Raw genomic sequence first — 44,072 nt, forward strand, 5'->3', positions numbered from 1 at the left:
GCGAGCCTGCGGCTCGCTCAACCCTCTCCCAACCTTCGCTAGGCAGCAAGCTGCCAAGCTCCGGTATCCCTCTCCCTGTCCAGGGAAAGGGGGATTTGTTTCACCCCTTCAACACCTCGAGCAGCGTCTCGCCGAGCAGGCTCGGGCTGGCCGAGACCTTGATGCCCGCCGATTCCATCGCCGCGATCTTGTCCTCGGCGCCGCCCTGGCCGCCCGACACGATCGCCCCGGCATGGCCCATGCGGCGGCCCGGAGGCGCCGTGCGGCCGGCGATGAAGCCGGCCATCGGCTTCTTGCGGCCGCGCTTGGCTTCGTCCTTCAGGAACTGCGCCGCTTCTTCTTCGGCCGATCCGCCGATCTCGCCGATCATGATGATCGACTTGGTCTCGTCATCGGCCAGGAACAGTTCGAGCACGTCGATGAAGTTGGTACCGTTGACCGGATCGCCGCCGATGCCGACCGCGGTGGTCTGGCCAAGCCCTGCATTCGAGGTCTGGAACACGGCCTCATAGGTAAGCGTGCCCGAACGGCTTACAACACCGACCGATCCCTTCTTGAAGATCGATCCCGGCATGATGCCGATCTTGCACTCGCCCGGCGTCAGCACGCCCGGGCAGTTCGGGCCGATCAGCCGTGACTTCGATCCCGACAAAGCGCGCTTGACCTTGACCATGTCGAGCACCGGAATGCCTTCGGTGATCGTCACGATCAGCGGCACCTCGGCGTCGATCGCCTCGAGGATCGAGTCCGCGGCGAAGGGCGGCGGCACGTAGATCACCGACGCGGTCGCGCCGGTCTTGCTCACCGCCTCGGCGACCGTGTCATAGACCGGCAGGCCGAGATGCTCGGTGCCGCCCTTGCCCGGCGTCACGCCGCCGACCATCTGCGTGCCGTAATCGAGCGCCGCCTTGGTGTGGAAACTGCCGGTTTCTCCGGTCATTCCCTGGGTAATGACCTTGGTATTCTTATTGACGAGGATGCTCATTCGGTGCCTCTTCCTGATGGTCGGACGGGGCGCCGTGCCCCTTTATTGATATGCGGGTGCGCTGCTCAGGCCAGCGAGCTGTCGATGCCCTTGCACGCGACCAGCAATTCCTTGACCGCGTCGACCGAGACCTGAAGGTTGCCCTTGGCTTCGTCGTCCAGGGCGATCTCGACGATCTGCTCGACGCCGCCGGCGCCGATGATCACCGGCACGCCGACATAGAGGCCGTCAACGCCATACTGGCCGTCGACATAGGCCGCGCAGGGCAGCAGGCGCTTCTGGTCGCCCAGATATGCCTCAGCCATCGCGATGCCGCTGGTCGCCGGCGCATAATAAGCCGAGCCTGTGCCGAGCAGCGCGACGATCTCGCCGCCGCCGCCGCGGGTGCGCTTGACGATCGCGTCGATCCGCTCCTGCGTCGACTTGCCCATCTTGATCAGGTCGGGGACCGGGATGCCGGCGACGGTCGAATATTGAACGACCGGGACCATCGTGTCGCCATGGCCGCCGAGCACGAAGGTGGTGACGTCGCGCGCCGACACGCCGAATTCGTCGGCGATGAAGTGGCTGAAGCGCGCCGAGTCGAGCACGCCCGCCATGCCGACTACCTTGTTGTGCGGCAGGCCGGAGAATTCGCGCAGCGCCCAGACCATCGCGTCGAGCGGGTTGGTGATGCAGATGACGAACGCGTCGGGGGCGTTGTTCTTGATGCCTTCGCCGACCGCCTTCATCACCTTGAGGTTGATGCCGAGCAGGTCGTCGCGGCTCATGCCCGGCTTGCGGGCGACGCCGGCGGTGACGATGATGACGTCGGCGCCTGCGATGTCCTTGTAATCGTTCGAGCCGGTGATCTTCGCGTCGAAGCCCTCGATCGGGCCGCACTGGCTAAGGTCGAGCGCCTTGCCTTGGGGCACGCCCTCGACGACGTCGAACAGGACGATGTCGCCCAATTCCTTCTGAGCGGCGAGATGGGCGAGCGTGCCGCCGATGTTGCCGGCGCCGATCAGCGCGATCTTCTTGCGGGCCATGAGCACTCCTAAGCGCGAGTGGGCGCACCCCAGGGCGCGCGGGAACGCGACGGCGCTTAGGCGCTTGGCCGTCCCGAAGCAACCGCTAAACGGGAGGAATTAACATCCGTTACTGCAATTCGTTCGCAAGTGCAATAGTGCGTCAATCTTCGACATAGCGGCGCTCGCCGGTCGCCGCGTTGAACCAGACGGTGATCGGTCGCCCGGTCGCTTCGTCGAGAAAGCGTTCGTTGGTCGGTCGCCAATTGGCGTCGAGCGGCGTGCTGGCGTTGCCGCGATAATTGACGCGCTCGAACACAATCCCGGCGACGATGATCGCGGGGAAGATCAGCATCGGCCAGCCGGCTGCGTCTACCAATGTGACCCATAGTCCGATCGCCAGCCAGGCGAGGCCAAGCGCGAGGACGACGTTGCGCAACATGTCAGGGTGCCGGGTCGAGGATGACCGCCGTGCCGTAGGCGACGACCTCATTCATCGCCTGCGCGATCTCGCCCGAGTCGAAGCGCATCATGACGACCGCATTGGCCCCCATCACCGTCGCGTTCTGGATCATGCGGTCGATCGCGTGGCGCCGCGCATCCTCGACCAGCTTGGTATATTCGGGAATCTCGCCACCGACGATCGAGCGCAGGCTGGCGGTGATGTTGCCGCCGATACCCCGGCTGCGGACGACGACGCCGAATACCTGGCCCAGGTTCCTGACGACAGTGTGCCCGGCGACGTTCTCGGTGGTGGTGACGATCATCGGGCGCCTCCTGTTTGTGTGCGAGCCGGACGTGTCCCGGCCCGCTGCGGCAGGGTGAGAATAAGCAGGGGCCTGCTCATAGCCGTCGTCAGTGCGTCCGGCAAAGCCCGATACTCGGGGCATCGAGCGGGTCCGACGCATTCACGCCGACGATGCGCAGCCCCCGCGATGATGTTGGCGCCTGAACCGCGCTGCATTTCGAATACTGGTCGATGCCTTGCGTGACCCGGCCAGCCGCGACGTCTTCGGTGGTACGACGATCACGCACCTCACCCATTGGCGGTGCGTAAGAAGCCGCCGCCTTCGCGGTTGCGTTTCCATGGACGTGCGCCACACTGCCGCGAAATGCGGTGGGAGTGCAGGCGATGCTGACGCGGGGCGACGACTATCCGGTTCACCAGACTCCCGAGCCGATCGCCATCGCCAGCGCCGAGCGCAATTTCTACGACCGCTACTTCTTCAACGGCTACAGCGCCGACGGCCGCCTGTTCTTCGCTGCCGCACTTGGCGTGTATCCCCAACTCGGCGTGATCGACGCCGCGTTCTGCGTGACGATCGACGGTGTCCAACACAATTTGCGTGCGTCGCGTCCGCTCGGCGGCGAGCGGATGGACCTGAGCGTGGGCCCCATCCGTATCGAAGTGATCGAACCGCTAAAGATTCTGCGCGTGATCGTTGGTGCCAACAATTCGCCGATTCGCGCCGACCTGACGTTCACCGCGCGCCATGCGCCGATCGAGGAACCGCGTTTCACCCGGCGTTTCGAAGCGCGGCTGCTGATGGACTATACGCGGCTGACGCAGAATGGCGGCTGGTCCGGGAGCGTTGCCGTCGGCGACCAGGCAATCATGGTCGCGCCCGATACGCATTGGGGCACGCGCGACCGCAGCTGGGGAATCCGCCCGGTCGGCGCGCCCGATGCGCAGCCCGCGGGCGGGGGGATGCGGCAATTCTGGTGGCTGTGGATGCCGTTCAATTTCGCCGACCGCGTCGCGTTCTTCCACAGCAACGACGATGGCGAGGGCGAGGCGTGGAACCGTCGCGGGGTAATCGCGCCGCTCGACGGGAAGGCGCGCGAGTTCACCGCGGCGATCGACGTGGCCTATTATCCCGGCACACGGCGATTGGCATCGGTGCGCTTGGAGCCGTGGCCCGGCTGCGCGTTGGTGGTGACGCCGCGCGACCAGCATTTCTACATGTCGGGGCTGGGCTATCTCCACCCGCAATGGGGGCACGGCATCGATCATGGAGGCGAGCTCGCGGTCGCCTACGACACCTGTCCGCCGGGCTTTGGTGACGCGCCGGGCATGCTCAACCTCCACATCCAGGCGATGGCCGATGCCGTGCTGACGATCGACAATGTCGTGCATCGCGGCGTCGGCGTGGTCGAGCAATTGTTCATCGGCCCACATGTGGCGAGCGGGCTGACCGGGCTGCTGGACCCCGCGACGTGAATGACTTTCCGACCGCGCCGGAGGATTTCGACATTGCCTGGGTCGAGCGGGTATTCGCGCAGCCCGCGGGATCGCTAGCCGCGCTGGAGTATCGTCCGGTGGGCACGGGGCAGGTTTGCGACAGCTTTCGCTTCATCTGCGATTGGCGCGCCGGCGACGCGCCAGCGAGTTTCATCGCCAAATGCCCAAGCGCCGACGCCACGAGCCGGGCGGGGGCCGCCATGTTCCATCTCTACGACATGGAGATCGGCTGGTACCGCGATTGCGCGCCGACCGCCGGCGTCGCGTGCCCCCGACCCTATTACGCTGCGATCGCCGACGACGAGCAGCATTTCGCGCTGTTGATCGAGGACCTGGCACCGCTCCGCCAGGGCGACCAGATCGCCGGCGGCAGCGCGACGCAAGTCGCCGCCGCGCTAGACGCGGTGGCCGCGCTCCACGCCTGGCGGCCCGCTGGGGGCGACTGGGCGAGCCTGCGCTGGGCGCATCGCTCGGCCGGCAGCATGGTGATCCGCAATGCGATGCCGGCCGCTTACCCGCAATTCCGCGAGCGCTTTGCCGGGCTGCTCGACGCGCAGGTGCTCGATCTCGGCCAGGCGCTGGTCGATCGGATCGACGCGTATCTCGATCACGAGGCGCCGTCCGAATGTCTGCGTCACGGCGACCTCCGGCTCGACAACATCCTGTTCGATCGAAGCGGGCGCACCGCGCGCCTGCTGGACTGGCAGACCGTGGCGATGGGCCGTGCGGCGAACGACGTGGCGTATTTGATCGGCACGAGCTTCTCCGATCCGGCCGAACGCCGCGCGCGCGAGCGCGGGCTGGTCGAGGCGTATCTCGCGCGGCGGGCAGCGCTTGGCGGAGCGCCGGATAGCGAAGCATTCTGGCGCGACTATCGCCGCAATGCGTTCGCCGGGATGATCATGGCAATCAACGCCGCCAACTATGTCGAGCGGACAGAACGCGGTGATCGCATGTTCGCCGCGATGGCCGAACGCCCGGCCCGGATGGCGCTCGACCTCGACAGCCTGGCGTTGCTCTGACCTCGTTCAGTCGACGCCATGCCCACGGTCGAGATACTCGTCCGAGCGCATCTCCTCGAGCCTGCTGACCGTGCGATCGAACTCGAAGCGGCCGTCGCCCTTTTGGTAGAGCTCGGCGGGCTCCGCATCGGCGGCCGCGAGCAATTTGACCTTGTGCTCGTATAAGGCGTCGATCAGCGATACGAAGCGCGCCGCCTCGTTGCGGTTTTCCGGCCCGAGCTTCGGGATGCCGACCAGGATCACGGTGTGGTAGCGCCGCGCGATAGCCAGATAATCCGCCGACCCCCGCGCCTCGCCGCACAGTTTCTTGAAGCTGAATACCGCGACGCCCTTGAGCGACTTGGGGACGTGCAGCGTGCGGCCGCCCTGGACCGGAATGTCCTCGCTCGGCACGTGTGCGGCGTCTTCCGGCGGATAGTCGGTCAGGCGGAAGAAGGCGGCGGACAGGTTGCGCGTCGCCTCGGGTCCGTTGGGCACCAGCCAGGTTTCCTGCTGCCCCAACCGGTCGCGGCGATAATCGACCGGGCCGTTCAGCGGCAGCACGTCGAGCCGCTGCTCGATCAAGTCGATGAAGGGCAGGAAATGCTCGCGGTTGAGACCGTTCTTGTAGAGGTCGCGGGGCGGGCGGTTCGACGTGGTGACGACGGTAACGCCGGCCTCGATCAGGGCGGTGAACAGTCGCGACAGGATCATCGCGTCGGGCGAATTGGTCACCATCATCTCGTCGAATGCGAGCAGTCGCGCTTCCTCGGCGAGCGCGATGGCGACCGGGGCGATCGGGTCGCCGGCTTCCTTCCTGCGTTCGGCGGCGATGCGCTGGTGCACTTCGAGCATGAATTCGGCGAAATGGACGCGGCGTTTGCGGTTGATCGCCAGACAGCCGAAGAACAGGTCCATCAGCATCGACTTGCCGCGCCCGACATCGCCCCACATGTAGATGCCGCGCGGGGATTCGGGCTTGCGACCGAGCGTCCGCCACAACACCGATCCGCGCTTGGGCTGGGCTTCGAGTTCGGTTTGCAGCCGGTCGAGGCGCCGCGCGGCGGCTTCCTGATCGGGATCGGCGCGCAGTTCGCCGGCGGCGATCAACGCGTGATATTGGTCGATGACTTTCATCGACTCCCTCTCCCCTCTGGGAAGAGGGTCGGGGAGAGGGGCGGTGCCGCAAATGCACCGCCTGTGACTCCCCCTCTCCCCAGCCCTCTCCCCAGAGGGGAGAGGGAGAAGGAGCGCCTCATGGGTTGCCGCCTGGAGGCGACGACTTGCGCAACGTCCCCGTAAAACTCGCGATCGTCGGTGCGCCCTCCTGGACGATCAGTCCGCGCAGAAACAGCATGCGGCTGGTCTCGCGGAGCAACTCGATATGCGCTTCGAGCGGCTCGCCAATCATGCCGCCGCCGATGAACTGCGCCGACAGGTCCAGCGTCACCGCGCCGCCTGCACTCAGGCAGCCGAAGGCGCGGCTGGCGGCGAACAACGACACGTCCATGAAGCCGAGCAGCGCGCCGCCATGGACATTGTCGCGCATGTTCGAATGGTCGTGGCGCGGCATCATGCGGACCCGCGCGATGCTCCCCTCCAGCCTGACCTGGAGCGGTTCGAGGAAGGAATTGAACCGCGTCGAGTCGCGGAACTGCCAACGCTTCCAGCCCGGCAGATCGGGATCGTCGTCGTAGAGGAAGAGCGGGCTCGGCGCGTCGGTCACATCTGGTCCGGCCGGGGCGTCAGACAATCCGCTCGGCTTCCATCTTCTTGATCTCGGCGATCGCCTTGGCCGGGTTGAGACCCTTGGGACAGGCGTTGGCGCAATTCATGATCGTGTGACAGCGATAGAGGCGGAACGGGTCCTCTAGCTGGTCGAGCCGGTCGCCGGTCATCTCATCACGGCTGTCGGCCAACCAACGATACGCCTGGAGCAGGATCGCCGGGCCGAGGAACTTGTCGCTGTTCCACCAATAGCTCGGGCAGCTGGTCGAACAGCACGCGCACAGGATGCATTCGTACAGCCCGTCGAGTTTCTCGCGATCCTCGGGGCTCTGCAGCCGTTCCTTGCCCGCGGGCGCCGGTGTGACCGTCTGCAGCCACGGCTTGATCGACGCATATTGCGCGTAGAAATGGGTGAAGTCGGGGACCAGGTCCTTGATCACTTCCATGTGCGGCAGCGGGGTGATCGTCACTTCCGACTTGCAGTCCTCGATCGCGGTGGTGCAGGCGAGGCCGTTCTTGCCGTCCATGTTCATCGAACACGATCCGCAAATCCCTTCGCGGCACGAACGGCGGAAGGTCAGCGACGAATCCTGCTCGGACTTCATCTTGATGAGGGCGTCGAGCACCATCGGCCCGCAGGTGTCGAGGTCGACCTCGAAAATGTCGTAGCGCGGATTCTCGCCGGTGTCGGGGTCGTAACGATAGATTTTGAAGCGCCGGATATTGGTGGCGCCCTCGGGTGCTTTGTGGACCGTGCCGTTCTTGCGGATCTTGCTATTCTTCGGCAGGCTGAACTCGGCCATTGCGTGTCCCTATCGCGGTGCTGCGGTGCGGCTATGCCTTTCGGCTGCGGAGTGCAACCCCGTCAAACCGCGTTGTTGGCAAGTATCGCATCGAGCAGGCCGGGAAAGCGCCGGTCGAACTCGTCGCGGCGCAGTACGTTGATCATCTCGCGGCCCGATTGCGTGGTTTCGATCAATCCGGCGGCGCGCAGCGTCTTCAGATGGTTGGACAGCGTGCTTTTGGGAACCGGCGCGTCGCACGGCGCCGCATTCGAACAGCTCAGCCCCGCGGCCGCGGCCAGCCGCGCGACGATCGCCAGACGATTTGAATCGGCCAGCGCGTGAAGCGCCAGATCGAGCGGCACGTCCTCCAGCCGAGGATGGGTAAAGCGAGGCATGCGATGAATATAGGAAAGGTTCATCATTTTCATAGTTCGGGAATATTGAACTATTGAATCGAACTTCCCAGATGGCGGTCCGCCGGCAGCGCACGACGTCGTGATCGCGGGCAGATATTCGGAGAACACACATGTCCCATAACAAGGTCCTCGGGGGCAAGAAGGCGCTGGTCACAGGGGGATCGCGTGGGATCGGCTCGGCGATCGCCAAGCGGTTGGCCGCCGACGGCGCCGAGGTCGCGATCACCTATGCCGGTAACAAGGTGGCGGCCGACGCGACCGTGGCGGCCATCGAGCAGGCGGGCGGCAAGGCAGTGGCGATCCAGGCCGACGCCGGCGACCCTGCCTCGCAGCGCGCGGGAGTAGACGCAGCTGCGGCCGCGCTCGGCGGTATCGACATCCTGGTCCACAACGCCGGCGTCGCCGAATTCGCGACGGTCGATGAGGATACCGACGAATCCTTCGCACGTCAGTTCGGCGTCAATGTCCGCGGCCTGCATGTCGGTACGCGCGCCGCGCTCCCGCATCTGCGCGATGGCGGCCGCATCATCCTGATCGGCTCGGTCGCGGGGGATCGTTCGCCATTTGGCGGGATATCGACTTATGGCGCGACCAAGGCTGCGGTGGCCGGGCTCGGCCGCGGTTGGGCGAAAGACCTCGCCGTGCGCAACATCCTGGTCAACGTGATCCAGCCGGGCCCGATCGAGACCGACATGGCGCCAAAAGGCGATGCCGCCGAGGCGTTCAGGCAATCCGTGCCGCTCGGCCGGTTCGGCGCGGTGGAAGAGATCGCCGGTGTGGCCGCTTTCCTGGCCGGGCCGGACGCGTCGTTCATTACGGGGACAACGCTGAACGTCGATGGCGGGGTCGCGCTCTGAGCCTCGGCGGGCTCTCGCTGCGCAATCTGCAATCAAGCCCCTCCCCAACATTGGGGGAGGGGCCATTGTTTCGATTCCCTACATCGGGACCGGCGGCGTTACTCGTCCCCAGTCGATGTTTCGCGTGAGGAACATCACCGCCGCCAGCGCCGCAAAGAGCAGCAGCGATCCGATCAGCAGCGAATAAGCCTCCAGGCTGAGCAGGATATAGAGCACCGCGTAGAGCGCCACGAGCAAGCCGAGGATGAATCCGGCGCGCTTGCGGCTCTTGAGCACCGCCGCCGAATAAGCGGTCAGGAGGCTGACGATCGCGCCCGCCGCGATCAGATAGGCGAGCATAAAGCCGACCACTTCGGCGAACGCCAGCAGCATCACGAAGAATAGGATAAGCCCGACGCCGACCAGCAGATATTCGACCGTCGCGACGCGGACGCCGCCGACCACGTCGAACAGCAGGAAGGCCATGAAGGTGAAGCCGATGAACAGGAAGCCGTATTTCACCGAGCGGTTGACCTGGTCGTAAAGGTCGACCGGCGTGACGAGGTCGACCTGCGCCGTCATCGCCTGCGGGCCGGCGGCGGCCGCGCGTTCGACCGAGGCGGGGCCGGGCGATGCCAGGACGACCGGCGCGGCCGCCGTGTCGCCGGTATCGACCAATGTCCGCCCGAGCGCGAGGTTGCCTACGCGATAGGTGGCGGTGAACCCATTGGCCGCGATATGACGATCGGTCGGCAGGAAGCCCCCCTGGAAGCTGGGATTGGGCCAGGGCGAGGTGACCGCCCAGCGCGTATCGCCGGCGCGCGGGACCAGCGCCAGCGACGCATTGCCGCGCAGGTCGAAGACGAAATCGGCGATCATCGGCTTGGTGGTGAGCGCGGTCGCGTCGAGCCACGTGTAGAAGCCGGCGCCGTTGGTCTCACCAGGCCCTTTGCCGGGCTGGAGCGATCGCGCGGAGCCGTCGATGGTGACTTTGGGCGGTGCGCCGTAGAGGCCGCGCGGATCGGACACGCCGAAGCGTAGTTCGGCACGATCGAGCAGAAGCTTGTCGGCGGCGACGCCATAGCGCTGCAGATCGGCAGGCAACGCGAAGCGCGCGCGCGCGGCGGTATGCGCGCCATAGACGACCGCCTCGTAGATCGACCGCTTGCGGACCTCCGGCGCGATCTTGGTGACGATATCGGCGGTTTCGGGTGAGAGGACTAGTTCGCGCGTCTCAATACCGGTCTTGGTCACTTGCTTGCCGTCGACCGTCTCGGTCGTGGTGGTCTCGGCCCGATAGGGAATGACCAGCAGCGGCCCGATCAGCGTCTGCGGTCCGCCCCAACCCTGCGCGATCGAGCTGCGCGCGGTATCGGACTGGTGCTGTCGATCATAGACCAGAAGGTAGATGGCGAAGAGCGGAACGGTCAGCATCATCGCGATGACGATCGTCAGGATGAGCTTCAATCCGGGGGATCTCTGAAAGGCGGTAGCGGCTTGCATGCGCGTGCTCCGTCGACGAACCGTTCTGTTTCATAGACGAACTGAGTAGATCGTCAAGCCGGATGCGCCAGGGCGACATCCCCCGACGCCGCAGCGCACCCCTCGTCGCCCCAGCGAAAGCTGGAGTCTCATGCGGTCGCGCGATACGGCTTGAGATCCCAGCTTTCGCTGGGATGACGGCCGGTCAGATGGCGGCGATCAGCCGATCACGGCTTTCAGGTTCATGAATTCATGCAGGCCCCAGGGGCCCAGTTCGCGGCCATGGCCCGAGCGTTTGATCCCGCCGAACGGCGCCTCGGGAGTCGAGGAGAGCATGCGGTTGACCGCGGTCATGCCGGCGGCGATGTCGCGGGCGAAGCGCTCCTTTTCCGCATCGTCATTGGTCCAGACCGACGATCCCAGCCCGAACGGCACGTCGTTGGCGAGCGCGATCGCCTCTTCGATATCCTTGACCTTGAATACCATCGCGACGGGACCGAACACTTCCTCCCTGGCGACCTCGCTGTCGGGGTCGACATCGACCAGCACACCGGGCGTCAGATAGGCGCCGGGAAGATCGGGTTTCTCCGCGCCGAACAGCAAGGTTGCGCCGGCGTCGCGAAACTTGGCGACCTGGCCGAGCACGGTGTCGCGTTGCTCCTCCGACGATAGCGGCCCCATCTCGGTATCGGGATCCATCGGGTCGCCGGTCTTCACCGCTTTCATGCCGGCCGAGAAAGCGTGCATGAAGTCGTCATAGACATCGGCATGGACGATCATCCGCTTGGCGCAGATGCACGACTGGCCTGTATTCTGGGTCCGCGCGGTGACCGCGGTCTTGGCGGCGAGCGCGATATCGGCCGACGGCATGACGACGAACGGATCCGATCCGCCGAGCTCGAGCACGACTTTCTTGAGCGCGCGGCCCGCAGCCTCGGCGACCTTCGCACCGGCGCCTTCGCTGCCAGTCAGCGTCACCGCGACGATGCGGTCGTCCGCGATCAGGTCGGCGACCTTGCCCGACTTGATCGCCAAATTCTGGAACAGCCCTTCGGGCGCCCCGCCCGCCAGGATCGTCTCCTCCAGCGCGGCGGCGCACCCCTGGACCGAGGAGGCGTGTTTCAACAGCCCGACATTGCCCGCCATGATCGCCGGCGCGGCGAAGCGGACCACTTGCCAATAGGGAAAATTCCACGGCATCACCGCGAGCACCGGACCCATCGGCAGCCAGCGCGCGACGGCATGGCCGACCGGTGTATCGACCTCGACCGGCTTGAGCAGCTGCGGCCCGTGCCGCGCATAATAGCGGAAGGCTGAGGCGCATTTCTCGACCTCGGCGATCGCCGATTTCAGCGTCTTGCCCATTTCCTCGGTGGCGATGCGCGCCAGCCGCTCCTTGTCGTCCTCGAACCGCTCGGCGATATTTCGAAGTAGGGTCATGCGGTCGTCGAGGCCGGTGACGCGCCAGGCGAGGAAGGCGTCGTGCGCCTTGGCCAGCCGGGCGTCGACCTGGGCGTCGGTCAGCTCGGCAAAGCTGTGCCCGGGCTCGTAGGTAGCGGGATTGATGCTGGTGAACATTGGCGCTCCCTCTTGTCTCGGTCAGCCGAACGCACGGCCCCAACGGTGGGTCCCGATCCGGCAGCCTCCCTCGACAGCTCCCGCCGACAACTCATTGTGCAAGCGGATCATTGTGCAAGCGGAACGGCCGTGCAATCCTGATCATCCACATGGCGTGGGGAGAAGAAAGAATGATGGGTATAATCCGCATGGCGATCGTCGGCCTTATCGTCGGCATCCTCGCCAGGTTCTTTTATCCGGGCGCAGTCCCTCTCAACTGGTTTTGGAGCATCGTGCTCGGCATCGCCGGGTCGTTCGTGGCTGGCCTTATCAGCCAGATGATCCAGCCAAAGCAGGGCCAGCAAGCACTGCATCCCGCCGGATTCATCGCATCCATCCTCGGGGCGATGTTGCTGATCTTCGTCTGCCGGACATTGCTCCACATCGTCTGAACCAACTGTCGCGGATCGGCGGGTTGCCCCCGCCGGTCCGCTGCCGCATAGCGTGGCGGATGGACACGCCGATCGATGACCTGTCGTTCGAGGATGCGCTGAAGCGCCTCGAGGAAATCGTCCGCCAGCTCGAAAGCGGCGAGGCGAAACTGGATGACGCTATCCGCCTCTACGAAGAAGGCACGCGCCTCCGTCAGAAATGCACCGAGCGGCTCGACGCGGCGCAGGCGCGAATCGAGGCGATCCGGCTCGATTCGGATGGCCGCCCCGCGGGTGTCGCGCCGTTCAACGCCGCATGAGCACTGGCGTCGTGGCATCCTCCCCGTCGCTCAAGGCCGCGTTGACCCAGGTGGGCGCGGAGGTCGATCGCCGCTTTGACGTGCTGTTGGCGGTGCCGGACGATCCACGCGCCGAACTGTACCAGGCGATGCGGCATGCGGCGATCGGCGGCGGCAAGCGGCTGCGGCCGTTGCTGGTCTTCGCGACCGCCGGCCTGTTCGGGGTCGACCGCGAGTGCACTGCTCGTGCGGCCTGCGCGATCGAGGCGGTCCATGTTTATTCGCTGATCCATGACGATCTGCCGGCGATGGACAATGACGATATGCGCCGTGGCAAGCCGACCGTGCATCGCGCTTTCAACGAAGCGGCGGCGATACTGGCGGGCGATAGCTTGCATGCGCTGGGGTTCGAATGGCTCGCCGATCCGGCGACCCATCCCGATCCGTTCGTCCGCGCGGAACTGGTGCTCGAGCTCGCGCGTGCGGCGGGTCCGGCCGGAATGGCCGGCGGGCAGATGATGGACTTGAAAGCCGAGAGCGAGACGTTCGACCTCAATACGGTCACGCGGCTGCAAGCGATGAAAACCGGCGCGTTGATCAGCTGCGCGGTCGAAATGGGGGCGATCCTAGGCCGTGTCGCGCCGGAGGGGCGGACGGGGCTTCGCGGCTATGCCCGCGACATCGGCCTCGCTTTCCAGATCTCCGACGATTTGCTCGACGTCGAGGGCGACGAGGAAAAGGCAGGGAAGAAGCTGCGGAAGGATGAGGGCGCGGGTAAGGAGACCTTCGTCTCCCTGCTCGGCGTCGATCGCGCGCGCGGCCAGGCACGAATGCTCGTCGACCAGGCCATCGATCATTTGCGCGGTTATGGGCAGGAGGCCGACCTGCTGCGCAGCATCGCGCGCTACGTGCTCGAGCGCGACCGCTAGCCGAAGGGAGGGGGGTATGACCATTCGCACCGGGGTCTATCCCGGCACGTTCGATCCGATCACGCTCGGGCATATGGACATTATCCGGCGGAGCGCGAAGCTGGTCGACCGGTTGGTGATCGGGGTTACCACCAACATCGCCAAGTCGCCCCTGTTCAACGATGACGAGCGAATCGAGATCGTCCGGCGAGAGGTCGCGACGATCGGCAACCCGAACATCGAGGTGGTTGGGTTCAGCTCGCTGCTGATGGATTTCGCCGACAGCCAGGGGGCGTCGATCGTCATTCGCGGCATTCGCGGCGTCACCGACTTCGAATATGAGTATCAGCTCACGGGCATGAACCGTCAGCTCAATCACCGCGTCGAAACGGTGTTCCTGATGGCCGACGTGTCGCTCCAGCCGATCGCCAGCCGGCTGGTCAAGGAAATCGCGGTGTTCGGCGGCGACATCTCCAAATTCGTCACCCCGAGCGTCCGCGACGAGGTGATGGCGCGAATCGAGCGCGACGGCCTGGGGCGGGTTTAGGTCGGCGAGTGATTTTGCTCGCACAAAGACACGAAGGCGCAAAGAAGGGCAGAACCGGTTCGCGCGGAAGCAGAGCGCGTTGAAGTTTGTTGAGCCTCGCGATGCGAGGCTCCCTTTTTGGGCGGCGGATTGCCCCACGGCCTCCATCGCCCGACGCCCGCGCCCTAAGCGAACCAGTCTTCGCGTCTTCGTGTCTTTGTGCGAGTCATCTTCGAGCCGCGTCGCTGGTGACGACACCAAAACCTGCCTCAAAAAAGCCGCACGCACTGCGCATTGGCGCTTGGCGATAATTGCTCTAAGCCCCCACACCGAACGACCGTCTTTTCCGGAGTGCCCATGCGTTTCTTTTTCGGCCTGATTGCGATGATGAGTGTCGCGATCGCCGGCAGTCCTTCGATAGCTGCCAAGAAGCAGAAGGCGCCCCCGACTCCGCCGGCCGCGCCGCGGCTCACCCCGCCGCCGATGACCGACAAGGAAAACCTGCTCTATCTCGACCTGTCGACCGGTGGTCGCGTGGTGATCTGGCTGCGTCCCGATGTCGCGCCCAAGATGGTCGAGCGGGTGAAGATCCTGACTCGCCAGCATTTCTATGACGGGCTCAAATTCCACCGCGTGATCGACGGCTTCATGGCGCAGACCGGCGACCCCAAGGGCGACGGCACCGGCGGCTCGACGCTTCCCGATTTGCCCGCCGAGTTCAACTATCTGCCGCATGTACGCGGCGCGGTGGCGGCGGCGCGCGAGGGTGCAGCCCCCGACGCTTCGCCCGAGGACAAGACCAAGGCGGAAAACAGCGCCAACAGCCAGTTCTTCATCGTGTTCCTGCCCAAGCTCGCGCTCGACAAGAAGTACACGGTGTTCGGGCGCGTCATCTCCGGCATGGAATATGTCGATGCGGTCGAGCGCGGGGAACCGCCGGCGAACCCGTCGACGATCTTCCATGCCTATATCGCCGCGGACAACCCGCCGCCTTACTCGGCACCCCCGCCGCCTCCGCCGCCGCCGGCCCCCGCGCTGGCGCCCGCGCCGACGCTGACGACGCCGACGCTTGGGGCCACCCCGGCGCCGGGCAAGAAGGTGCCTGCGACCAACGCACCGGCGGCAAAAGCGCCGGCCGCGACGGCGCCGGCTCCGGCCAAGAAGTAACCAAGACCAACTGACGCGAGGGCGGCGTGGACGTCGACCTGTTCGACTTCGACCTGCCGCCCGAGCGGATCGCACTGCGCCCCGCCAGTCCGCGCGACGCGGCGCGGATGCTCGTGCTCGATGGCGCGGGGCCCGGCGGCGCCACGCGCGACCGGTTGGTCAGCGACCTGCCGGGGGAGCTGCGGCGCGGCGACCTCTTGGTGTTCAACGATACGCGGGTCATCCCGGCGCAGCTCGAGGGCATGCGCGGAGAGGCGCGGATCGGCGCGACGCTCCACAAGCGCGAGGGACCCAGGCGCTGGCGCGCCTTCATCCGCAACGCCAAGCGTCTGCGCGAAGGCGAGACGATCGATTTCGGGGCAGGCGTCACCGCGATCGCCGCCGACCGCGCCGAGGACGGCAGTTTCGCGCTCGATTTCGCCGGCGATGAACCGGTCGAATTGCTGCTCGAGCGCGCCGGCCGCATGCCGCTCCCACCCTATATCGCCGCGCGCCGCCCGACCGATGCGCGCGACGCCGACGACTACCAGACGATGTTCGCCAACGAGCCCGGCGCCGTCGCCGCGCCGACCGCCGCGTTGCATTTCACCCCCGAACTGATGGCCGCGCTGGAAGCGGCGGGCGTCGGGCACGTCACGCTGACCTTGCATGTCGGCGCAGGTACCTTCCTGCCGGTCAAGGCCGAGGATACCGACGACCACAAGATGCACGCCGAATGGGGCCGGATCGACGCCGCCACCGCCGACCGGATCAACGCGACGCGCGCGGCGGGTGGCCGGGTGATCGCGGTCGGCACCACCAGTCTGCGCCTGATAGAAAGCGCAGCAGATGAGGCGGGGCGGGTCCATCCCTTCGAGGGCGATACCGCGATCTTCATCACGCCGGGGGTGAAGATTCGCGGCATCGACGGGCTGATGACCAACTTCCACTTGCCGAAATCGACCTTGTTCATGCTGGTCTCGGCGCTGATGGGGTTGGACAGGATGCAGGCGGCGTACGCGCACGCCATTGAAAATGGCTACCGGTTCTACTCTTACGGAGACAGCTCGCTGCTGTTCCCGTGAATATGTTGTAAAGCGGGTTTAACCTCAAACGGGCCGTTGGCGGACGACCAAGTCTCAGGCAACAATCTGGCTTAGCCGCCCATAACGGCGAGCCCCGGATTCCGTCGTCGTAATAGGCCGTACGGAACGAAGTTGTGCCAGGAGGGCCGATATTAAGGCGATGGTAGTCGGGTTCGAGCGATCACCGGCGTCACCGATGAACCGGTTCGGCCCTCAACCAACCGAAACAACATTTGGTCTAATGGCAGTCCCCCGAGGCAATTGTGGGATCGGGAATTTCAGCCTGACGCGGCTGTTCACCCTCATTCGCCGGGCACGCTCGTGGGCCGCGGCAGCATCGCCCCAACTCCTTCCTAAAACCGCGAGATTGTAACGCGCATATGCTGCGACATAGATGGCGATCTGCGATCTCTCCTCGCGGCCGATCTTCAGGATCTCACCGAACGCCGCGCGCGATTGCCGCTCATCAAATCCGATCGACAGTTTTCCGACCATCGCGAGCAGCAGCAGCTTGTCATCCACCGATGCCGTTGTGGCAGCGATGCGCAGGATCTCTTCCTCGGGTTCGCCGTCGATCGACCGGAAGATGCGCTTTATGCTCCGATCTTCCCGGATCCGATTGGCGATCGCCGAAAACAGTATCACCGGTCTTCCCCCGTCCTATGTCGCCGAGCGTCCAGTGACGTTTCGGCATAGTTGTTGAGCAGCCGATTCGATTCGCCCATCGAGTCGTCAATATCGGTGCCGCTTTCGAACGCGCGGACCAATCCCTTCGCCAAACTGTTGTCGCCGCCGGCTTTGTCCAGGGATGACATGATGCGGAGGATGTCCATGCTGAGCGAACCCCGGTTGATGAGCTTCGCCGCCATGATTGAGAAATCTCTTTCTTACGTTCGAAATTGATTGGTGAGCCGCTCACCTGCAACCGCCGGCTGTCGAGGGTGTTGGAGGCATATTGCGACATGTGAAGATAGTTCGGCGAGACCGGAAGGAATTCAAGTCTACTCCTACGGAGACGCGTCGCTGCTTTTGCCGTAACGGCGCGCGGTTACCAGCAAAGCCCTCCTCGGCTCGCTCCCATCGGAGCGATGGCATCGCCGGCGCGAATGAGGCACAAAGCAAGCCATGTCGGGGGAAATGGCGTCGCCTTGGTCCGTGAAACCACTTCGCCGCATCGGTAGCCGCTAACCCGTGACCGGTCGCGAGGACGATCCTGACGCGGACCTGGTGGCTGGCGCAATTGCCGGCGACCGGGCGGCGTTCAGCGCGCTGCTCGAACGTCATTATGACCGTATCCATGGTCTCGCCTGGCAATTGACCGGAACGCGCGCCGATGCCGACGATATCGCGCAGGATGTCTGTTGCGCGTTGGTCGAACGGATCGGATCGTTCCGCGGCGAGGCCAAGTTCACGACCTGGCTGTGCGGCATCGTCTTCAATGCGTGTCGCGATTTTCATCGCCGTCGCAAATCGCTCGGCGGGTTCGCCGCGCGTCTCGCGGTGCTGGCGGGACTGGCACGGGGTCCCGACGGGCGCGACCTGCACGATGCGATGTGGGTGAGTAGCGCGATCGCCGGCCTGCCGCCCGCCTATCGCGAAACCGTGGTGCTGGTCGCCGGGCAGCAGCTCTCGCATGCCGAGGCGGCGGCGATCCTGGGCGTGGCCGAAACCACCGTGTCGTGGCGGATGCACGAAGTGCGGCGGATGCTCGCCGGGAAGGAGCCCGCCCAGGCCTGATGGCCGGCGATTGAACCGCGCGAAAAAAATCTCGGCCCTTGTCCAAGGAATCCCCGGCGAGCCGCGTCGAAGGGAAATGCGGACGATCCTGCCCGCTGCAACCAAGGGAGAATGATATGCCCCGTTTGTATCGGGCAGTCGCCACCGGGCTGGCGCTGACATTGCTCGCGTCCTGTGCCGGATCCGACACCCGTCTGACGTCCGCGTCGGACGCGAAAGGAGCGGCCAAAGCGGAAGACGGCGCCGCGGAGATCGTCGTTACCGGACAGCATGTCGCCAACGGTCAGGCGGACAGAGCGTCGCCGATATCGGCCTTCGCCCCGCCACCGCCGCCCGCACCCCCGCCTTCATCATCTCCACCGCTACCCTCGGTGTCGTCGCCCATGATGACCACCAGCCGCTTTGCCGCGCGCGGGGCGCCCGAGCCGCGGCCCTATCCGCCTTATTATCAGGATGTCGGTCGCGACAAGTTCACCAGCGCCGACCAGAATGCGTTCAAGATCGTCAAGGAAGAGCCCGTCTCTACCTTCTCGCTCGACGTCGACACTGCTTCTTATTCCTTCGTCCGTGCCTCGCTCAACCAGAACACGCTGCCCCAGCCGGCGGCGGTACGGACCGAGGAGATGGTCAATTACTTCCCCTATGACTATGCGCCCGCGCCCAGCGCGTCGCAGCCGTTCAGCACCAATGTCGCGGTGTTCCCGAGCCCCTGGACGCCCGGCCGCAAACTCGTCCGGATCGGCGTGAAGGGCTATGAGATCGGGCGCAGGACGCGGCCGCGGGCGAACCTGGTCTTTCTGATCGACACGTCGGGGTCGATGTACGCGCCCAATAAGCTGCCGCTGGTCAAGCAATCGCTCGAGATGCTGCTCGATCAGCTCGACGGCAAAGACAGCGTCGCGATCGTCACGTACGCCGGCACCGCCGGGACCGCGCTCGAGCCGACGCCGGCCAGCGAGAAGGCCAGGATCAAGGCCGTGATCGAGGGGCTGGGCGCGGGCGGCGGCACCGCCGGCGCCGAGGGTATTCGCCAAGCCTATAGATTGGCCGAGCAGCATTTCGACGCCAAGGGCGTCAACCGCGTGATCCTGACGACCGACGGCGATTTCAACGTCGGCATCACCAATCAGGACGAGCTCAAGGGCTATATCGAACGCGAGCGCGGCAAGGGCGTGTTCCTGTCGGTGCTCGGCTTCGGCATGGGCAATTACAACGACGCGATGATGCAGACGCTGGCGCAGAACGGTAACGGCACCGCGGCCTATATCGACACGGTCAACGAAGCGCGAAAGACCCTGGTCGACGAGGCGACCTCGACTCTGTTCCCGATCGCCAAGGACGTGAAGATCCAGGTCGAGTTCAATCCCCGCACCGTCGCCGAATATCGCCTGATCGGCTACGAGACGCGGATGCTCAAGCGCGAGGATTTCGACAATGACAAGGTCGATGCCGGCGATGTCGGATCGGGCCAGACCGTAACGGCTTTGTATGAGGTCGTGCCGGTTGGCGGGCCGCGCGCGAACGGCGATCTGCGCTATGCTCCGCCGGTGCCTGTCGCCGCCGCGGGGGTGAGCGGCGAGCTCGGCTTCGTGAAGATCCGCTACAAACTGCCCAAGTCGGACACGAGCCTGTTGCTCTCGACGCCGATCGACCGCCGCGTGCAATTCGCGCGGTTCGAGGACGCGCCGCAGGATGCGCGCTTTGCCACCGCCGTCGCCGGGTTCGCCGAACTGCTGCGCGGCGGGCGCTATAACGGCGCGCTCAGCTACGACGACGTGCTGCGGATGGCGAGCGGCGCGAAGGGGAAGGACGAATTCGGTTATCGGACCGAATTCATCCAGCTCGTCCGTGCCGCCAAGACTGCCAACGCCATCGCGGCGACCGGCCAATGAACTCGAACGGGGCGCTGCGCTCGCGGCGCCCCGTATCGCCGCTCGCGATCATGGCTTAGACCGGGCAGAGATTGCCGTTATAGATCGATCGATGTCCGTTCCCCGCCATCCTTGCCCCCGCGGCACCGGTCCTTGCCGGCTCGTCATTCGGGGGCGTTGAATGGCCGACGACAGCGATCTTGCTCGGCTGCTTCCGGACTCCCCGCCGCCGCGTCCCGCCGCGCGCGACGCGGCGATCGCGGCGGCGATGCGGCGGTTCGACGGCGTTCCCGATCCGGCGCCCGCCGTAGCGCCCGATCGGCGCCCGGCACGATGGGTGTCCGGCAAGCAGATCGGCGCGTTCGCCTCGATCATCCTCGTCGCCGGGATCAGCCTGTCGATCGCGCTCAACCGGCCCGATGGTTTGCAACCCGGTAGGGTCGCGACGCCGCCGGCCGATACCGCGCCGCGCTCGGCGCCGGCGCTCGATCGGCCCGGCGCTCCCAAGCCGCCGGCGACCAGTGCGGCCGAAGGGCCGACGCCTGCCGCCAAGCTGGAGCCGCCGATCCAAAAGCCGGTCGCACCAGCTGTCCCGGTCACCTTGGCCAGTGGGGCTGATCGTCGCGCCGCCGAGGATCAGGCACCCGCCGCCTCGCCCCCGCCTCCACCACCGCCCGCGCCTCCCGCAGCCATGGCACCGCCGCTGGCGCGGTTTGCTCCGCAGAGCGCGGCACCGCCAGCAGCTGACGAAAGCCCGATCGTCGCCGGTCGCAGGGCGCAGTCGAAAATTACAGAATCCGCAAGTCCGACTGCCGTAGCGAGCAGGACGGCGGACGAGGGCAGCGATAGCAACCAGATCGTCGTAACGGGAGCGCGCGCAAGGCGCCCGAATGCCTATGCCGCGCGCGGCGACTGGAATGCCTGCACGGTGATCGATCCCCAGGAAAGCCTGCGCGGCTGCAAGGGGCTGATCGGCATCGGTGCGAAGGGGCCGGCGGGCGAGGCGGCGGGACGCCTTTCCGATGGCTTGGCGCTCGCCTGGCGTGGCGACCTGGACGGCGCGATCGCCGCGTTCGACCAGGCGATCGCGCTCAAGCCTAAATTCGCCTTCGCTTATCTCAATCGCGGACTGGCCTATCAGCGCGAGGGGAACGCCGCGCGCGCCGCCGCCGATCTCGATCTCGCGATCAAATATGCGCCCTATGCGGCGCGCGGCTATTACAATCGCAGCGTCCTGCGGCGTGAGCAGGGTAACCGGCGCGGCGCTGATGCTGACGCGAACCGCGCGGTCCAGCTGGACCCGGATTATCCCGACCCGACCTCATGAACTGGCCCTATCGCCAGCCGTCGGCCCGACATAGGATCATGCCATGATCCTATCCTACGCACCGACCTCGCTCGCCGATTCCCCCGCGGGGTCGAGCGTGCTCGTCGCGGCGATTTCCTGGCTGCAGGATGTTCTGCTCGGCACAGTCGCGACGTCGATCGCGGTGATCGCGATCGCGGCGATCGGGTTCGGCATGCTGACCGGACGAGTCAATATACGCCATGGCGCGACCGTCGTCCTGGGCTGCTTCATTCTGTTCGGCGCATCGACCATCGTCAACGGACTGCGCTATGCGGCCAGTGGCGTTGGGGGTTATGATCCGCCGCCGGTAATCGTCGCCGCGCCTCCGCCCCCGCCACCGCCGCGCGTCCAGCCGACCGGGACGCCAGCGCCCTATGATCCCTATGCCGGGGCATCGGTTCCGATCCGGTAGCATGTATCGCCGGTCAGTGGCTGTTGCCGAGCCCGGCGCACTGGGGCACAGCCTGTCTCATGCCGCCGAATCGCTTTACGTCAGCCATCCGCCGCGGCTTCGCCCTGGCCTCGCCGACTCTCGTGCTCGCCTCCGCCATGCTGGCGATCGGCTTGTCCTGTCCGGCCGCCGCGCAGAACGACAATCGCGTTCCCGTTCCGCTGGGCAGCAAGAAGAACGCACCGGTATCGATCGCCGCCCCGCCGATCCTGGTGGTCGAGCCGGTGGCGATGATGATCGCGGCCTTCGACACGGACGGTGACGGCCGCGTGACGCGCGACGAGATGCGCAAGGGCGTGGCGAAGAGCTTCGATGCGATCGACACCGGCCACACCGGCAAGCTCGGCTATATCGCTTTTTCCGACTGGGCGCAGAAATGGCTGGGCGATCCCAATGCGCTGCCCGGCGCATATGAGACCGACAGCGACAGCGACAATCAGATTACGCTCGCCGAGCTCCAGGCGAAGTTCGACCAGATCTTCAGCCGGCTCGACAAGGATAAGGACGGCGTGCTGACGCGCGCCGAACTGCTGACGATCCGCGCCTTCCCGATGGGCGATGGCGGGAAACGCGGGAAACGAGGCGGATAATCGTGGTAGCCGCCCGGCATCCGTATCAGTTGGTCATTTTCGACTTCGACGGGACGCTCAGCGACAGCGGCCATTGGTTCTTGTCGATCGTCGACGATCTCGCCGAGCGTTTCCGGTTCCGCAGCGTCCATCCCGACGAAGTGGAGGGATTGCGCAAGCGCACCACGCGTGAGGTGATCGACCATCTCGGCATCTCGCGCTGGAAATTGCCGCTGATCGCGCGCCACGTCCGCGCGCGGTTCGGCCGGCACACGGACCAGATCCACTTGTTCGACGGCGTTCGCGACATGCTGCGGACGATCGACGAGGCGAAGGTGAGGATGTTCGTCTGCTCGTCCAACTCCGAAGCCAATGTCCGCGCGATCCTGGGGACTGAGGACTCGGCGCGGATCGAGCGTTTCTTCTGCGGCTCGGGCCTGTTCGGCAAGGTGCGCAAATTCCGCCAGGCGATCAAGGCGAGCGGCCTTCCAGCCGGCGCGATCCTGTCGATCGGCGACGAAACCCGCGACATCGACGCCGCCCGCGCGGTCGGGATCGGCGCCGGCGCGGTATTATGGGGCTATGCCAATCCCGAAATGCTGACGGCGATGCAGCCCGACGCGACCTTCGCGACGCCGCAGGACGTGGTCGACTATCTGACGTGATGGTGCGATCCGGTCGCCCCGTCCGGGGCTGGCGGACGATCGATATGCCGCGGACGGCGTCTTTCTCGGTCTTCTCGATGGACAGGTTCCGCATGGACCCGCTGTTGGGCAACACCGTCGATGACGCCGGCGACGAGGCCGCCGGCGGGATCGTGGTACCTCGCGGCTTGAACGCCTGTATCTCAGGCGGTCGCCATGGCGATGCCGTTCAGCTTGACTACGGCCTCCTCGGGCAGATCAATCGCGGCGACCGCCAGATTCTCGCTCAGGTGGGTGAGCGACGAGGTTCCGGGGATCAGCAGGATGTTGGGCGAGCGCCGCAATAGCCAAGCGAGCGCGGTCTGCATCGCTGTCGCGCCGATCGATGCGGCAACGTCGGACAGCGTCGTGGACTGCAGCGGGCTGAAGCCGCCAAGGGGAAAGAACGGGACATAAGCGATGCCCTGCTCCGCCAGCGTGTCGATCAACGCATCGTCCTCACGATGCGCGACATTGTACAGGTTCTGTACGCACACCACCGGCGCGATATCCTGTGCCTCGCGGACCTGGTTCGCGGTCGCGTTACTGATACCGAGATGGCGGATGATCCCCTGGCGCTGGAGATCGGCCAGCGCGCCGAATTGCGCCGCGATCGAGCCTTCGCTCGGCGCGTGAACATCGCCCATCACGCGCAAATTGGCCACGTCGATCGCATCGAGCCCTAGGTTGCGGAGATTATCCTCCACACCGCGCTTGAGGTCGTCGGGCGACTGGGCGGGAAGCCATGAACCGTCGTCGCCGCGGACCGCGCCCAGCTTGGTAACGATCGTCAGGGCGGCAGGATAGGGCGACAGTGCCTCCCGGATGACCTGATTGGTGACGTGCGGACCATAGAAATCGCTGGTGTCGATATGGTCGACGCCCGCCGCTACTGCCGCGCGCAGCACGGCGATGGCCTGGTCGCGGTCGCGCGGCGGGCCGAATACGCCGGGGCCGGCAAGCTGCATCGCGCCATAGCCGAGGCGGTGGACGTCGCGGTCGCCGAGCCTGAACGTGCCGGCCTTGGAGATGTTGGTCATGGGAACTCCTTCCTGGGAACGTCGCCAATCTAAAGGTTGCGCGTTTCACCGATAATCCGGCATAATGTGCACAGACCTGTGCGGATAAGCGAACAATGACTACCGGTCTCGGTGATCTCGGCGCTTTTATCGCCGTGGCGCGCGCGGGCGGTTTCCGCGAGGCGGCGCGGGCGACCGATGCCAGCCCGTCTGGGCTTAGCGAGGCGGTACGACGGCTCGAGGCACGGCTCGGCGTTCGGCTGTTCAACCGCACCACTCGTAGTGTAGCACCGACCGAGGCGGGTGCGCGGTTGCTCGAACGGCTGGGGCCTGCGCTGGGCGAGGTCGCGTCCGCCCTGGCGTTGGTTGCCGATTTCCGCGACCGGCCGGCGGGGACGCTCAAGATCAACGTGCCCGGCAGCGCGCTCAGGACCGTGTTGCCGGCGATCGTTCCCGGCTTCCTGGCGGTCTATCCCGAGATCAAGCTCGAACTGGTCGCAGACGAATCGTTCGTCGACGTGCTCGCTGCGGGATGCGATGCCGGCATTCGCTACGAAGAGCGGTTGGCCCAGGACATGATCGCGGTGCCGATCGGCCCCCGCGTGCAGCGCTTCGCCACCGCCGCGGCACCCGCCTATTGGGATCGGCACGGTCGGCCGGAGCATCCGCGCGATCTGCTCGGCCATGCCTGCCTGCTTGGCCGCTTCGCCAGCGGGCGACTAACCGCGCCGTGGGAATATGTATGCGGCGACGAGATCGTTCGAATCGATCCCAAGGGGCCGCTTATCGCTTCCGTCGGCGGTGGCACCGATCTGATGATTGATGTCGCGATTGCCGGCGGCGGCGTGATCAGTTCGTTCGAGGATTGGCTACGCCCCCATTTCGAAAGCGGCGCGCTGGAGCCGGTGCTGCAGGAATGGTGGGACAGCTTTTCGGGACCGTTCCTATATTATCCCGGACGTCGGCTGGTACCGCCGCCGCTGCGAGCCTTCATCGACTATGTGAAGGCGAGTGCGATGGGCGGGGCGTGACCCGCGCGTCGACAGCGGTTAGAGCCGCGCGCCATGAACCCCCGTTTCGATTTCAAAATCCACACCACCGACGGCAAGGCGCGTACCGGCGCAATCGCGATGCGGCGCGGCACGATCCGCACGCCGGCCTTCATGCCGGTCGGTACCGCCGCCACGGTCAAGGCGATGAAGCCCGGCGACGTCCGCGCGGCTGGCGCCGACATCATCCTGGGCAATACTTATCATCTGATGCTCCGCCCGACTGCCGAACGCGTCGCGCGGCTGGGCGGCTTGCACCATTTCATGGGCTGGGACCGGCCGATCCTGACCGATAGCGGCGGCTATCAGGTGATGAGCCTGTCTGAGCTGACCAAGCGCGACGAGAATGGGGTCGAGTTCAAGAGCCATCTCGACGGTACGCGGCATCTGATGAGCCCCGAACGGTCGATGGAGATCCAGCGGCTGTTGGGATCGGACATCGTCATGGCGTTCGACGAACTGGTCCCGACCACCTCGACGCCGGAGGTCCAGGCGGCGGCGATGGCGCGGTCGATGCGCTGGGCGCGGCGCTCGCGCGACGCTTTCCTCTCCGGCGGCGAGCACGCCGACAATGCCGCGCAATTCGGCATCCAGCAGGGTGCGCTCGACGAGCAATTGCGGGGGCAAAGCGCGGCGGCGCTGACCGAGATCGGATTCGACGGCTATGCGATCGGCGGGCTCGCGGTGGGCGAGGGGCAGGCGGCGATGTTCGGCTGCCTCGATTTCGCGCCCGGGCAATTGCCGGCGGACAAGCCGCGCTATTTGATGGGCGTGGGCAAGCCCGACGACATCGTCGGCGCGGTCGAGCGCGGGGTCGACATGTTCGACTGCGTGCTGCCGACGCGCTCGGGCCGCACCGGCCAGGCATTCACCCGGACGGGTCCGATCAACATCCGCAACGCGAAGTTCGGCGAGGATCAGGGGCCACTCGATCCCGAGTGCAGCTGCCCGGTCTGCGCGACTTGGGAACGCGCCTATCTCCATCATCTCGTCCGCGCCGGCGAGATTCTTGGCGCGATGTTGATGACCGAGCACAACATTTGGTTCTACCAGGCGTTGATGGCGGACTTGCGCGCGGCGATTGCTGCTGGAACGCTCAACGCATTTGCGAGCGGATTCCGGGCACGCTACGGTCAGGGACGAGGAGAGTAAGCGTGACCGACAAGCCCGAAGAAGAGAATGAGATCATGGCCGCCGCGCGGATCGCCAAGGAGCGCCAAAAAGGTGCCGAGGGCACGCCCGAACCGGCGAAGCTCAGCAAATGGGGCTTGGCCGCACTGGGCGCGGGGGTCGGGTCGGCGGCGATAGCGGCAGCGGTGCTCTACGCCAATCGCAACAAGAAGCGTGGATGACGACCGACGCCTGATCGCCGATGCCTGTCCTTGGCAACGGCGGCAGGCGAAGTGGGTTTCGGCGGGCGATTGACTCGCGCCGTTTTAGCGCGACACATCGCCGCCATCCTCACCTCCTTTGCGGAGAATTGAATGCGTCTGACTCGTGCTGCCCTGTTGATGGGCGCCGCCCTGCTTCCCCTTGCCGCCACCGCCGCGCCGCCGGCCAAGAAACCCGCGCCCAAAGCGGCCGTGGCCGCGCCGGCCAAGGCAGCCGCCGTCAAGCCGATCGCCTATACCGTCCGCACGCTCGCCAATGGCCTGCGTGTCTATGCGATCCGCGATACCAAGACCGCCAACGTTTCGGTCCAGGTCTGGTACGATGTCGGGTCGAAGGACGATCCCAAGGGCAAATCGGGCTTCGCGCACATGTTCGAACATCTGATGTTCAAGGCGACGAAGAATTTGAAATCGGAGAATTTCGATCGGCTGACCGAGGATGTCGGCGGCTATAACAACGCCTCGACCAACGACGATTACACCAATTATTTCGAGGTGGTTCCGGCCAACCATCTCGAACGGCTGTTGTTCGCCGAGGCCGACCGCATGGCGAGCCTGGTGGTCGAGCCGGTGAGCTATGCGTCCGAGCGCGACGTGGTGAAGGAGGAACTGCGCCTGCGTACGCTGGCGACGCCGTACGGCAAGCTCTATTCGATCTATTATCCCGAGATCAGCTACCGCGTGCATCCCTATGCGCGGCCCGGGATCGGCAGCCTGGAGAATCTCGAAGCCGCGACGATCGACGATGTCCGCGCCTTCCACGCGACCTATTACCGGCCCGACAATGCGGTGCTGGTGGTCGCCGGGAATTTCGACCCGGCGCAGTTGAACCAGTGGGTCGACAAATATTTTGCCGGAATCAAGAAGCCCGACCGCCCGATCCCGCGCGTGACCGTGACCGAGCCGCCGCGCACCACGCCGACCCGCTATACGGTCTATGAGCCCAACACGCCGCTACCCGCGGTACTGGTCAGCTATCAGGTGCCATCCGACAACAATGCCGACATTCCGGCCTTGACCCTGCTCGACGCGATCCTGTCGCGCGGCGACAGCTCGCGGCTGTATCAGGACCTGGTCTATCGCGATCAACTCGCGCAGTCGGCCAATACCTTCCTCGACACCAAGCAAGGCACCGGCTCGTTCGTCGTCACCGCGACGATGGCCGACGGCAAGAGCGTCGCCGACGGCGAGAAGGCATTGCGCGCCGAAGTCGCCCGCGCCCGCGATACGTTGGTAACCCCGGCCGAGCTGACTCGTGCCAAGAACCAGCTGATCACCGCCACGATCGAAAGCCGTGAGACCGCCGACGGCAAGGCCTCGACGATCGCGCGATCGGTGATCATCGACGGCGATCCCGCCGCCGCCGACAAGCAGCTAGCCGCGATCGGCAAGGTGACCGCCGCCGATATCCGGCGCGTGGCGCGCAAATATCTGACCGACAATGGCTCGGCGCTGATCAACTATATGCCCGCCGAAATGGCGCCCAAGGACGGACCCAAAGGCGACAAGATCGCAGTCCCCGATACCGTCGAGGTCGCCGAGCTGAAGACGCCGGGCAATGTCGACGTGGTCAAGCCGGCGAGCGACGCCGACCGTGTCGCCGTGCCCGCGCCGGGCAAACCGGTGGTCGCGGCGCTGCCCGCGCCGGTGACGATGACGTTGGCCAACGGCCTGAAGCTGATCGTGGTCGAAAAGCACGATCTGCCGCTGATCACCACGCAAATCCTCGCCAATGGCGGCGGCGCCGCCGATCCAGCCGACCGCGCCGGGCTCAACAGCTTGACCGCCGACCTGATGACCAAGGGCACCAAGACGCGCTCGGCGACGCAGATCGCCAATGAGGTCGAGAAGCTCGGTGGCTCGATCAGCTCGGCTGTCGGCTGGGACGCCGCGGCGGTGACGCTGGGGGTCAAGTCTGACCAGATCACCCCGGCGATGGCGGTGCTCGCCGATGTCGCGCGCAACCCGGTGTTCACCGAGGAGGAACTCGAGCGCGACCGTGCGCAGACGATCGATGGCGTCCAGGTCCAGCTCAAGAATCCGGGCCGGCTCGCCTCGCTGGTCGCGGCGCGGACGGTGATGGGCGGCGGGCCTTATGGTCATCCGATCACAGGCACGCCGAGGTCGCTCAAGGCGATCACGCGAAGCGAAGTGCAGGCCGCCTATGCGCGAACCTGGGCGCCGGCGCGCGCGACCATGGTAATGGTGGGCGACATCACGCCCGCCGCCGCCAAGGCGCTTGCCGAGGCCAATTTCGGCAGCTGGCAAGCGAAGGCCATGCCCGTCGCCACCCCCAAGACCGATTCGACCAACGCGGCGCCGCGGATCATCGTCGTCGACATGCCCAATGCGGGGCAAGCGGGCGTCGTCGTTGCGCGGCCCGGCATCGCGCGGAGCGATCCCGATTTCTACGCGGCGAGCGTCGCCAACGCGACTCTGGGCGTCGGCTTCTCGTCGCGGCTCAACCAGGAAATCCGCATCAAGCGCGGGCTGGCCTATGGCGCGGGCAGCGGCATCGCGGCGCGGCGCCAGCCGGGCTATGTTGCCGCCAATACCCAGACCAAGAATCCCTCGGCCCCGGAAGTGGTCGGCCTGATCATTGACACGATGAAGGGGATGGGTGCCGCACCCGTCCCCGACGCCGAACTGGCGTCGCGCAAGGCCGTGTTGATCGGCGATTTCGGCCGCGAAACCGAAACGACCGGGGGTATTGCCGGCGTGCTGGGCGATTATGTCGTCGAGAATGTGCCTTTGTCCGAACTCAAGGCATTCACGCCCAAGGTCGAAGGCGTCGACGCAGCCGCGGTGCAACGGGTCGCGCAACGGCTGCTCGATCCGACCAATGCCAGCATCATCGTGGTCGGCGACGCGAAGCTGTTCCTTGACGATCTCCGGAAGAAATATCCCAGTGTCGAGGTGATCCCGGCGGACAAGGTCAATCTGGACAGCGTGTCGTTGAAGTAACCGTCATGCCGGGCTTGTCCCGGCATCCAACGTGCAGCAACGGACGTCTTCCGTTGAGGAGAGTTGGACCCCGGCACAAGGCCGGGGTGACGGTTTTGAATGTGCCGTGGAATATTGGAATTTAACGTCGGGGGGGACGGTTTCCCGTTCCCCCCGACGCCCCCCTCCGAGCTTAATGAGCGGCCGGCAGCCAGCTCAGATCGAGTCCTTCGTAGCGGTCGACATAATTGGCCGCGCGCAGCAGGCCGCGTTCGTTGGTGAAGGTGACGCGCCCGTTTTCGCGCGCGATCAGCCCTTCTTCCTCGATCTGGCGGAGCATGCGGTTGACATGGACCGCGGTCAGGCCGGTCGCGTCGCCAATCTCTTCCTGGGTCAGGCCGATCGTGAACGTGTCGGTGATCGACTTGTCGCCCGCGCGCAGGCGGTTGCGCATATCGATAAGGACCGCGGCGACGCGCGCCTTGGCAGAGGTGCGGCCGAGCGCGGCGAGCCGGTCGGTCAGCGCAGCGCGCTCGATCTGGCTGTAGACCAGCAGCAGCGCCGCGAGTCGCGGGTGCGCGTTGATGGTCTCGCTCAGTGCGGCGCGTTCGAACGGCGCGACGATGCCGTCGCTGAGCGCGGATAGCGTCTCGGGCGTTTCGCGATAAACCAGACTAGACAAGGCAACCACGTCGCCCGGGAACAGGAAGCGCAGGATCTGGCGGCTACCGTCGTCGAGCAGCATCGATGACATCAGCACGCCCTTGCGCACGACGAACATCTCGCTGGCGCGATCATTCTCCCGCTGGATCGTCGCACCTCGCCTGATCGGCCGCTCGCGCTCCTCGAGCCGTTCGAGCGCTGCATGTTCTGCCGGGGTAAGGGTAACCAGATCGCTCAATCTTTCGGCGAAACAACTGCCTGACACGTCGAACCACACTCCCCCGGACCTCGGGGGCGTACAGAGCAGTGCGCGCGGACCTGTGCATTAAAGTCGATCAATGAACGTTACAGGCCTGTTGCGCTTGCTTGCGGCGTGGCGGGCGATAGAAGCCTTTGGATGGACCGTATCCTCATTCGCGGCGGCAATCGCCTGACGGGCAAACTGCCGATTTCGGGCGCCAAGAATTCGGCGCTGACGCTGATGCCCTGCGCACTCCTGACCGAAGAGCCGGTCACGCTCCGCAACCTGCCGCGGCTCGCCGATGTCGACAGCTTTGGCCACTTGCTCAATCAGCTCGGCGTATCGACCGAGATCGAAGGCGCGCGGCCGAGCGATTTCGGCCGCGTCATGACGATGCGCGCCGGACGGCTGACCTCGACCGAGGCGCCCTACGATATCGTGCGTAAGATGCGCGCGTCGATCCTGGTGCTGGGCCCGCTCGTGGCCCGCGCGGGCGAGGCGACCGTGTCGCTGCCCGGCGGCTGCTCGATCGGCAACCGCCCGATCGACCTTCATCTGAAGGCGCTGGAGTCGATGGGAGCGCAAATCGAGCTTGCCGCCGGCTATGTGAAGGCGATCGCGCCCGGCGGGCGCCTGCCAGGGGGCCGTGTCGCCTTTCCGATCGTCTCGGTCGGCGCGACCGAGAATGCGCTGATGGCCGCGGTGCTCGCCAAGGGCGGCACGGTGATCGAGAATGCCGCGCGCGAGCCGGAGATCGTCGATCTGTGCAATCTGCTGCTCGCGATGGGCGCGTCGATTTCGGGCGTCGGCACCGAGCGGCTCGAGATCGAAGGTGTCGAGCGCCTGCACGGCGCCACCTATCGCGTGATGCCCGATCGCATCGAGGCGGGGAGCTATGCCTGCGCCGCGGCGATCACCGGCGGGTCGGTCGAACTGGTCGGGGTCAAGCCCGATGACATGCGCGCGACGATCGCCGCGCTGATCGATGCCGGCGTCAGCGTCGAGGAAAAGGGTAGCTCGCTGTTCGTGTCGTCGGACGGCAAGCTCAAGCCGCTGACACTGTCGACCGCGCCGTTCCCCGGGTTTGCCACGGACATGCAGGCGCAGTTCATGGCGATGCTCTGCAAGGCCGACGGCGCCAGCGTGTTGACCGAGACGATCTTCGAGAATCGCTACATGCACGTGCCCGAGCTGGCGCGGATGGGCGCCGACATCCAGGTGCGTGGGCGCACCGCGGTGGTGCGCGGCGTCGACCATCTGATCGGCGCGCCGGTGATGGCGACCGATCTGCGCGCGTCGATGAGCCTGATCATCGCGGGATTGGTCGCCGAGGGTCAGACCGAGGTCAGCCGCGTCTATCACCTCGACCGCGGCTATGAGCGGCTCGAGGAGAAATTGCAGGCGGTCGGCGCCGATATCGAACGCGTCGGCGACGGCTAATGGCAAAAGCGGGGGGGCTCAGCACCACGCTCAGCGATCGCCAGGCACTCTGGGCGTTCGCGCTCGGCTGCGTCGCGGTGACGATCGGCGTGCTGATGCATGTGCCCATGTTCCTGATGGGCCGGACGATGCATTACCGGCTCGCCGGCATGGCGATGGGCTGGGACATGGTGCTCGGCATGGGGCTGATCATCGCCGGCGTCGGCATCGCCGCTTACGGTCTGTTGCCGCGCGATATCGCCAAGCAGCGCGCCGAGAGCGGGGCGATCGAGATTTCCGCGCCCGAGGACGCGCCGCTGAGTTGGGCGCATTGGCGGCTGATGCTGGTGCTGGTCGTGGCGCTGATCATCGATGTGATGAAGCCGGCCTCCTTGGGATTCACCGTCCCCGGCATGGTCAGCGAATATGGCGTGCCCAAAGCGACGGTCAGCCTGGTGCCGTTCTTCGCGTTGATCGGTACCGTGACGGGATCGGTGCTGTGGGGCGTGATCGCCGACATTTATGGTCGCAAGGCGTCGATCCTGTTGTCGGCGGTGATGTTCGTCGGCACGTCGATCTGCGGCGCGATGCCCAGCCTCGCCTGGAATATCGGCATGTGCTTCATGATGGGTGCGGCGGCGGGCGGGATGCTGCCGGTGACCTATGCCCTGCTTGCCGAAATGATGCCCAACAAGCATCGCGGCTGGAGCCTGGTGCTGGTCGGCGGCCTTGGCGCGGTCGGCGGTTATTTCGCCGCGAGCGGCTTCTCCGCCGTCCTGCAGCCGATCTTCGGCTGGCGGATTCTGTGGCTGCTCAATCTGCCCAGCGGGTTGCTGTTGGTGCTGCTGGGCGGGCTCATTCCCGAGTCCGCCAAATTCCTGCTAGCGCGCGGTCGTGAGACCGAAGCGCGGGCGGTGATGGCGCGGTTCGGCGCGACCGCGAAGCGACTGGCGCCGCTGCCGCCGCTTCCGGCGGGGACGGTGAGCCACGCGCTGACCGGGGCCAAGCTGATCGGTAAGCTCGCCGCTTTGTCGATCGCGGCGATCGCCTGGGGATTGATCAATTTCGGGCTGCTGTTGTGGTTGCCCGCCGATCTGGTCGCCAAAGGATATTCGGTCGCGGTGTCGAGCAAATTGCTCGCCGAATCCGCGCTGATCGCCTTTCCGACGGTGTTCGTCGCGGCGCTGATGTACAGCCGCTGGAGCACCAAATGGTCGCTTGTGACAATGATCGGCGTCACCTTGCTCGGGCTGGTCGGAGTGCTGCGCCTCGAGCTTGCCGGGATCGGCAGCCCGGTCTTGCCGGTGGCGTTGCTGATCGTCGGATCGAACGGCATCATCGCGATCCTGCTGCCTTATACCGCCGAAAGCTTTCCCCTGCGCGTCCGTGGTCGCGCCACCGGTTGGGTCGCGGCGTGCACCAAGGGCGGCGGCGTTGCCGCGCAGGCGCTCAGCATCACCGCTTTGGTCCCGGCGATGGGCGTGACCGCGGGACTGATCATCGTGCCGACGGCGCTCGCGCTCGGCTTGTGCGCCTGGTTCGGCCGTGAAACCAAGGGCAGGGACCTGCGTCTCCTGGACGATGCGGTGGCCGGCTAAAGTTCAGAATGGCGCGATTGCGGTGGCGTAATGCGCCATCGCCATGGTCGTTAGCTGCGCATTGACCCGGATGCAGCTGGCGAAGGTACTGGCATCGGTGACGAGCACGTTGGCGGTGCCATGGACGCGGCAGTCGAGGTCGACCACGCCGTGTTCGCGATCCTTGCCGCGGGCGTTGCCTCCCTGGGGATGCGAGCTCGACAAGGTGACGTCGTCAGCCTCGCTGATCGCGTTTTCGAAAAAGGCATCGACATCGTCGCCCGGCTTGAGCGTCTGGCCGCGTGCCAGCGCCGGATAGACCTCTTCGGCGCCGGCCGCGAAATGAACCTTGGTCAGCGCCGATAGCGCGCGCTTGAGCAACGGAATCTCGACGTCGTCGCGCAGTTTGAAACTCAACCCCGAATCGATCAGCTGCCCGCAGCGATCGGCCGGGATCAGCACGCCCGCCGACGCCATCCGGCCGTAATTGCGCATCCGCTGGGCATGATCGCCGAACCAGCCGGGCATCAGGGTCGACATGCTCATCGGCGGCTGGAAATGCGATTCGAGCAGGAAGTCGCCGCGATCGACATAGGTCGCCATCTGGTCCTCGTCCCAGCTGCGCATCGATTGCTCGCCGGGCATCAACGCGACGACCGGGCAGGCGATGTTGAGAGAGATGCCGGTGCCGGTACCGTCGATCCCGCTCGCCGCCAGGATGCGGCTCGACGCCATCGTGCCGGCGGCGACCACCACGCCTTCCCGCGCGCGGATGAAATGCTTGCGCCCGTCGGCCAGCACGACCTCGACTCCGGTCGCGCGGCGCTTGTCCCAATCGAGCGGGGTTTCCCAGCGGATCGCCGTGACGGTTGTATCGGCCAGGATATGCGCATCCTTCTTGCGCGCGTCGAGCAGGAAGGACTGCGCCATGCCCTGCTTGCGGCCATAGGGACAACCGGTGTTGCAATAGCCGCAATAGGCGCAGGCCGCGCCGATATTGTCGGGGCCGTAATTCTTGCTGAACCAGGGGGTGGGGGAGGCCTGGTCGCCGGGAAGGCCCGTCGTCGCCGCGTGCGCCGCCCATCCGCGTTGCAGGTGCGGACCGTTATTGCGCCCGGCGCGCGCGTCGATCGGACCGACCGACAAACGCTGTTCCACTGCACGATAAGCGGCGTCGAACCGGCCGCGATCGACCGGCGCGCCGAGCTCGGCCCATTTGGCGAAGATGTCGGGCGCGTCGGGATGCGTCAGCCCGGACTGGTTGACGCGCAGGCAGATGCCATTGTTGAGCACGGTCGACCCGCCGACGACGCGGCCCTGGAACACGACGACATCGTGATCGCGGCTGGTCTGCACCCCGCCATCGACGAACAGCCGCGCGGTCATTTCCCATTCGCGATGGTTGATCTTGGATGAGGGGTAGAAAGGGCCTGCTTCCACCACCAGCACGTCGTGCCCTTGCGCTGCCAGTGTCGCCGCCGCGACCGCACCGCCGGCACCCGATCCGATCACGATAACCCCGGCTTCATCGGGTGCCTCGGTCAGGATGTCGGCGTCGGTCAGGTCGCGGCCGGGAAAATCGGTGATCGGCACTTCGCCGGGCGCCGAGCGGTCGCGGTGCGCGGGCAGGGTGAAACCGATCTGCGCGAGTACCGGATTGTCGCGATTGTCGTCCTGAGTCTCGCCCTGCCAATGGCCGTAATAGCCGGCATAGACGACGCTGCGGACGCGGGCGAGGTCCTGCATCAAGTCATTGCGTGTGCGTTCGAGCCGCTTGGCGACCTGCCGCGCGCGCCAGGCGGGACTGAGGATCAGGAACAGCGGCCCGCCCATGACGAGGCAGAGCAAATAGAGGCTGAGCCCGATCTCGGTCGCCTTGCCACCCTTCACCAGCGCGAACTGGCGTTGGAGGTTGGCGACCACCTGGCTCGACGGGATCGCCATATCGACATTGTGAAACAGCGCCTCAGTCAGCGCCTTCAGGATCGCGGCCTGGACGAAATTGAACGGCTTCCCCATGCCCTTACTCCCCGCTGCAAGGTCAGTCGGGGCAGTCATAGCGGGTTTGTTCGTGACCCGAAATCGCGTTCGACGTCACAATGGGGCGAATTCCTCTCCAAGCCTAAGCCTCCCACCATCCATCTTTATTGGGTGTCCACCATCGCGCGCGCGCGGCGATCCGGGCGGCGAGCCCGGCTTGCCGCGACAGCACGAGCGGCAGGCCGGTTTGCGCCGCCAGGCGTTCGACGTCGGCGTCGGAGAGGTCGGTCGGCACCCCGCCAGCCTCCCGGCAGGCGAGACGATAGAGCTCCATTTCCTGGCCCCAGAAATAGACCGACGCCGCGTCGATATTGGCCTGGAGGCGGTGGATATCGTTCCATTTACCGGACTCCACGACCTTGGCCCAGATGTCCGCTTGCAGGCTGTCGACCGGGGCATCGGGGCGCCAGTCGAAGGCGTCGGCGTTGATTACGGTGATCTTGTCGCGCGCCGCCGCCGGCAATTGATCGAATACGCCTTGCTCGGCGATCAGCGCGATCACGTTGGGATCGCGTTCGACGATAGTGACGCGCTCGACCGCCGGGTTCAGCGCGACATTGGCCGCCGCCCAGCCCATGCCGAGACCCAGCACCACCGTGTGGCCGCGCGCCGCGGCAATGCCGATTTCCTGGCTTTCGACCTCCATCGGTACGATCGACATCCAGGTCGTGTCGCCGTCATGGACCGGCCCGGTGAGCACTGCGCTGCCGAGCGTCGCGTATGGGATACCCCAATAGCCGCGGCTGGCGGGAAGCAGGATGACGCTCAATACCCATTGTCCCCAAGTTCCGCCTGTATATTGCGGCAGCCACAAAGGCGTCTCGAACGTGCCGAGCAAGGCGGCCGGGCTGATCGTTCCGGGATCGACCGTCACAACGCGGTGGGCAGGACGTGCGCGATTGCATGAGCGATCGCGGCGGGTTGCTCGGGGAGCAAGGCATGACCTGCGCGTTCGATCAGGGCGACAGTGACGCGGTGGGGGAAGTCAGCGGCGAGCAGGTCGGCCGAATCGCCGCGCGGGGCGATCCGATCCGCCTGGCCCTGCAGCACCAGCATCGGACGCTCGCCGCCATCCCACCATGATTCGACCGGGGTCGCGCGGACTGCGGCACCCTGGAGCATTGCGGTGGCCGGATGCCAGCCGCGGCGCCAATGGTCGGGAACCGGATTGCCGTCGGCGAAGAAGGCGTAGGTCAGGTGTCCGAGATGCCTCTCGGCCGGCTGATCCGGGTCGAAGCATGCGAGCAAGGCCTCGTGCGCTGGCCCCGGAATCGGGCGCTTGCCTCCGGCGGCGATCAGCACCAGCCGTTCGGCGACGTCGGGGTGCCGGGCCGCGGTAGCCCGCGCCAACCGGTTGCCGAAGGCGTGGCCGATCAGCGTTGCCGGGGCGGCGTCCTCGGCGACGATCACCGCCCGCACGTCGTCCGCGAGATCGAACAGCGTGACTGGCGCTGGCGATATCTCGCTGAGCCCGACGCCCGGCGGATCGATCGCGATCGTCCGGTGGCTGATCGCGATCGCGGCGGTCAGCTCGTTGAAGTCGCTTGCCTCGCGGCCGAGACTCGCGAGCAATACCACCGCCGGTCCGGCGCCGCGTACCCAATAGCCGATCCGCCGTCCGTCGCGGACGATCGACCGTTCCTCGCCTTCGCAAGGGCGCGCGACGCTGTCCGGCCGGTCGCTCACACCGTCTCCAGCGCGGCCTCGAAATCGGCGATCAGATCGTCCGCGTCCTCGACGCCGATCGAGATGCGCACGAGGTTGTCGGTAATCCCCAGCGCCTGCTTGCGCGCGTCGGGCACCGACAGGTGCGTCATCGCGGCCGGGTGCGAGGCGAGCGTCTCGGTGCCGCCCAGGCTGACCGCCAGCTTGGCGATCTTGAGTGCGTCGAGGAACGCGAAAGCCTCTTTCTCGCCGCCCTTGAGGTAGAGCGAGAAGGTCGATCCGGCCCCCGAACAATGCCGCTCGTAGATATCGGCCTGGCGCTTGTCTTTGCCGTCCTTCAGGAAGCCGAGATAGCCGACGCGCTCGACCTTGGGATGATTGCGCAGGAATTCGCAGACCTTGGCGGCGTTTTCGCCGGCACGGCTCATACGCAATTCGAGCGTCTCCAGGCTGCGCAGCAGCATCCACGCGGTGTTGGGATCGCAGATCGTGCCGATCGTGTTGCGCATCAGCCGGATGGTGTTGATATGCTCCTTCGATCCCAGCACGCCGCCCGCCACCAGATCCGAATGGCCGCCGGCATATTTGGTCAGCGAATAGACGACGATATCGGCGCCGTGCTCAAGCGGCTTGTGCCACAGCGGTCCCAGGAAGGTGTTGTCGATCGCGATCGGCGGCTTGTTGGCGCCGGTGAAGATCGCGTCGCGGCTGGCCGCGACCGCCTGGACGTCGACCAAAGCGTTGGTCGGGTTGGCCGGGCTCTCGAGATAGATCAATGCGACGTTGCCCGACGCGGCCTTCGACAGCACCGCGTCGATCTCGGCGCGCGTCGCGCCCGCCGGGAAATCGAGCCAATGGACGCCGAACCGCCCAAGGATGCGGGCGATCAACGTCTCGGTCGCGGCGTAGAGCGGGCCCGAATGGACGATCGTGTCGCCCGGCTTCACCATCGCCAGGAACAAAGTGGCGATCGCCGACATGCCCGACGAAAAGGCCAGCGCGTCCTCGGCGCCTTCCCAGATGCCCAGCCGGTCCTCGAGAATCTCCTGGTTCGGGCCGTTGAACCGCGAATAGACCAGCCCCTCGGCGCCGCCCGGACGCTTGCCGGTGACGCCCTCGAAATGGCGCTTGCCGGCGGCGGCGTTGGGGAAGACGAAGGTCGAGGTCAGGAAGATCGGCGGCTTGAGCGCTCCTTCCGACAGCATCGGATCGTAACCGTGCCCCATCATCAGCGTCGACGGCTTGAGCTTGCGCCCGCCGATCGATGCCGGCTCGGTCTTCTTGGGGGCCAGGGCTTCAACCCCGGTCAAATCGGCTTCAGTCTCGGTCGGCGTCTTGGGCATCATCTACTCCTTTGGCCGACGCTGTAGCGCCGTGTGGTTTCAGAAGAAACTAGTTCATCCTGCCGATCGCAGTCCGATGATCGAAATCTGTCGGCCATAATCGGGCTCACCATGGTGCGTCGCGCGGCGGAAGCTGTAGAAACGATCCGTGTCGGCATAAGTGTCGAGCCCCATCATTTCGATGGTCCGCACCCCGGCAGCGGCAAGGCGATGCGCAACATAGCCTTCCAGGTCGAATTGCGCATGGCCCTCGCGTCCGGCGGCGAAGAAGCGCTCGTTCTCCGGGTCCTGCTCTTCGAATCGGCGCTCGAACGCCGCGTCGACCTCGTAGCTCGCCCGGGCGATGCACGGGCCGATCGCGGCGGCGATGCGATCGCGATCGGCGCCGAGTTTTTCCATCGCCGCGACGGTCGCGTCGGTGACGCCGCCGAGCGCGCCCTTCCACCCCGCATGCGCCGCGCCGACTATCCCGGCCTCACGGTCGGCCAACAGGACGGGCGCGCAATCCGCGGTCAGGATGCCGAGCGCCAGGCCGGGGCGATCGGTCACCATGGCATCGGCATGCGGCCGTTCGCGGTCGTCCCAGGGCACAGACAGCGTCACACAGTCCGCCGAATGAATCTGGTAGAGCGAAATGAGTTCGGCGCCCGGCAGGACCGCCGCAATCGCACGCCGGCGATTCTCGGCGAGCTCGGGGCCGATCTCGACCTGCCCGCGCCGGCCCAGGTCGAGCCCCTCGGTAATCCCGGTCGAGACGCCACCGCGCCGTCCGAGAAATCCGTGTTCGACACCCTCGAGCGCCCGTGCGCGATTGACCTCGACGGTCATAGCGTCAGCCTCATCAGGCGGTCGTCGTCCTGATGGTCGCCGACCATGAACGTGTATTTGCCGATCTCCACGAATCCATAGCGTTCGTAGAACCGGCGGGCGCGATGGTTGTCGACGAAGACCGACAGGATCATCTCGGTGGCGCCGCGCGATCGTGCCTGATCGAGTGCCCAATCCATCAGCACCGGGGCAAGTCCCGCGCCGTGATGTTCGCCCAGGATATAGAGCTGGTGCAGCTCGATCGCGCTATCGGGCCAGTCGCCGGGAAAGGTGACCGGGCCGATCTTGCAATAGCCGACGATCGTGTCGTTGTCGGTCGCCACGCGGACGCGATAGGCCGGGTCGGTCAGGTCGGCGGGCAATCCGGCCGATCCGAACGCGGCGTCGAGGAACTGCGCCAGATCTTCCTGACGATAGAGCGTCCCGAACGTGTCGGTGAAGCTGCGCCGCGCCATCGCCGCGAGTTCCGGTCCGTCGGCGGGCGTCGCGTCGCGATAGGCGACCGCCGCGCTCACAGCGCCAGCCGCATGATGTGATCGGTGTCGACCTGCGTGCCGACCGCGAAGGCATAGTCGCCGACATGCTCGAAGCCGTGCTTGCGATAGAAGGCCGCCGCGCGGTGGTTCTCCTCCCACACGGTCAACAATAGAGCCGTCGCGTCTTCCGCCCGCGCGGTGGCGATTGCCCAGTCGAGCAACGCCTTGCCGACGCCCGCGCCGTGCTGGTCGCTGCTGACATAGATCTGGCTCAATTGCAGCGCACCGGGCTCGGCATCGGGCAGCCAGGGCGGGTTGACCTTGGCATAGCCGACCACCCGGCCATCGGCGAGCGCTAGGTGAAAGCGCGCGGCACCGCTCGACAAGTCGGCGAGCAACTTGCCGTTAGGGCCATAGGCCTGGGCGAGATAAGTGGCCGCATCCTCGGCAGAGACGCCGTGCGCGAACGTCTCGATCCAGATCGCCTGCGCCATGGAGTCGAGCGCGGCGCCATCGGCGGGGGTTGCATCGCGATAGACGATCATAGGAATCCTGCCGGAATTGGCCAGTCGCGCGCGGTCCAGGCCATCGCCCTGAACAACGTCCCCATCTGGTCGTCCTCGACCAGCCGCGCGCGATCGGCGGCGATCGCCTCGGCCTTCTCTGGCGTCGAACGCGCCAGCGCCTCGGCGCGCGGATCGATCCCCAGTGCGGTCAGAAACGCGCCTTGTCCGACCGGGCCGTCGACCCGCACGCCCTCGACGCCGGCGGCCGCGGCCAAAGTGGCGAAATCGACATGCGCGGTCAGGTCGCGGCTGCCCGGTTCCTCGAACGGATTGGCGAATTGGTGCCCGCTCACGGCCTGCAACGTGTCGCCGATCGCCGGGCCGTCATAGCCGTAATCGACCACCAACGCGGCGCCGCCAAGGGCCATCAGGCGCTGGGCCAGCGCGCGGCCGATCGCCACCGACGCCGGCGAGGTTTCGATCACCGATCCGACCGGAGCGTCGCGCAGAGTCTCGGGGATCACGCTGGCGGGCACGTCCTTGCCCGCGATCGGCAGGAATAGCAGATCCTGACAGGCGACCAGCCGCTCGCGCCAGGCATCGGCCGCCTTGACCAGTTGTCGGATCGGCAGCGCGTCAAAAAATTCGTTGGCGACCGCGATGATCGGCCGGTCGTCGGGCAGTTGCGCGATATCGTCGTGCCAGGTGGCGTAAGGGACCGCGGCGCGCTGCCGGGCACGCAGTATCGGGCTGGTCTCGACGAAATGGACCGGCGGATCGAGGCCGACCCGGCTCATCGCGCGCATCGCGTCGGCGGTCAGCGTGCCGCGCCCTGGACCGAGTTCGACCCAATAGACATCGGGCTCGCCCGCGCGCTGCCACAGATCGGCGGCCCACAGCCCGATCAGCTCGCCGAACATCTGGCTGACCTCGGGCGCGGTGGTGAAATCGCCTGCCGATCCCAATGGGTCGCGGGTCGCATAATATTCGGCATTGGCCGCTGCCATATATTGCGACAGCGGGATCGGCCCCGCCATCGTGATGGCGCGCGACAGCCGATCGGGCAGCGACCCGTCCATCTCAGGCGACGCTTTCGTCCCCGGCGATCGGGGTGACGCGGTCGCGCCGGCCCTTGGCCGTCCACATCAGGTAGATCCCGCCCAGGATCATCGGCACGCACAGCCACTGGCCCATATGCAGATAGCCATTGTCGAAGATCGTGCCCTGGAATTGCGCATCGGGCTCGCGGAAGAATTCGACCGTGAAGCGCGCGAGGCCGTAACCGGTCAGGAACAGGCCGACGAGCTTGCCCGGCTCGTACCGCGCCTTGGTCCGCCAGAAAGCGTAAGCGAGCAATGCGAACAGCACGATGCCTTCGAGCAGCGCCTCGTACAACTGGCTCGGGTGGCGCGGCATCATCCCGGCATTGGGGAAGATCATCGCCCAGGGCAGGTTGGGATCGGCGGGCCTGCCCCACAATTCGCCGTTCACGAAATTGGCGAGACGACCGAAGAACAGTCCGAACGGCGCGCAGCAGGCGACGTAGTCGTGGATGCGCAGCCAACTCAGCTGGCTGCGCCGCGCGAACAAGAAGATCCCCAGCGATGTGCCGAGCACGCCGCCGTGGAACGACATGCCGCCTTCCCACAATTTGAAGAAGCCGAAACTGGTGAACAGCTTGGGATCGTAGAACAGCACATAGCCGATCCGCCCGCCCAGGATGATGCCGAGAGTCGCGTAGAACACCAGGTCCTCGACGTGGCGCTTGGCCATCGGCGCACCGGGCGCGCGCAGCAAGCGCATCAGGTACATCCAGCCGACGACGATGCCAGCGATGTAGGCGATCGAATACCATTTGATGTCGAATAAATCGCGGCCGAACAAATGGATGTGCAGCAGCACCGGGTTGAGGTGCAGGTCGTTGAAATCGATCGCGGTCAGTGCATGCAGGATCAAGGCTTTTCCCCGGGCTTTGTCGCTCCCATAAGGGGGTAAGGGTCTCAAGTCGACAAAGACCAAGCGGAGAGAATGCCGATGCCGAGTGCGCTCGATCTACGGATGGACGGCGGAATCGAAAAGCTGACCGGTCCCGGCGCGCCCATGGCAGTGACCGAGATCGAGGTGCGCGGTCGGACCTATCCGGCGATCGCCGCGGCGCCCCCCAGTCTGGCGCATTATTTCGCGCATTTCTGCGGCCAGCATGCCGATGTGACCTTTCTGGTCGCAGGCGAGGAGCGGCTGACCTTCGGGCAGGTCTATGAGCAAGCTGGTGGCGTCGCGCGGTCGCTGGTGGCGCAGGGGATAAAGCGCGGCGACCGGGTCGGCATCGCCATGCGCAATTCGCCGTCATGGATCGCGCTCTACATGGGCGTGCTGATGGCGGGCGGGATCGCCGTGCTGCTCAACGGCTGGTGGCAGTCGGAGGAGTTCGCCGATGCGCTGGCCGAGGTCGAATGCGCGATCGTGTTCGCCGACCCGCCGCGCGGCAAGAGGCTGGCGGAGATTGCCGGGCTGACCGCGCGCGTCGTGGTGATCGACGATTTCAAGCCGCTGTCCGAGGCACTCGCCGAATTGTCGAGTGACGTGGGGACGGCGTTGCCCGAACTTGGTCCCGACGATCTCGCCACGATCCTGTTCACCAGCGGGTCGACCGGCCAATCCAAGGGGGCGCTCAGCGATCATCGCGCCGTGCTCCAGGCGACGCTCAATTACCTCGCTCAGGCATTGATGATGCTGGGTTTCGCGACCGAGGACGGCAACCCGCCGCAGGGTCAGCCGTCGACGCTGCTCAACGTGCCGCTGTTCCATGTCACCGCCGAAGTACCGGTAATGCTGCAGAGCTTCGCGATGGGCCGCAAATTGGTGCTGATGCCCAAATGGGATGCCGAGGACGCGATGCGCCTGATCGAGCGCGAGAAGATCAGCTATTTCGTCGGCGTCCCGCTGATGAGCTTCGAGATCCTGACCCATCCCAATCGCGCCAAATACGATCTGTCGACGGTGACCGATTTTGCCGCTGGCGGGGCGCCGCGTCCGGTCGATCATGTCCGTCGCATCAACGAAGAAATGGGCGGCGCGGCGCCGCTGATCGGCTATGGCCTGACCGAGACCAATGGCGTCGGCTGCGGCAATTGGCGCGAAAACTATCTCGCCAAGCCCAATTCGACCGGCCGCGCCTCGGCGCCTTTGGTCGATCTCGCGATTCTCGACAATGCCGGCAAGGCGCTACCCGCGGGCGAGCGCGGCGAGGTGGCGATCCGCTCGATCTGCAATTTCCGCGAATATTGGCAACGGCCCGATGCAACCGCTGCGGCGTTCAGTCCCGATGGCTATTTCCTGACCGGCGACATCGGCTATCTCGACGAGGACGGCTATCTGTTCATCGTCGACCGCAAGAAGGACATCATCATCCGCGGCGGCGAGAATATCAGCTGCCAGGAAGTCGAGGCGGCGATCTATCGGCACCCGCTGATCGCCGAAGCGGCGGTATTCGGCTTGCCCGACGAGAAGTTCGGCGAAGTGCCCGGCGCGGTGGTCCATTTCCATGAGGGCCAGATGGTCGACGAGCACGCGCTGCAGGACTTTTTGTGCGAGCATATCGCGGCGTTCAAGGTGCCGACGCGGATCTGGATCGCCGCCGATCCGCTGCCCCGGCTTGGTACCGAGAAGATCGACAAGGTTGGGCTCAGGGCCAAGTATCGCGCGCTGGCGACTGTCTAAATCCTCCCCGGGACGGGGAGGGGGACCATTCGCGCAGCGAATGGTGGAGGGGCCCCCGCCATTCACTACCGGCCGGCTTGTTCCTAGTTTGTCGCGGGG

45 protein-coding genes are annotated in these 44,072 nt (G+C 65.8%); 22 read left to right on the forward strand and 23 right to left on the reverse strand.

What is annotated here, in order from left to right; genetic code table 11:
• Positions 1 to 100: 100 nt before the first annotated feature.
• From sucD to SMA01S_RS18075, 4 genes are all read right to left on the reverse strand, one after another.
• On the reverse strand, positions 101 to 985 hold the full coding sequence (sucD, locus tag SMA01S_RS18060; protein ID WP_066825658.1) for a succinate--CoA ligase subunit alpha: 885 nt from the start codon (positions 983 to 985) through the stop codon (positions 101 to 103).
• Positions 986 to 1,050: 65 nt separating this feature from the next.
• Entirely contained in the window at positions 1,051 to 2,013 is a 963-nt protein-coding gene (gene mdh, locus SMA01S_RS18065) for a malate dehydrogenase (RefSeq protein ID WP_066825660.1), read from the reverse strand.
• Positions 2,014 to 2,155: 142 nt separating this feature from the next.
• Positions 2,156 to 2,434 (reverse strand): hypothetical protein, encoded by a 279-nt coding sequence (locus SMA01S_RS18070; protein ID WP_066825663.1) that lies wholly within the window; start codon positions 2,432 to 2,434, stop codon positions 2,156 to 2,158.
• Position 2,435: 1 nt separating this feature from the next.
• Positions 2,436 to 2,759 carry a YbjQ family protein gene (locus SMA01S_RS18075; RefSeq protein ID WP_066825667.1) on the reverse strand — a complete coding sequence of 108 codons (324 nt, stop codon included), beginning with the start codon at positions 2,757 to 2,759 and terminating at the stop codon, positions 2,436 to 2,438.
• Positions 2,760 to 3,124: 365 nt separating this feature from the next.
• Here SMA01S_RS18075 and SMA01S_RS18080 point away from each other — a divergent pair, with 365 nt between their 5' ends.
• Together SMA01S_RS18080 and SMA01S_RS18085 are read left to right on the forward strand one after the other, a co-directional pair.
• Positions 3,125 to 4,213, forward strand: a complete 1,089-nt coding sequence (locus SMA01S_RS18080) for an Rv3169 family protein (protein ID WP_066825759.1) — start codon at positions 3,125 to 3,127, stop codon at positions 4,211 to 4,213.
• Entirely contained in the window at positions 4,210 to 5,256 is a 1,047-nt protein-coding gene (locus SMA01S_RS18085; RefSeq protein WP_066825670.1) for a phosphotransferase family protein, read from the forward strand. The genes SMA01S_RS18080 and SMA01S_RS18085 overlap by 4 nt, the downstream gene beginning before the upstream one ends.
• Positions 5,257 to 5,262: 6 nt before the next feature.
• On the opposite strand, the gene zapE is transcribed toward SMA01S_RS18085, so the two are convergent.
• The 4 genes from zapE to SMA01S_RS18105 all read right to left on the reverse strand — a co-directional run bounded on the left by zapE (position 5,263) and on the right by SMA01S_RS18105 (position 8,143).
• Complete coding sequence (gene zapE, locus SMA01S_RS18090; protein ID WP_066825673.1) at positions 5,263 to 6,372, reverse strand: cell division protein ZapE; 1,110 nt, start codon at positions 6,370 to 6,372, stop codon at positions 5,263 to 5,265.
• A 118-nt stretch (positions 6,373 to 6,490) separates the two neighbouring features.
• On the reverse strand, positions 6,491 to 6,961 hold the full coding sequence (locus SMA01S_RS18095; protein ID WP_066825676.1) for a PaaI family thioesterase: 471 nt from the start codon (positions 6,959 to 6,961) through the stop codon (positions 6,491 to 6,493).
• A gap of 19 nt (positions 6,962 to 6,980) precedes the next feature.
• Positions 6,981 to 7,766 (reverse strand): succinate dehydrogenase iron-sulfur subunit, encoded by a 786-nt coding sequence (locus SMA01S_RS18100; protein ID WP_066825678.1) that lies wholly within the window; start codon positions 7,764 to 7,766, stop codon positions 6,981 to 6,983.
• Between the two features lie 62 nt (positions 7,767 to 7,828).
• Positions 7,829 to 8,143 carry an ArsR/SmtB family transcription factor gene (locus SMA01S_RS18105; RefSeq protein ID WP_066825762.1) on the reverse strand — a complete coding sequence of 105 codons (315 nt, stop codon included), beginning with the start codon at positions 8,141 to 8,143 and terminating at the stop codon, positions 7,829 to 7,831.
• A gap of 131 nt (positions 8,144 to 8,274) precedes the next feature.
• Here SMA01S_RS18105 and SMA01S_RS18110 point away from each other — a divergent pair, with 131 nt between their 5' ends.
• Positions 8,275 to 9,021: an SDR family NAD(P)-dependent oxidoreductase gene (locus tag SMA01S_RS18110; protein WP_066825680.1), complete on the forward strand. Its 747-nt coding sequence runs from the start codon at positions 8,275 to 8,277 to the stop codon at positions 9,019 to 9,021.
• A 78-nt stretch (positions 9,022 to 9,099) separates the two neighbouring features.
• Here the strand turns inward: SMA01S_RS18110 and creD are convergent, their stop codons facing one another.
• Together creD and SMA01S_RS18120 are read right to left on the reverse strand one after the other, a co-directional pair.
• Complete coding sequence (creD, locus tag SMA01S_RS18115) at positions 9,100 to 10,503, reverse strand: cell envelope integrity protein CreD (protein ID WP_066825682.1); 1,404 nt, start codon at positions 10,501 to 10,503, stop codon at positions 9,100 to 9,102.
• A 198-nt stretch (positions 10,504 to 10,701) separates the two neighbouring features.
• The gene (locus SMA01S_RS18120) at positions 10,702 to 12,060 is read right to left on the reverse strand and encodes an NAD-dependent succinate-semialdehyde dehydrogenase (RefSeq protein WP_066825683.1); all 1,359 of its coding nucleotides are present in this window, start codon (positions 12,058 to 12,060) and stop codon (positions 10,702 to 10,704) included.
• Positions 12,061 to 12,248: 188 nt separating this feature from the next.
• Between SMA01S_RS18120 and SMA01S_RS18125 the strand changes: the two genes are divergently transcribed.
• The 6 genes from SMA01S_RS18125 (at position 12,249) to queA (ending at position 16,434) form a co-directional block, all read left to right on the forward strand.
• On the forward strand, positions 12,249 to 12,491 hold the full coding sequence (locus SMA01S_RS18125) for a GlsB/YeaQ/YmgE family stress response membrane protein (RefSeq protein WP_245649327.1): 243 nt from the start codon (positions 12,249 to 12,251) through the stop codon (positions 12,489 to 12,491).
• Positions 12,492 to 12,550: 59 nt separating this feature from the next.
• Positions 12,551 to 12,790, forward strand: coding sequence for an exodeoxyribonuclease VII small subunit (locus SMA01S_RS18130; RefSeq protein ID WP_066590374.1), 240 nt, complete (start codon positions 12,551 to 12,553; stop codon positions 12,788 to 12,790).
• Positions 12,787 to 13,698, forward strand: coding sequence for a polyprenyl synthetase family protein (locus SMA01S_RS18135; RefSeq protein WP_066825687.1), 912 nt, complete (start codon positions 12,787 to 12,789; stop codon positions 13,696 to 13,698). The genes SMA01S_RS18130 and SMA01S_RS18135 overlap by 4 nt, the downstream gene beginning before the upstream one ends.
• A gap of 16 nt (positions 13,699 to 13,714) precedes the next feature.
• Positions 13,715 to 14,224: a pantetheine-phosphate adenylyltransferase gene (coaD, locus tag SMA01S_RS18140; RefSeq protein ID WP_066825689.1), complete on the forward strand. Its 510-nt coding sequence runs from the start codon at positions 13,715 to 13,717 to the stop codon at positions 14,222 to 14,224.
• Between the two features lie 336 nt (positions 14,225 to 14,560).
• The gene (locus SMA01S_RS18145) at positions 14,561 to 15,370 is read left to right on the forward strand and encodes a peptidylprolyl isomerase (protein ID WP_066825692.1); all 810 of its coding nucleotides are present in this window, start codon (positions 14,561 to 14,563) and stop codon (positions 15,368 to 15,370) included.
• Between the two features lie 26 nt (positions 15,371 to 15,396).
• Positions 15,397 to 16,434 carry a tRNA preQ1(34) S-adenosylmethionine ribosyltransferase-isomerase QueA gene (queA, locus tag SMA01S_RS18150; RefSeq protein WP_066825695.1) on the forward strand — a complete coding sequence of 346 codons (1,038 nt, stop codon included), beginning with the start codon at positions 15,397 to 15,399 and terminating at the stop codon, positions 16,432 to 16,434.
• Positions 16,435 to 16,647: 213 nt separating this feature from the next.
• Here queA and SMA01S_RS18155 read toward each other — a convergent pair whose 3' ends face one another.
• The gene (locus SMA01S_RS18155) at positions 16,648 to 17,079 is read right to left on the reverse strand and encodes a hypothetical protein (protein ID WP_066825698.1); all 432 of its coding nucleotides are present in this window, start codon (positions 17,077 to 17,079) and stop codon (positions 16,648 to 16,650) included.
• Complete coding sequence (locus SMA01S_RS18160; RefSeq protein WP_066825701.1) at positions 17,076 to 17,303, reverse strand: hypothetical protein; 228 nt, start codon at positions 17,301 to 17,303, stop codon at positions 17,076 to 17,078. Before SMA01S_RS18160 ends, SMA01S_RS18155 begins: the two co-directional genes overlap by 4 nt.
• 322 nt (positions 17,304 to 17,625) lie before the next feature.
• On the opposite strand from SMA01S_RS18160, the gene SMA01S_RS18165 reads away from it, so the two are divergent.
• The 6 genes from SMA01S_RS18165 to SMA01S_RS18190 all read left to right on the forward strand — a co-directional run bounded on the left by SMA01S_RS18165 (position 17,626) and on the right by SMA01S_RS18190 (position 23,075).
• Positions 17,626 to 18,171, forward strand: coding sequence for an RNA polymerase sigma factor (locus tag SMA01S_RS18165; RefSeq protein ID WP_084250415.1), 546 nt, complete (start codon positions 17,626 to 17,628; stop codon positions 18,169 to 18,171).
• Positions 18,172 to 18,287: 116 nt separating this feature from the next.
• A complete protein-coding gene (locus SMA01S_RS18170; RefSeq protein WP_084250416.1) occupies positions 18,288 to 20,063 on the forward strand; it encodes a vWA domain-containing protein in 1,776 nt (591 codons plus the stop codon).
• A gap of 160 nt (positions 20,064 to 20,223) precedes the next feature.
• The gene (locus SMA01S_RS18175) at positions 20,224 to 21,369 is read left to right on the forward strand and encodes a tetratricopeptide repeat protein (RefSeq protein WP_066825703.1); all 1,146 of its coding nucleotides are present in this window, start codon (positions 20,224 to 20,226) and stop codon (positions 21,367 to 21,369) included.
• 43 nt (positions 21,370 to 21,412) lie between these two features.
• On the forward strand, positions 21,413 to 21,802 hold the full coding sequence (locus SMA01S_RS18180) for a TrbC/VirB2 family protein (RefSeq protein ID WP_084250417.1): 390 nt from the start codon (positions 21,413 to 21,415) through the stop codon (positions 21,800 to 21,802).
• Between the two features lie 59 nt (positions 21,803 to 21,861).
• Positions 21,862 to 22,431: an EF-hand domain-containing protein gene (locus SMA01S_RS18185; protein ID WP_245649328.1), complete on the forward strand. Its 570-nt coding sequence runs from the start codon at positions 21,862 to 21,864 to the stop codon at positions 22,429 to 22,431.
• Between the two features lie 2 nt (positions 22,432 to 22,433).
• Complete coding sequence (locus SMA01S_RS18190) at positions 22,434 to 23,075, forward strand: HAD hydrolase-like protein (protein ID WP_066825706.1); 642 nt, start codon at positions 22,434 to 22,436, stop codon at positions 23,073 to 23,075.
• Between the two features lie 182 nt (positions 23,076 to 23,257).
• Here the strand turns inward: SMA01S_RS18190 and SMA01S_RS18195 are convergent, their stop codons facing one another.
• Positions 23,258 to 24,133 (reverse strand): aldo/keto reductase family oxidoreductase, encoded by an 876-nt coding sequence (locus tag SMA01S_RS18195; protein ID WP_066825714.1) that lies wholly within the window; start codon positions 24,131 to 24,133, stop codon positions 23,258 to 23,260.
• A gap of 95 nt (positions 24,134 to 24,228) precedes the next feature.
• Here SMA01S_RS18195 and SMA01S_RS18200 point away from each other — a divergent pair, with 95 nt between their 5' ends.
• The 4 genes from SMA01S_RS18200 to SMA01S_RS18215 all read left to right on the forward strand — a co-directional run bounded on the left by SMA01S_RS18200 (position 24,229) and on the right by SMA01S_RS18215 (position 29,516).
• Positions 24,229 to 25,143, forward strand: a complete 915-nt coding sequence (locus SMA01S_RS18200; RefSeq protein ID WP_066825717.1) for a LysR family transcriptional regulator — start codon at positions 24,229 to 24,231, stop codon at positions 25,141 to 25,143.
• A 33-nt stretch (positions 25,144 to 25,176) separates the two neighbouring features.
• Positions 25,177 to 26,313 carry a tRNA guanosine(34) transglycosylase Tgt gene (gene tgt / locus SMA01S_RS18205; protein WP_066825719.1) on the forward strand — a complete coding sequence of 379 codons (1,137 nt, stop codon included), beginning with the start codon at positions 25,177 to 25,179 and terminating at the stop codon, positions 26,311 to 26,313.
• 2 nt (positions 26,314 to 26,315) lie between these two features.
• Positions 26,316 to 26,513 carry a hypothetical protein gene (locus SMA01S_RS18210; RefSeq protein WP_066825722.1) on the forward strand — a complete coding sequence of 66 codons (198 nt, stop codon included), beginning with the start codon at positions 26,316 to 26,318 and terminating at the stop codon, positions 26,511 to 26,513.
• 132 nt (positions 26,514 to 26,645) lie between these two features.
• On the forward strand, positions 26,646 to 29,516 hold the full coding sequence (locus SMA01S_RS18215; RefSeq protein ID WP_066825727.1) for a M16 family metallopeptidase: 2,871 nt from the start codon (positions 26,646 to 26,648) through the stop codon (positions 29,514 to 29,516).
• 172 nt (positions 29,517 to 29,688) lie between these two features.
• On the opposite strand, the gene SMA01S_RS18220 is transcribed toward SMA01S_RS18215, so the two are convergent.
• Positions 29,689 to 30,387 carry a Crp/Fnr family transcriptional regulator gene (locus SMA01S_RS18220; protein ID WP_439654316.1) on the reverse strand — a complete coding sequence of 233 codons (699 nt, stop codon included), beginning with the start codon at positions 30,385 to 30,387 and terminating at the stop codon, positions 29,689 to 29,691.
• A gap of 168 nt (positions 30,388 to 30,555) precedes the next feature.
• Between SMA01S_RS18220 and murA the strand changes: the two genes are divergently transcribed.
• Positions 30,556 to 31,839: a UDP-N-acetylglucosamine 1-carboxyvinyltransferase gene (gene murA / locus SMA01S_RS18225; RefSeq protein ID WP_066825732.1), complete on the forward strand. Its 1,284-nt coding sequence runs from the start codon at positions 30,556 to 30,558 to the stop codon at positions 31,837 to 31,839.
• On the forward strand, positions 31,839 to 33,416 hold the full coding sequence (locus SMA01S_RS18230) for an MFS transporter (RefSeq protein ID WP_066825735.1): 1,578 nt from the start codon (positions 31,839 to 31,841) through the stop codon (positions 33,414 to 33,416). The genes murA and SMA01S_RS18230 overlap by 1 nt, the downstream gene beginning before the upstream one ends.
• A 3-nt stretch (positions 33,417 to 33,419) precedes the next feature.
• On the opposite strand, the gene SMA01S_RS18235 is transcribed toward SMA01S_RS18230, so the two are convergent.
• The 9 genes from SMA01S_RS18235 to lgt all read right to left on the reverse strand — a co-directional run bounded on the left by SMA01S_RS18235 (position 33,420) and on the right by lgt (position 42,209).
• Positions 33,420 to 35,414, reverse strand: coding sequence for a GMC family oxidoreductase N-terminal domain-containing protein (locus tag SMA01S_RS18235; protein WP_066825737.1), 1,995 nt, complete (start codon positions 35,412 to 35,414; stop codon positions 33,420 to 33,422).
• 103 nt (positions 35,415 to 35,517) lie between these two features.
• Positions 35,518 to 36,309 (reverse strand): hypothetical protein, encoded by a 792-nt coding sequence (locus tag SMA01S_RS18240; protein WP_066825741.1) that lies wholly within the window; start codon positions 36,307 to 36,309, stop codon positions 35,518 to 35,520.
• On the reverse strand, positions 36,306 to 37,121 hold the full coding sequence (locus tag SMA01S_RS18245) for an alpha/beta fold hydrolase (RefSeq protein WP_066825744.1): 816 nt from the start codon (positions 37,119 to 37,121) through the stop codon (positions 36,306 to 36,308). The genes SMA01S_RS18240 and SMA01S_RS18245 overlap by 4 nt, the downstream gene beginning before the upstream one ends.
• Positions 37,118 to 38,443 carry a cystathionine gamma-synthase family protein gene (locus SMA01S_RS18250; RefSeq protein ID WP_066825768.1) on the reverse strand — a complete coding sequence of 442 codons (1,326 nt, stop codon included), beginning with the start codon at positions 38,441 to 38,443 and terminating at the stop codon, positions 37,118 to 37,120. The genes SMA01S_RS18245 and SMA01S_RS18250 overlap by 4 nt, the downstream gene beginning before the upstream one ends.
• 54 nt (positions 38,444 to 38,497) lie before the next feature.
• A complete protein-coding gene (gene pgeF, locus SMA01S_RS18255) occupies positions 38,498 to 39,271 on the reverse strand; it encodes a peptidoglycan editing factor PgeF (protein WP_066825747.1) in 774 nt (257 codons plus the stop codon).
• Positions 39,268 to 39,786, reverse strand: a complete 519-nt coding sequence (locus tag SMA01S_RS18260) for a GNAT family N-acetyltransferase (RefSeq protein WP_245649329.1) — start codon at positions 39,784 to 39,786, stop codon at positions 39,268 to 39,270. Before SMA01S_RS18260 ends, pgeF begins: the two co-directional genes overlap by 4 nt.
• Positions 39,783 to 40,292: a GNAT family N-acetyltransferase gene (locus tag SMA01S_RS18265; protein WP_066825750.1), complete on the reverse strand. Its 510-nt coding sequence runs from the start codon at positions 40,290 to 40,292 to the stop codon at positions 39,783 to 39,785. Before SMA01S_RS18265 ends, SMA01S_RS18260 begins: the two co-directional genes overlap by 4 nt.
• Positions 40,289 to 41,332: a class I SAM-dependent methyltransferase gene (locus SMA01S_RS18270; RefSeq protein WP_066825753.1), complete on the reverse strand. Its 1,044-nt coding sequence runs from the start codon at positions 41,330 to 41,332 to the stop codon at positions 40,289 to 40,291. The genes SMA01S_RS18265 and SMA01S_RS18270 overlap by 4 nt, the downstream gene beginning before the upstream one ends.
• A gap of 1 nt (position 41,333) precedes the next feature.
• Positions 41,334 to 42,209 carry a prolipoprotein diacylglyceryl transferase gene (gene lgt / locus SMA01S_RS18275; RefSeq protein WP_157094023.1) on the reverse strand — a complete coding sequence of 292 codons (876 nt, stop codon included), beginning with the start codon at positions 42,207 to 42,209 and terminating at the stop codon, positions 41,334 to 41,336.
• 78 nt (positions 42,210 to 42,287) lie between these two features.
• Here lgt and SMA01S_RS18280 point away from each other — a divergent pair, with 78 nt between their 5' ends.
• On the forward strand, positions 42,288 to 43,973 hold the full coding sequence (locus SMA01S_RS18280; protein WP_174543167.1) for a class I adenylate-forming enzyme family protein: 1,686 nt from the start codon (positions 42,288 to 42,290) through the stop codon (positions 43,971 to 43,973).
• Positions 43,974 to 44,072 lie beyond the last annotated feature (99 nt).

It is taken from the genome of Sphingomonas mali NBRC 15500 (assembly GCF_001598415.1).
GTDB lineage: Bacteria > Pseudomonadota > Alphaproteobacteria > Sphingomonadales > Sphingomonadaceae > Sphingomonas > Sphingomonas mali.

What these genes read in the sequence shown, in the direction of transcription:
- sucD (WP_066825658.1), bottom strand. Translation starts at nt 985, where the DNA reads ATGAGCATCCTCGTCAATAAGAATACCAAGGTCATTACCCAGGGAATG.
- mdh (WP_066825660.1), bottom strand. Translation starts at nt 2,013, where the DNA reads ATGGCCCGCAAGAAGATCGCGCTGATCGGCGCCGGCAACATCGGCGGC.
- SMA01S_RS18070 (WP_066825663.1), bottom strand. Translation starts at nt 2,434, where the DNA reads ATGTTGCGCAACGTCGTCCTCGCGCTTGGCCTCGCCTGGCTGGCGATC.
- SMA01S_RS18075 (WP_066825667.1), bottom strand. Translation starts at nt 2,759, where the DNA reads ATGATCGTCACCACCACCGAGAACGTCGCCGGGCACACTGTCGTCAGG.
- SMA01S_RS18080 (WP_066825759.1), top strand. Translation starts at nt 3,125, where the DNA reads ATGCTGACGCGGGGCGACGACTATCCGGTTCACCAGACTCCCGAGCCG.
- zapE (WP_066825673.1), bottom strand. Translation starts at nt 6,372, where the DNA reads ATGAAAGTCATCGACCAATATCACGCGTTGATCGCCGCCGGCGAACTG.
- SMA01S_RS18100 (WP_066825678.1), bottom strand. Translation starts at nt 7,766, where the DNA reads ATGGCCGAGTTCAGCCTGCCGAAGAATAGCAAGATCCGCAAGAACGGC.
- SMA01S_RS18105 (WP_066825762.1), bottom strand. Translation starts at nt 8,143, where the DNA reads ATGCCTCGCTTTACCCATCCTCGGCTGGAGGACGTGCCGCTCGATCTG.
- SMA01S_RS18110 (WP_066825680.1), top strand. Translation starts at nt 8,275, where the DNA reads ATGTCCCATAACAAGGTCCTCGGGGGCAAGAAGGCGCTGGTCACAGGG.
- creD (WP_066825682.1), bottom strand. Translation starts at nt 10,503, where the DNA reads ATGCAAGCCGCTACCGCCTTTCAGAGATCCCCCGGATTGAAGCTCATC.
- SMA01S_RS18120 (WP_066825683.1), bottom strand. Translation starts at nt 12,060, where the DNA reads ATGTTCACCAGCATCAATCCCGCTACCTACGAGCCCGGGCACAGCTTT.
- SMA01S_RS18125 (WP_245649327.1), top strand. Translation starts at nt 12,249, where the DNA reads ATGGCGATCGTCGGCCTTATCGTCGGCATCCTCGCCAGGTTCTTTTAT.
- SMA01S_RS18130 (WP_066590374.1), top strand. Translation starts at nt 12,551, where the DNA reads ATGGACACGCCGATCGATGACCTGTCGTTCGAGGATGCGCTGAAGCGC.
- SMA01S_RS18135 (WP_066825687.1), top strand. Translation starts at nt 12,787, where the DNA reads ATGAGCACTGGCGTCGTGGCATCCTCCCCGTCGCTCAAGGCCGCGTTG.
- coaD (WP_066825689.1), top strand. Translation starts at nt 13,715, where the DNA reads ATGACCATTCGCACCGGGGTCTATCCCGGCACGTTCGATCCGATCACG.
- SMA01S_RS18145 (WP_066825692.1), top strand. Translation starts at nt 14,561, where the DNA reads ATGCGTTTCTTTTTCGGCCTGATTGCGATGATGAGTGTCGCGATCGCC.
- SMA01S_RS18160 (WP_066825701.1), bottom strand. Translation starts at nt 17,303, where the DNA reads ATGGCGGCGAAGCTCATCAACCGGGGTTCGCTCAGCATGGACATCCTC.
- SMA01S_RS18170 (WP_084250416.1), top strand. Translation starts at nt 18,288, where the DNA reads ATGCCCCGTTTGTATCGGGCAGTCGCCACCGGGCTGGCGCTGACATTG.
- SMA01S_RS18175 (WP_066825703.1), top strand. Translation starts at nt 20,224, where the DNA reads ATGGCCGACGACAGCGATCTTGCTCGGCTGCTTCCGGACTCCCCGCCG.
- SMA01S_RS18180 (WP_084250417.1), top strand. Translation starts at nt 21,413, where the DNA reads ATGATCCTATCCTACGCACCGACCTCGCTCGCCGATTCCCCCGCGGGG.
- SMA01S_RS18185 (WP_245649328.1), top strand. Translation starts at nt 21,862, where the DNA reads ATGCCGCCGAATCGCTTTACGTCAGCCATCCGCCGCGGCTTCGCCCTG.
- SMA01S_RS18195 (WP_066825714.1), bottom strand. Translation starts at nt 24,133, where the DNA reads ATGACCAACATCTCCAAGGCCGGCACGTTCAGGCTCGGCGACCGCGAC.
- SMA01S_RS18200 (WP_066825717.1), top strand. Translation starts at nt 24,229, where the DNA reads ATGACTACCGGTCTCGGTGATCTCGGCGCTTTTATCGCCGTGGCGCGC.
- tgt (WP_066825719.1), top strand. Translation starts at nt 25,177, where the DNA reads ATGAACCCCCGTTTCGATTTCAAAATCCACACCACCGACGGCAAGGCG.
- SMA01S_RS18215 (WP_066825727.1), top strand. Translation starts at nt 26,646, where the DNA reads ATGCGTCTGACTCGTGCTGCCCTGTTGATGGGCGCCGCCCTGCTTCCC.
- murA (WP_066825732.1), top strand. Translation starts at nt 30,556, where the DNA reads ATGGACCGTATCCTCATTCGCGGCGGCAATCGCCTGACGGGCAAACTG.
- SMA01S_RS18230 (WP_066825735.1), top strand. Translation starts at nt 31,839, where the DNA reads ATGGCAAAAGCGGGGGGGCTCAGCACCACGCTCAGCGATCGCCAGGCA.
- SMA01S_RS18235 (WP_066825737.1), bottom strand. Translation starts at nt 35,414, where the DNA reads ATGGGGAAGCCGTTCAATTTCGTCCAGGCCGCGATCCTGAAGGCGCTG.
- SMA01S_RS18250 (WP_066825768.1), bottom strand. Translation starts at nt 38,443, where the DNA reads ATGCCCAAGACGCCGACCGAGACTGAAGCCGATTTGACCGGGGTTGAA.
- pgeF (WP_066825747.1), bottom strand. Translation starts at nt 39,271, where the DNA reads ATGACCGTCGAGGTCAATCGCGCACGGGCGCTCGAGGGTGTCGAACAC.
- SMA01S_RS18265 (WP_066825750.1), bottom strand. Translation starts at nt 40,292, where the DNA reads ATGATCGTCTATCGCGATGCAACCCCCGCCGATGGCGCCGCGCTCGAC.
- SMA01S_RS18270 (WP_066825753.1), bottom strand. Translation starts at nt 41,332, where the DNA reads ATGGACGGGTCGCTGCCCGATCGGCTGTCGCGCGCCATCACGATGGCG.
- SMA01S_RS18280 (WP_174543167.1), top strand. Translation starts at nt 42,288, where the DNA reads ATGCCGAGTGCGCTCGATCTACGGATGGACGGCGGAATCGAAAAGCTG.